53 protein-coding genes (2 of these 53 running past the window's edge) are annotated in these 56,712 nt (G+C 63.5%); 23 read left to right on the top strand and 30 right to left on the bottom strand.

What is annotated here, in order from left to right; all coding sequences use genetic code 11:
• The 7 genes from FGE21_RS04405 to FGE21_RS04375 form a co-directional block, all read left to right on the top strand.
• Positions 1-1,345: the 3' portion of a sulfatase-like hydrolase/transferase gene (locus tag FGE21_RS04405; RefSeq protein ID WP_139661983.1), read on the top strand. 191 nt of this gene lie to the left of the window's left edge; 1,345 of the gene's 1,536 nt are visible here — the last part of the coding sequence; its start codon lies off the left edge, out of view; its stop codon occupies positions 1,343-1,345.
• Positions 1,346-1,567: 222 nt separating this feature from the next.
• Complete coding sequence (locus FGE21_RS04400) at positions 1,568-2,371, top strand: DeoR/GlpR family DNA-binding transcription regulator (RefSeq protein WP_139661981.1); 804 nt, start codon at positions 1,568-1,570, stop codon at positions 2,369-2,371.
• Positions 2,372-2,440: 69 nt separating this feature from the next.
• Positions 2,441-4,480 carry an ABC transporter substrate-binding protein gene (locus tag FGE21_RS04395; RefSeq protein ID WP_139661979.1) on the top strand — a complete coding sequence of 680 codons (2,040 nt, stop codon included), beginning with the start codon at positions 2,441-2,443 and terminating at the stop codon, positions 4,478-4,480.
• A gap of 100 nt (positions 4,481-4,580) precedes the next feature.
• Complete coding sequence (locus FGE21_RS04390; RefSeq protein WP_139661978.1) at positions 4,581-5,585, top strand: ABC transporter permease; 1,005 nt, start codon at positions 4,581-4,583, stop codon at positions 5,583-5,585.
• Positions 5,586-5,592: 7 nt separating this feature from the next.
• Positions 5,593-6,753, top strand: a complete 1,161-nt coding sequence (locus FGE21_RS04385; RefSeq protein ID WP_139661976.1) for an ABC transporter permease — start codon at positions 5,593-5,595, stop codon at positions 6,751-6,753.
• Complete coding sequence (locus FGE21_RS04380; protein ID WP_139661975.1) at positions 6,750-7,745, top strand: ABC transporter ATP-binding protein; 996 nt, start codon at positions 6,750-6,752, stop codon at positions 7,743-7,745. The genes FGE21_RS04385 and FGE21_RS04380 overlap by 4 nt, the downstream gene beginning before the upstream one ends.
• The gene (locus FGE21_RS04375) at positions 7,742-8,776 is read left to right on the top strand and encodes an ABC transporter ATP-binding protein (protein WP_139661974.1); all 1,035 of its coding nucleotides are present in this window, start codon (positions 7,742-7,744) and stop codon (positions 8,774-8,776) included. The genes FGE21_RS04380 and FGE21_RS04375 overlap by 4 nt, the downstream gene beginning before the upstream one ends.
• A 9-nt stretch (positions 8,777-8,785) precedes the next feature.
• Here FGE21_RS04375 and FGE21_RS04370 read toward each other — a convergent pair whose 3' ends face one another.
• The 8 genes from FGE21_RS04370 to FGE21_RS04335 form a co-directional block, all read right to left on the bottom strand.
• Positions 8,786-9,739: an aminotransferase class IV gene (locus tag FGE21_RS04370; protein WP_139661973.1), complete on the bottom strand. Its 954-nt coding sequence runs from the start codon at positions 9,737-9,739 to the stop codon at positions 8,786-8,788.
• Positions 9,740-9,869: 130 nt separating this feature from the next.
• Entirely contained in the window at positions 9,870-10,265 is a 396-nt protein-coding gene (locus FGE21_RS04365; protein ID WP_139661971.1) for a VOC family protein, read from the bottom strand.
• 234 nt (positions 10,266-10,499) lie between these two features.
• Positions 10,500-12,053 (bottom strand): sodium:alanine symporter family protein, encoded by a 1,554-nt coding sequence (locus FGE21_RS04360; RefSeq protein WP_139661969.1) that lies wholly within the window; start codon positions 12,051-12,053, stop codon positions 10,500-10,502.
• 9 nt (positions 12,054-12,062) lie between these two features.
• The gene (locus tag FGE21_RS04355; RefSeq protein ID WP_139661967.1) at positions 12,063-12,500 is read right to left on the bottom strand and encodes a universal stress protein; all 438 of its coding nucleotides are present in this window, start codon (positions 12,498-12,500) and stop codon (positions 12,063-12,065) included.
• 310 nt (positions 12,501-12,810) lie between these two features.
• The gene (locus FGE21_RS04350) at positions 12,811-14,166 is read right to left on the bottom strand and encodes a TRAP transporter large permease (protein ID WP_370285437.1); all 1,356 of its coding nucleotides are present in this window, start codon (positions 14,164-14,166) and stop codon (positions 12,811-12,813) included.
• The gene (locus tag FGE21_RS04345) at positions 14,154-14,672 is read right to left on the bottom strand and encodes a TRAP transporter small permease (RefSeq protein ID WP_255731348.1); all 519 of its coding nucleotides are present in this window, start codon (positions 14,670-14,672) and stop codon (positions 14,154-14,156) included. The genes FGE21_RS04350 and FGE21_RS04345 overlap by 13 nt, the downstream gene beginning before the upstream one ends.
• A gap of 13 nt (positions 14,673-14,685) precedes the next feature.
• Positions 14,686-15,723, bottom strand: a complete 1,038-nt coding sequence (locus FGE21_RS04340) for a TRAP transporter substrate-binding protein (RefSeq protein WP_139661963.1) — start codon at positions 15,721-15,723, stop codon at positions 14,686-14,688.
• Positions 15,724-15,765: 42 nt separating this feature from the next.
• Positions 15,766-17,496 carry a thiamine pyrophosphate-requiring protein gene (locus FGE21_RS04335; RefSeq protein ID WP_139661962.1) on the bottom strand — a complete coding sequence of 577 codons (1,731 nt, stop codon included), beginning with the start codon at positions 17,494-17,496 and terminating at the stop codon, positions 15,766-15,768.
• A gap of 110 nt (positions 17,497-17,606) precedes the next feature.
• Here FGE21_RS04335 and FGE21_RS04330 point away from each other — a divergent pair, with 110 nt between their 5' ends.
• Both FGE21_RS04330 and FGE21_RS04325 read left to right on the top strand, forming a co-directional pair.
• The gene (locus tag FGE21_RS04330; RefSeq protein ID WP_139661960.1) at positions 17,607-18,332 is read left to right on the top strand and encodes an IclR family transcriptional regulator; all 726 of its coding nucleotides are present in this window, start codon (positions 17,607-17,609) and stop codon (positions 18,330-18,332) included.
• 93 nt (positions 18,333-18,425) lie between these two features.
• Positions 18,426-18,971: a 2,4'-dihydroxyacetophenone dioxygenase family protein gene (locus FGE21_RS04325; protein ID WP_139661958.1), complete on the top strand. Its 546-nt coding sequence runs from the start codon at positions 18,426-18,428 to the stop codon at positions 18,969-18,971.
• Positions 18,972-18,973: 2 nt separating this feature from the next.
• Here FGE21_RS04325 and FGE21_RS04320 read toward each other — a convergent pair whose 3' ends face one another.
• The 7 genes from FGE21_RS04320 to FGE21_RS04290 form a co-directional block, all read right to left on the bottom strand.
• Positions 18,974-19,741: an SDR family NAD(P)-dependent oxidoreductase gene (locus tag FGE21_RS04320; protein WP_139661957.1), complete on the bottom strand. Its 768-nt coding sequence runs from the start codon at positions 19,739-19,741 to the stop codon at positions 18,974-18,976.
• Positions 19,742-19,752: 11 nt separating this feature from the next.
• Positions 19,753-21,204, bottom strand: a complete 1,452-nt coding sequence (locus tag FGE21_RS04315; RefSeq protein ID WP_139661955.1) for an aldehyde dehydrogenase — start codon at positions 21,202-21,204, stop codon at positions 19,753-19,755.
• A 15-nt stretch (positions 21,205-21,219) separates the two neighbouring features.
• Positions 21,220-21,933: an ABC transporter ATP-binding protein gene (locus tag FGE21_RS04310; protein WP_139661953.1), complete on the bottom strand. Its 714-nt coding sequence runs from the start codon at positions 21,931-21,933 to the stop codon at positions 21,220-21,222.
• A complete protein-coding gene (locus FGE21_RS04305) occupies positions 21,926-22,654 on the bottom strand; it encodes an ABC transporter ATP-binding protein (RefSeq protein ID WP_139661952.1) in 729 nt (242 codons plus the stop codon). Before FGE21_RS04305 ends, FGE21_RS04310 begins: the two co-directional genes overlap by 8 nt.
• Positions 22,651-23,565, bottom strand: coding sequence for a branched-chain amino acid ABC transporter permease (locus tag FGE21_RS04300; RefSeq protein WP_139661950.1), 915 nt, complete (start codon positions 23,563-23,565; stop codon positions 22,651-22,653). The genes FGE21_RS04305 and FGE21_RS04300 overlap by 4 nt, the downstream gene beginning before the upstream one ends.
• A gap of 2 nt (positions 23,566-23,567) precedes the next feature.
• Entirely contained in the window at positions 23,568-24,431 is an 864-nt protein-coding gene (locus FGE21_RS04295) for a branched-chain amino acid ABC transporter permease (protein ID WP_139661948.1), read from the bottom strand.
• 120 nt (positions 24,432-24,551) lie between these two features.
• Positions 24,552-25,793: an amino acid ABC transporter substrate-binding protein gene (locus tag FGE21_RS04290; RefSeq protein ID WP_176695359.1), complete on the bottom strand. Its 1,242-nt coding sequence runs from the start codon at positions 25,791-25,793 to the stop codon at positions 24,552-24,554.
• A gap of 184 nt (positions 25,794-25,977) precedes the next feature.
• Here FGE21_RS04290 and FGE21_RS04285 point away from each other — a divergent pair, with 184 nt between their 5' ends.
• Positions 25,978-26,835: a helix-turn-helix domain-containing protein gene (locus FGE21_RS04285; RefSeq protein WP_176695358.1), complete on the top strand. Its 858-nt coding sequence runs from the start codon at positions 25,978-25,980 to the stop codon at positions 26,833-26,835.
• Between the two features lie 87 nt (positions 26,836-26,922).
• On the opposite strand, the gene FGE21_RS04280 is transcribed toward FGE21_RS04285, so the two are convergent.
• The 7 genes from FGE21_RS04280 to chvE all read right to left on the bottom strand — a co-directional run bounded on the left by FGE21_RS04280 (position 26,923) and on the right by chvE (position 36,045).
• On the bottom strand, positions 26,923-28,443 hold the full coding sequence (locus FGE21_RS04280; protein WP_139661943.1) for an aldehyde dehydrogenase (NADP(+)): 1,521 nt from the start codon (positions 28,441-28,443) through the stop codon (positions 26,923-26,925).
• A 5-nt stretch (positions 28,444-28,448) separates the two neighbouring features.
• Positions 28,449-29,369: a dihydrodipicolinate synthase family protein gene (locus tag FGE21_RS04275; RefSeq protein ID WP_139661942.1), complete on the bottom strand. Its 921-nt coding sequence runs from the start codon at positions 29,367-29,369 to the stop codon at positions 28,449-28,451.
• A gap of 63 nt (positions 29,370-29,432) precedes the next feature.
• Complete coding sequence (locus FGE21_RS04270) at positions 29,433-30,356, bottom strand: Gfo/Idh/MocA family protein (RefSeq protein ID WP_139661940.1); 924 nt, start codon at positions 30,354-30,356, stop codon at positions 29,433-29,435.
• The gene (gene araD, locus FGE21_RS04265; protein ID WP_139661939.1) at positions 30,356-32,098 is read right to left on the bottom strand and encodes an L-arabinonate dehydratase; all 1,743 of its coding nucleotides are present in this window, start codon (positions 32,096-32,098) and stop codon (positions 30,356-30,358) included. Before araD ends, FGE21_RS04270 begins: the two co-directional genes overlap by 1 nt.
• Before the next feature lie 6 nt (positions 32,099-32,104).
• A complete protein-coding gene (gene mmsB / locus FGE21_RS04260) occupies positions 32,105-33,340 on the bottom strand; it encodes a multiple monosaccharide ABC transporter permease (RefSeq protein WP_139661937.1) in 1,236 nt (411 codons plus the stop codon).
• 11 nt (positions 33,341-33,351) lie between these two features.
• Complete coding sequence (mmsA, locus tag FGE21_RS04255; protein WP_139662086.1) at positions 33,352-34,851, bottom strand: multiple monosaccharide ABC transporter ATP-binding protein; 1,500 nt, start codon at positions 34,849-34,851, stop codon at positions 33,352-33,354.
• Positions 34,852-34,989: 138 nt separating this feature from the next.
• Positions 34,990-36,045, bottom strand: a complete 1,056-nt coding sequence (chvE, locus tag FGE21_RS04250; protein ID WP_139661935.1) for a multiple monosaccharide ABC transporter substrate-binding protein — start codon at positions 36,043-36,045, stop codon at positions 34,990-34,992.
• Positions 36,046-36,169: 124 nt separating this feature from the next.
• On the opposite strand from chvE, the gene FGE21_RS04245 reads away from it, so the two are divergent.
• The 4 genes from FGE21_RS04245 to FGE21_RS04230 all read left to right on the top strand — a co-directional run bounded on the left by FGE21_RS04245 (position 36,170) and on the right by FGE21_RS04230 (position 39,497).
• Entirely contained in the window at positions 36,170-37,084 is a 915-nt protein-coding gene (locus FGE21_RS04245; protein ID WP_139661934.1) for a LysR family transcriptional regulator, read from the top strand.
• Between the two features lie 238 nt (positions 37,085-37,322).
• On the top strand, positions 37,323-37,691 hold the full coding sequence (locus FGE21_RS04240) for a hypothetical protein (RefSeq protein WP_139661932.1): 369 nt from the start codon (positions 37,323-37,325) through the stop codon (positions 37,689-37,691).
• Positions 37,688-37,885 (top strand): helix-turn-helix transcriptional regulator, encoded by a 198-nt coding sequence (locus FGE21_RS04235; RefSeq protein WP_139661930.1) that lies wholly within the window; start codon positions 37,688-37,690, stop codon positions 37,883-37,885. Before FGE21_RS04240 ends, FGE21_RS04235 begins: the two co-directional genes overlap by 4 nt.
• Positions 37,886-38,174: 289 nt before the next feature.
• Entirely contained in the window at positions 38,175-39,497 is a 1,323-nt protein-coding gene (locus FGE21_RS04230; RefSeq protein ID WP_139661929.1) for a ferric reductase-like transmembrane domain-containing protein, read from the top strand.
• Positions 39,498-39,514: 17 nt separating this feature from the next.
• On the opposite strand, the gene FGE21_RS04225 is transcribed toward FGE21_RS04230, so the two are convergent.
• Positions 39,515-40,672, bottom strand: coding sequence for an NAD(P)-dependent oxidoreductase (locus FGE21_RS04225; protein ID WP_255731344.1), 1,158 nt, complete (start codon positions 40,670-40,672; stop codon positions 39,515-39,517).
• Positions 40,673-40,867: 195 nt separating this feature from the next.
• On the opposite strand from FGE21_RS04225, the gene FGE21_RS04220 reads away from it, so the two are divergent.
• From FGE21_RS04220 to FGE21_RS04200, 5 genes are all read left to right on the top strand, one after another.
• Positions 40,868-41,848, top strand: a complete 981-nt coding sequence (locus tag FGE21_RS04220; protein WP_139661925.1) for a LysR substrate-binding domain-containing protein — start codon at positions 40,868-40,870, stop codon at positions 41,846-41,848.
• Between the two features lie 220 nt (positions 41,849-42,068).
• Entirely contained in the window at positions 42,069-43,598 is a 1,530-nt protein-coding gene (locus FGE21_RS04215) for an amidase (protein ID WP_139661924.1), read from the top strand.
• Between the two features lie 7 nt (positions 43,599-43,605).
• Complete coding sequence (locus FGE21_RS04210; RefSeq protein WP_139661922.1) at positions 43,606-44,889, top strand: TRAP transporter large permease; 1,284 nt, start codon at positions 43,606-43,608, stop codon at positions 44,887-44,889.
• Between the two features lie 21 nt (positions 44,890-44,910).
• Positions 44,911-45,885, top strand: coding sequence for a TRAP transporter substrate-binding protein (locus tag FGE21_RS04205; protein ID WP_139661920.1), 975 nt, complete (start codon positions 44,911-44,913; stop codon positions 45,883-45,885).
• A 54-nt stretch (positions 45,886-45,939) separates the two neighbouring features.
• Complete coding sequence (locus tag FGE21_RS04200; RefSeq protein WP_139661918.1) at positions 45,940-46,467, top strand: TRAP transporter small permease; 528 nt, start codon at positions 45,940-45,942, stop codon at positions 46,465-46,467.
• Between the two features lie 320 nt (positions 46,468-46,787).
• Here the strand turns inward: FGE21_RS04200 and FGE21_RS04195 are convergent, their stop codons facing one another.
• The gene (locus tag FGE21_RS04195; protein ID WP_139661917.1) at positions 46,788-47,039 is read right to left on the bottom strand and encodes a DUF6552 family protein; all 252 of its coding nucleotides are present in this window, start codon (positions 47,037-47,039) and stop codon (positions 46,788-46,790) included.
• Entirely contained in the window at positions 47,029-47,733 is a 705-nt protein-coding gene (locus tag FGE21_RS04190) for an SDR family oxidoreductase (RefSeq protein WP_139661915.1), read from the bottom strand. Before FGE21_RS04190 ends, FGE21_RS04195 begins: the two co-directional genes overlap by 11 nt.
• Before the next feature lie 91 nt (positions 47,734-47,824).
• Between FGE21_RS04190 and FGE21_RS04185 the strand changes: the two genes are divergently transcribed.
• Positions 47,825-48,709 (top strand): LysR substrate-binding domain-containing protein, encoded by an 885-nt coding sequence (locus FGE21_RS04185; protein WP_139661914.1) that lies wholly within the window; start codon positions 47,825-47,827, stop codon positions 48,707-48,709.
• Between the two features lie 128 nt (positions 48,710-48,837).
• Here FGE21_RS04185 and FGE21_RS04180 read toward each other — a convergent pair whose 3' ends face one another.
• The 4 genes from FGE21_RS04180 to miaB form a co-directional block, all read right to left on the bottom strand.
• Positions 48,838-51,153: a PAS domain-containing hybrid sensor histidine kinase/response regulator gene (locus FGE21_RS04180; protein WP_176695357.1), complete on the bottom strand. Its 2,316-nt coding sequence runs from the start codon at positions 51,151-51,153 to the stop codon at positions 48,838-48,840.
• 347 nt (positions 51,154-51,500) lie between these two features.
• Entirely contained in the window at positions 51,501-51,806 is a 306-nt protein-coding gene (locus FGE21_RS04175; protein WP_139661911.1) for a hypothetical protein, read from the bottom strand.
• A gap of 13 nt (positions 51,807-51,819) precedes the next feature.
• On the bottom strand, positions 51,820-52,383 hold the full coding sequence (locus FGE21_RS04170) for an OmpA family protein (RefSeq protein WP_139662085.1): 564 nt from the start codon (positions 52,381-52,383) through the stop codon (positions 51,820-51,822).
• Positions 52,384-52,750: 367 nt separating this feature from the next.
• Positions 52,751-54,073 (bottom strand): tRNA (N6-isopentenyl adenosine(37)-C2)-methylthiotransferase MiaB, encoded by a 1,323-nt coding sequence (gene miaB / locus FGE21_RS04165; RefSeq protein WP_139661909.1) that lies wholly within the window; start codon positions 54,071-54,073, stop codon positions 52,751-52,753.
• Between the two features lie 161 nt (positions 54,074-54,234).
• On the opposite strand from miaB, the gene FGE21_RS04160 reads away from it, so the two are divergent.
• Positions 54,235-55,104: a hypothetical protein gene (locus FGE21_RS04160; RefSeq protein ID WP_139661907.1), complete on the top strand. Its 870-nt coding sequence runs from the start codon at positions 54,235-54,237 to the stop codon at positions 55,102-55,104.
• Positions 55,105-55,367: 263 nt separating this feature from the next.
• On the opposite strand, the gene irrA is transcribed toward FGE21_RS04160, so the two are convergent.
• Entirely contained in the window at positions 55,368-55,784 is a 417-nt protein-coding gene (gene irrA / locus FGE21_RS04155) for an iron response transcriptional regulator IrrA (RefSeq protein WP_139661906.1), read from the bottom strand.
• A 229-nt stretch (positions 55,785-56,013) separates the two neighbouring features.
• On the opposite strand from irrA, the gene fabA reads away from it, so the two are divergent.
• Together fabA and FGE21_RS04145 are read left to right on the top strand one after the other, a co-directional pair.
• Positions 56,014-56,523 (top strand): bifunctional 3-hydroxydecanoyl-ACP dehydratase/trans-2-decenoyl-ACP isomerase, encoded by a 510-nt coding sequence (gene fabA, locus FGE21_RS04150; protein WP_139661904.1) that lies wholly within the window; start codon positions 56,014-56,016, stop codon positions 56,521-56,523.
• A gap of 173 nt (positions 56,524-56,696) precedes the next feature.
• Positions 56,697-56,712, top strand: the beginning of a protein-coding gene (locus FGE21_RS04145) for a beta-ketoacyl synthase N-terminal-like domain-containing protein (protein ID WP_139661902.1). It continues 1,214 nt past the right edge of the window; only the first 16 of its 1,230 coding nucleotides appear in the window; the start codon lies at positions 56,697-56,699; its stop codon lies off the right edge, out of view.

Below are 56,712 nucleotides of genomic sequence, written 5' to 3'. Positions count from 1 at the left end.
ATATGCGATGAACCACCGCAGCGTCCGCAATGGCACGCCCCTGCGCCATGACACTCCCAACCTTGCGCGCGAACTGCGCAAAACCGGGCTGACGCCGCTGTTGTTCGGCTACACGGACACCACGCAGGACCCGCGCCAATTCCCAAGCGGCGACCCGGCGATGCACAGCTATGAGCATCCCATGGACGGTTTTTCCGAGGCCCTGGAAATGCGGTTCGAAGAATCCTACCCCTGGCGCGCCCACCTGAAATCCCGTGGCTATGCCTTTTCCGACTATGCCGATCTGTACCGGCCGGTCCCGCCCCGGGATCGCGCCCCGCGCCCCCGCGACCCCGCGCTCTACCGGGCGGAGGACAGCGATACGGCATTCCTGACCGATCGGGTTCTGGATCATCTGCCGGCGCTGGAGGGGCAGAGCTGGTGCGCCCATGTGACCTATATCCGCCCCCATCCGCCGCTGGTCGCGCCTGCGCCCTACAACGACATGTATAATCCGGCCAATCTGCCCGCCCCGGAAGCGCAGCCCACCCGCGCGGCAGAGGCCGCCCTTCATCCGTTCTGCGGTCCCGCAATGGCCGCGACACGGGCCCGCGACATGGTCGTCGGTCAGGACGCGACAGAGGCCGATGCCGCCACCGTGCAGGAGCTGCGCTCGGTCTACCTTGGCCTCGCGACCGAAGTGGATCACCACTTTGGCCGCCTGATCGCCTATCTGAAACAAAGCGGCCAGTATGAGAACACGCTGGTGGTGATGACCGCCGATCACGGCGAAATGCTCGGCGATCACCACATGTGGGGCAAGCAGACCTTCTACGACGCGGCCTACCACACCCCTCTCAGCATTCGCCTGCCGGGGAACGGGGCGCAGGCCGGGCTGGTGCGCCTTGAGCCGACGGAATCGGTCGACCTGATGCCCACGATCCTCGACTTCAACGAACAACCGGTGCCCAATGCCGTCGATGGACGCTCGCTGATGCCGTTGTTGCGCGGCGAGACCCCGGCCGACTGGCGGCGCTACAGCTTTTCGGAACTCGACTATGGCGACCCGGTCGCGCCGACCCCCTGGCAGCATGCGCTTGGCAGTGGCGCCAGCGACAGCAACCTCGCGATCCTCCGCGATGCCCGCTTCACGCTGGTCGTCTTTGCCAGCGACCTGCCACCGGTCCTGTTCGATCATGAGGGCGCCGGAGAGATGGAGAATGTGGCCGGCGACCCCGCCCGCGCGGGTGATCTGAACCGGATGATGCAGGCTATGCTGCGGCACCGGATGGGCAATATGAATCACCTGCTGTCCCTCGATGCAGTGACGCCAGAGGGGCCGAAACAGGCGCGCCGCCATCGCTGAGCACGCGCCCTGCCCTGCGGGATTGTGTTTATTTGTGGGTTTGATGAAAATTTAGAATGCTGTTTGTTTCCAGATAGATAACTGGCAATTTCGATAGGCTCACGCTTGGATTTTGGGCGGGATACGGTCGAAAACGGTCATCAGCCGAAAAATAATACACAAAACTGTCACGTCCTCGTGCACTTTTGTGGGGCAGGTAGAATCGCACAAAGGCCGCGCCCCATGGACGACAGCGACAAGATTCCGCATCGCGGCCATGAGGTCCTCGAGGTGCTGGCGCGTTTTGGCGGATCCGCACGCAATGCCCAGATCGCCCATGCCCTCGGGGTGTCGGAGGAGACCGTGCGCCGCCTCGTGCGCACGCTGGCGCAGGCGGGCAAGGTCGAACGGGTGCATGGCGGCACCTATCTGAGCCACCCGCAGGACGCGCCGATCTACTCCAGCGCGCTGGAGAAAAACGCCACCGCAAAATCAGACATCGCGCGCAAGGCTGCGGCTCTGATCGCCGACAAGATGACGGTTTTTCTCAATGTCGGCTCCACCACCACCTATGTTGCGGAACAACTGCGCCGCCTCAGTGGCCTGACGGTTGTCACCAATTCGATCCCCGCGATTGCGTCGCTGGCGGGCAACAACGGCAGCCGGGTGTTTCTGACCGGCGGCGAGGTGATGCGCGCCGAACGCGGCAGCTTTGGCCGCACCGCCGAGGCCCTGGCCCAGCAGTTTTCCTATGACGCGCTGATCGTCGGTGCAGATGGTGTGTCGCCGCAGCACGGCTTTGTCACCGGCAACGCGCTGGAGGCCGACCTCACCCGCGCCATTGCCGGACAGGCCGAGCGGGTCATCGTGGTCGCCGACCTGTCAAAGCTCAACAAACGGGCGCCTTTCGTGGCCTGCCCGCCGGCGCTGATCACCGATTTTGTCACCGAAAGAGATCCCGATCCCGCACTGGCCGATGCGCTGGCCCGCTGGGGGATCACAACTCATGCAGCCATCCCGGCAATGACTGAAGCGGAAGCTCGATAACGGGGTAGGCCTGTAAAGCCGGGCGATGTCGCCCAAACCAGTCTGATTGGTTCTGGAGGAACAGGAACTATGAAAAAGCTACTTCTCATGAGTGCAGCCGGGATGGCCCTTCCGGGTCTTGTCGCTGCAGCCTGCCCGGCCGTCACCGTGGCAGATCCGCAGGGCATCGCCGCCGGCGCCTATCCGCAGCAATATGATCTGGCCGCGTTTCAGGAGGCTGCCTCCTGCGAACTGAGCTTTGCGACCAACCCGGCGATGTCGGAGATGAACGCGCAGATCAAAGGCAACGGCGACCTCCCGGCGCTGGCCGAGCGCCTGCCGGCGGAGCCGCTGGTGGTCGCGCCCTACGATGAGATCGGCCAATACGGCGGCACCTTCGAGGCGCTGTCGAATGCCACCGAAAGCGGCACCTCGGACTTCCTGTCGGTCCGCCACGTCAACCTCGTGCGCTACTCCGATGACCTGCAGACGATCGTGCCGAACGTCGCCAAATCCTGGGAGTGGAACGATGATTTCACCCAGCTGACCGTGTCTCTGCGCAAGGGTCACAAATGGTCCGACGGCATGCCCTTCACCGCTGCGGATGTGGTGTTCTGGTACGACAATCTGATGATGGACACCAATGTCATCGCCGAAGCCAAGGGCTATGCTCTGGCCGGTGGCGAACCGATGGAGGTTGTGGCGCTGGATGAGACCACCGTTCAGTTCACCCTGAAGGCCCCCAAGCCCGGCCTGCTGGAGACCTTTGCCTCCTCCTATGTGCAGCCGTATCAGCCCAAACATTTCTTTGGCCAGTTCCACCCCGCCCTTGCTGCGGATGCGGATGAAAAGGCCCGCGCGCTTGGCTATGAAGGCGGCTATGACCTGATCAAGGCCTATTACGGCAACTCCGACTGGACCGACACACCCTCGCCGATGCTGACGGCCGGTGACAAGCTGGCGGGCCTGCCCAAGGCCACGACGCCCACCCTTGAAAGCCATATCCTGGTGGACGAAACCGCCGAGGGGCGCCATTTCGTCGCCAACCCCTATTTCTTCATGGTGGATACAGCAGGCAACCAGCTGCCCTATATCAGTGAGCTGAACGAGACCTACATTGGCGACGCCGAAGTGCGAAACCTGAAGATGATCAACGGCGAGGTCTCCTACAAGACGCAGGCGGTATCGCTGGACAACGCGCCGCTGCTGCTGGAGAATCAGGAAAAGGGCGGCTACACGATCGACATCAAGCCGACGATTTCCATGGTCACGCTGGCCTTCAATGTCACCCATGAGGACGACGCCAAACGGGATCTCTTCAACGACCTGAACTTCCGCACCGCCATGTCCGTCGCCATCAATCGCGCCGAGCTGAACGAGACGGTGTATTTCGGCATGGGCACGCCGCAGCAATATGTCGGCTTCTCGCCGCTTCCCGAATTCATCGACAGCAAATGGCAGTCCCATGCCGCCGAGTTCGATGCGGACAAGGCCAGGGCGCTGCTGGATGAAATCGGCGTCGTGGACCAGGATGGCGACGGCATGCGCGACCTGCCCAATGGCGAGCGTCTGGTGCTGAACTGGCAGTTCTCCACCCAGTCCACCGCCGCTTCCCTGGCCGAGCTGATCGCGCGGAACTGGACCGACATCGGCATCGAGACCCAGGCCAAGGAAGTCACCTCGGACGAGTATCGCTCGGCGCAATCGGCCAACCAGCTGGAGGTTCTGTCCTGGGGGATGGGGCAACCTGCGGGCACCATTCTGGGGGACAATCAAAACTGGGTGCCGCCCTATTCCGACTACTTCGGCATCCGTCCCGCGATGGGCTGGGCTGAATACATCAGCTCGGATGGCGCCGCCGGTATCGAGCCGCCGCAATGGGCGACCGAGGTCATGGACGCGCTGGCGATCTACCAGTCTTCGGTTCCCGGGTCTGACGCCTCCAATGCAGCCGCCGTGGAGATGGTCGAGAAGATGACCGGCAACCTGCTGCTGATCGGCACCGTGCTGGCGCCCGCCCCGGTCTATGTGGACGCCGACCTGAAGAACGTGCCGGAGTTCAGGACCTCCTCCTACGAATACTACCGTAGCTATCCCTATCGCGCCCATCAGTGGTTTCTGGCTGACTGAGCCTGCCCGATAGGAAATACTTCTGCATGCGGGCGCGAGGGCGCCCGCATGTCTTCGGTTGAAGACCCCGCCAAGTCGGCCTCAGGGAGCGCCAGGTCTGATGATCCAGTTTGCACGTTTCACCGCCACCCGCGCGATCATGGCGTTCATCACGCTGTTGATCGTGTCCTTTGTCGTTTTCACACTGATGGAACTGGTGCCCGGTGACTGCGCCGAGCGCTACATGGCCTACAAGAACACCCAAGGCGAAGCGATCACACTGGAGGCCATCGACGCCGAGCGCGCCCGGCTCGGGCTGGATCGGCCCTTCGTCACCCGCTGGACCAGCTGGCTGGGCGGCGCCTTTCGCGGTGATTTCGGCGACAGCTGCATCCTCAGGGTGAATATTGCCGATCTGCTGGGCGATAAATTCTGGTTTTCGCTGGCGATCTGTTTCGGGGCGCTCTGTCTGGCCTATGCCATTGCCGTGCCGGTGGGCATCCTGTCGGCGGCGTCGAACAATGCGCTCGCCAACAACAGCCTGCGCATCGTCAGCTACCTTGGCCTCGCCCTGCCGAACTTCCTGCTGGCGCTGATCATCATGCTGGTCTCGACCGTCTATTTCGGCGAGACCCTGACCGGCCTGCTGTCGCCGGAGTACAAAAACGCCGACTGGAGCTGGGCCAAACTGCTGGATCTGCTGAGCCACATCTGGCTGCCGATCTTCATCCTCGGCTGGTCCGCCACCGCCTTTGCGCTGCAGACGGTGCGGGCGCTGATGTCGGATGAGCTGGGCAAGCTCTATGTCACCGCCGCCGCCGCCCGCGGCATCACCGGACGCCGCCTGTTGTGGCGCTATCCGGCCCGGCACGCGCTGGGGCCGATCGTCAATTCGGTGGGGTTTGACCTCAATCGGATCTTCAACGAGCTGCCGATCGTGGCGGTGATCCTGACCCTGACCGATGCCGGGTCGCTGCTGCTGGATGCGCTGGCCCGGTCGAACGATCAGCAGCTGGCGGGGGCGATCATCTTCCTGCTGACCGCCACCATCGTGGCGCTGAATTTCGCCACCGATATCCTGCTCGCGGTCATCGATCCGCGCGTCCGCAAGTCCATCCTGAAATGAGGCCCGCATGACCGATCTGTCTCAGGACCCGCAAACCGCCGCCGATGAGGCCGCGCTGGATGCCAAGAAACAGGCCTATTTCACCGCCTCGCAGGGTCAGCTGATCTGGGCCCGGTTTCGCAGGCAACGCGCCGCGATGATCGCCGCGCGGGTGCTGCTGCTGTTGATCCTGTCGGGACTGTTTGCTCCCTTTCTGTCGCCCTATGATCCCACCGCCAAGGGCCGGGATGCCGACTATCTGAACGGCGCGCCGCAGATCCCGCAGTTCTGCGACAAAAACGGCTGCAGCTTGCGTCCCTTCATGCATCCGGTGACCCGCGAGCGGTCTCTGGCGACGAATTTCCGCTGGGTGGAAAAGATCAATGAGGACGAACGCCTGTATGTGCAGTTCTTCGTCAAGGGCGACAGCTACCGGCTGTTTGGGCTGATCCCGGGATCGCTGCATCTGTTTGGCATGGAGGAGGGCTATCTCCATCTCTTTGGCACCGATGCGGCAGGCAAGGACATCTTTTCGCGCACCCTGCATGCGGTCTGGACCTCGCTGCAGGTGGGGACAATGGGCGTGGTGATCTCCTTTGTGCTGGCGCTGGTGATCGGCGGCGTGTCGGGGTTCTACGGTGGCTGGCTCGACAGTGTGATCCAGATGGTGACGGATGCGATCCGCACCGTGCCCGCGATCCCGCTGTTCATGGCCATCGCGGCCTTCATCCCGGCGGAGTGGTCGGCCGAGATGCGGTTTTTCTTCATCTCGATGATCCTCGGTCTGATCGGCTGGCCGACCCTGGCACGCCGCATCCGCACCCATCTGCTGACCGAGCGCAATCAGGACTACGTGCTGGCGGCGCAACTGGCGGGCGCCTCTCCTGCCCATGTGATCCGTCGCCATTTGCTGCCCAGTTTCACCAGCTACATCATCGTCGATTTGGTGATCTCATTCCCCTATATGGTGCTGTCGGAAACCGCCCTCAGCTTCATCGGGCTGGGGCTCAAGGATCCGGTGAATTCGCTCGGGGTGATGCTGCAGAATGTCACCAAATCCGACGTGCTGCTGAACTATCAGTGGTATTTCATTCCGGTGCTGTTTTTCATCGCGCTGGTCATGGCCTTCGTCTTTGTCGGCGACGGGTTGCGCGACGCGGCAGACCCCTATTCGGAGACCCGGAAATGAGCCTCCTGAGTGTTGAGAACCTGACCCTGCAGTTCCGCACCGACGAGGGGCTGATCACCGCCGTCGATGACATTTCCTTCACGCTCGGGCGCGGCGAGGTGATGGGGCTGGTGGGCGAGAGCGGATCGGGCAAATCGGTCACCGCCAAGGCGCTGATGATGCTGAACGCCCCGAATGCCGTCTATGGCGCAGACAGCCGCATCACGCTGCATCTCGACGACGGTGACGTGGATGTGCTGGCGCTGCGGCGCGCCCGCGACATGCGGGTGGTGCGGGGCGGGGCGGTGTCGATGATCTTTCAGGAACCGATGGCCAGCTTTGCCCCCGCCCTGACCATCGGCAGCCAGATGGTGGAACAGTTGCAGGTCCATACCGACCTGTCCAAAGCCCAGGCCAGAGAGCTCTCGGTGGAGATGCTGAACCGGGTCGGCATTTCCGATGCCTCCACCCGGTTCAACCAATATGCGTTCGAGCTGTCGGGGGGGATGCGCCAGCGCGCGATGATCGCCATGGCCTTGTCGACCAGACCGCGGCTGCTGATCGCGGACGAGCCGACAACCGCGCTGGACGTGACCATTCAGGCACAGGTGATCCAGTTGATGCAGGAGCTGGTCAAGGACTTCGGCATGGGGATCATCTTCATCACCCATGACCTCGGGGTGGTGGCCCAGACGGCGGACAACGTGTCGGTGATGTATCTCGGACGGATGGTGGAGACAGGCCCCGTCCGCGAGGTCCTGCGCCGCCCGGCCCATCCCTATACGCAGGGGCTGCTGGACGCGCTGCCGAAACTCGACGATCTGGACGCGCCGCTCCGGCCGGTGCCGGGCGATATACCGTCGCCGCTGGAACGTCCGTCGGGCTGCGTGTTCCACACCCGCTGTGACAGGGCGCTGCCACAGACCTGCGCGACGACCGCACCGATTTGGACACAGACCGGACCAGAGCACCGCCTTGCCTGCCACCTCAGCGAAGGGGAGCACTGCGCATGAGCCCGCTTTCGGAGACATTGATCTCAACGACGGACCTGCAGGTGGGGTTTTCCATCCGCAAAGGCCCGTTTCAAAAGGACGTCCTGAAGGCCGTGGACGGGATCTCCATCGATATTCCCCGGGGCGCCTTCTTTGGCGTCGTCGGCGAAAGCGGCTCCGGCAAGACCACGCTCGGGCGGGCCTTGCTGCAGGCGGTTCCGGTGACCGGCGGCACGGCCAGCTATGACGATGGCGACAAACGCTTCGATCTCGGCACGCTCAGCGGCGCCGCGCTGAAGGACTATCGCCGCCGGGCGCAGCTGATTTTTCAGGACCCCTATGCGGCGCTCTCGCCCCGGATGACCGTGCGCGACATTATCGCCGAACCGCTGGAGGTCATGGGGCTGACCAGAACCCGCGAGGAAACCGACGCCCGCGTGCGCGAGGTGGCGGCGACCTGCCGGCTCAATCTTGAACATCTGCGCCGTTTCCCCCATGCGTTTTCCGGCGGTCAGCGGCAGCGGATTTCCATTGCGCGGGCGCTGGTCTGCGGCCCCAGATTCGTGGTCGCGGACGAGGCGGTGGCCGCTCTGGATGTGTCGATCCAGGCCGATATCCTGAACCTTCTGAAGGCGCTGCAGCGCGATCTCGGGATCACCTTCCTGTTCATCAGCCACGACCTCAGCGTGGTGGCCCATACCTGTGACCATGTGGCGGTGATGTATCTCGGGCGGATCGTCGAAAGCGCACCGACGCGGGCGTTGTTCCATGCCCCCCGCCACCCCTACACACAGGCGCTGTTTTCCGCGATCCCCTCGCTGGACCCCGACGACCGCGGCCGGGCGCAGGTCCTGAAGGGCGAGATCCCCTCCCCCACCAACCAGCCCTCGGGCTGTACCTTTCATCCCCGCTGCGCCTTTGCCAGCGACCTGTGCAGACGCGCGGCGCCCGAAGCAGAGAAAGACGCCAGCGGCCATATGGTCAGCTGCCATCATTGGCAGGATCTCCTGCGCACACCGGTCGAGGCTCCCACGGCCGCGCCGACGCAATGACGGCCCGTCTCAGCTGCTGCTGCGTGACTGCGCCTGTGCGGCAACCGTTGTCGCCACCAGCTCCTTGTAGAGCGCGCGAATGCGGGCGGTGAGCGGGCGCTCGCCAGAGCCAATCGCCTTGCCATCGATCGAGGCCACGGGCGTCTGCGCGCCGAAGGTGCCGGTCAGGAAGGCCTCGTCGGCGCCATAGGCCTCGTAGAGCGAATAGTTCTTTTCAAACACCGGGATATCATTGGCCCGGCACAGGTCGATCACGTTCTGCCGGGTGACCCCGTTCATGCAATAGTCCCCGGTCGAGGTCCAGACCTCGCCCCGGCGCACGATAAAGAAGTTGCAGGCGTTGGTGGTGTTCACGAACCCATGCGGGTCCAGCATCAGCCCTTCGTCGGCGCCGGCCTGTCCGGCCTGCAGACAGGCGATCACGCAGTTCAGCTTTGAATGGCTGTTGTATTTGGCGTCCTGGCTCATCGGCAGCCCCCGCACCTGTGGCACGGTGGCCAGCCTGATGCCGTGACTGGCGAGGCTCTCGGCCGGTCTGGAATGCTCGACGATGGCCACCACGGTCGGCCCCCAGCGCGACAGGCTCGGGTGTTGAAACGGCTTTGCCTTGCGGCCCCGGGTGATCATCAGCCGACAATGCGCATCGCCCGTCATCCCATTGGCCGCCGCCGTCTCATCAAGGATCCTGCGGATGTCCTCCGGCCCCATGTCAATCTCCAGCGAGACCGATTTCAGCGAATTGAACAGCCGGTCCATATGGGCGTCGAAAAACGCCCATTCGCCCTCATAGAGCCGCATCCCCTCCCACATGCCATCGCCCAGCATGAAGCCGGAATCATAGACCGATACAACCGCCTGGTCGCGCGGGACGATCTCTCCGTTCACATAGATCTTGATGTGGTCGTTGCGCTCGTCGGCTTCGGCGTCATGGGTGGAATGGGATGGGCTCTGGTCCGGTGTCATACGGTCTCTCGCGGGATGATGTCATTGCCCGAGACAGACCACGCGGCACGGCCCCTTGGCAAGGGCGCAGTCCCGCCCCCGCCCGGTCACGGGCCTCCCCCCCGGCCCTGCCGCCGCAGGTAGGGCCGCCTCAGGTGAAGCGGCCGCCTTTTTCGATGACTTCGATCTGGTAGCCATCGGGGTCGGCGGCAAAAAAGAACCGCGCCACGCGGTCCCCGGCCGGGCGAAAGTCGACGATATCGCGGGGCGCGCCGCCTGCCGCCTCGACCTGCGCATGCGCCGCCTCAAGATCCTCGACCACCACTGCAAGATGCCCGTATCCGTCGCCGAGGTCATAGGGCGTGGTGCGATCCTTGTTCACTGTCAGTTCCAGCTCGAAGCCGCCCTCGGGCGCGGTCATGTAGATCAGTGTGAACCCGTCGAAATCCAGCCGGTCGGCAACCACCAGCCCAAAGGCCGATTTGTAGAAGTCGACCGAGGTCGCCTCGTTGAGGACTCGGATCATGCTGTGGGCAAGCTTGGTCATCGGATGTTTCCTGCATTGCGTGTTCTGATGGGGACAGATCTGCAGGAAACGGCCGGTCGATTGCAAGCCCGAGCCGGTCAAACGCAAAGATGTGATTGAAAATGCTCTCTGATCGCGCGGCATGCCGCCACGCGGGGCACAGGCGCAGGACGGGCGCAGGACGACCACAGGACGGGCGCAGGATGTATGCCCCGGCACAGATCGATCTGCTCTGATCCGTGCCGGGGGTGGTCTTCAGTGTGAATACTTCTTGATCTCACCGCTCTCAAGGCGCGCCGAATAGGAGGCGAGTTCCTTGCGGACGATCTTCATCAGGAAGTACAGGCAGAAGATGTTCACCACCGCCATGGCAAAGATCGCCGCATCCGAGAAATCAATCACCGGACCGAGCGAGGCCGCCGCACCGATGACGACAAAGACGCAGAAGATCAGCTTGAACGTCATTTCCGACGTCTTGCCCTCGCCAAAGAGATAGGTCCACGCCTTGAGCCCGTAGTAGCTCCAGGAAATCATCGTGGAGAAGGCGAAGAGGACAACGGCAACGGCCAGAACATAGGGAAACCAGCTGATCCCGGAGGCGAAGGCGGCAGAGGTCAGGGCAACGCCTGAATTCCCGTCGACGGTGGCAATGGCGGTCCCCGCCTCATTGAGCATATAGCGCCCGGTCGCCTCGTCGACGATCAACTGCTGCGAGATGATGATGACCAGCGCCGTCATCGTACAGATCACCACGGTGTCGATCAGCGGTTCCAGCAGCGAGACGAAACCTTCTGTGATCGGCTCCTTGGTCTTCACCGCAGAGTGCGCGATGGCGGCAGAGCCGACCCCCGCCTCGTTGGAGAAGGCCGCCCGTTTGAAGCCCTGGATCAGGGCGCCGACCATGCCGCCTGCGACCCCGAGGCCGGTAAAGGCACCGGCAAAGATCTGACCAAAGGCCCAGCCGATCATGTTGAAATTGACCAGCAGGATGATCAGGGCCGCAACCACGTAGAGAATGCCCATGAACGGCACCACCTTTTCGGTGACATTGGCGATCGATTTGATCCCCCCGACGATCACCGCAAACACGACAACCGCAAAGATCAGCCCGGTGATCCATCCGGGATAATCCCCGACAATGCCGGAAATCTGCGCATGGGCCTGATTGGCCTGGAACATGTTTCCGCCGCCCAGCGCGCCGAGGATGCAGAAGATCGAAAATACAACCGCAAGGATTTTTCCGCCGGGCAGGCCCAGCTCGTTAAAACCTTTTGAAATGTAGTACATAGGGCCACCGGAAACGGTGCCGTCCTCATATTCGTTGCGGTATTTCACACCCAGCGTACATTCGGTGAATTTCGAGGCCATCCCCAAGAGCCCCGCAAGGATCATCCAGAATGTCGCACCCGGACCGCCAATTCCGACCGCAACCGCGACGCCCGCAATATTGCCAAGCCCAACGGTCCCGGACAGAGCCGTGGCCAGCGCCTGGAAATGGCTGACCTCGCCGGCATCATCCGGATCGGTGTACTCGCCTTTGACCAGCTGAATGGCATGTGCGAAATACCGCAGCTGAACAAACCCGAAGTATAATGTGAAAATGGTCGCCGCAATGACCAGCCACATGACAATCCAGGGGAAACTGGTGCCGGGAAATGGCGCGAAAATGAGGTTGACAAAGGGCCCCGTCGCGGTTGCGAAGGCCTGGTTGACTTTTTGATCGATGCTGAGGGCTTCCTGCGCGGCAACCGGAGCGGACATCGAGAGAAGGGCGGCTGAAATCAGCCACGTGTTTTGAAATCTGTTCATCACATGCTCCTATCCGACCACTGTGACCGGCACATCTGCGTGCATGACAAGGTTCTGCGTCGAGCTGCCGAACAGGCGTTTTGTAAACCCGTCGGACGAGGCGCGACCGACGACGATCTGCGTCGCACCGTTCTCATTGCTCAGCCTGTTCAGGGTCTCGGCCACATCGCCGTGCCGCACCAAACCCGTCGCGGCAAACCCTGCCTCCTTCAGTTTGGCGACAGCAGGATCCACGATCCGCGAGGTCGCCAGAGCGATCTCTTCTTCGCGCCGCTTGTGCCGTCGCTCGTTTTCTTCGGCAGTTTGGAAGGTAAACGGTGACCATTCGATCACATAGGCGACCAGCAATTCGCAGACATCCATGCGTGATGCCAGATCCTTGGCAAATGCCAACGCACGTTCACCTGTGTCTGTCCCGTCGAGGCCAATGACAATTTTAGCTGCCATTTCAATCTCCCTGTTGGTGTATATTTATTTTTAAAGGGTGAGTCTCTTGCGATAATTCGTCCAAGATTAAAGACCTGTCGGAAAAGTGCCAACTTTTATTGCACCCTCAGGTTTACTCCGAGAGCAGGCAGTGCAATCAGACCACGCATTTCACGGAATGCGGCGGTGGGGTCGCGCCATGTAGCGCCCGGATGGAGAACGGTCGGCGAAGGAGCGGCGAAGGGGCGGCCCCATACGGCGGGCGGCACCGAAGGGCGCAGGGGTGGCATCCGGGCGGCGCGCCCGAGAAGGGGCGCCGCACCGGGACCGGCTAGCCGCCAAGCAGCCGGGGCAGAACAAAGACGATGCCCGGCACCGCCAGCAGCAGCGCAACGCGGATCAGCTCTGCGACAAAGAACGGCATCACGCCGATAAACGTGTCGCGCATCGGCACATCCTGCGCCTGTGCCGAGATGATGAAGACATTCATGCCCACGGGCGGCGTGATCAGCCCCAGCTCCACCACGATCAGCGCCAGAATGCCGAACCAGATCTTCAGCTCCTCGGTGGTCAGGCCAAAGGGGCTCTGCGCGGCGGCGGCATAATCGCCGCCGTTGATCTCGACCAGGACCGGCCAGAAAAACGGGATGACCAGCAGGATCATCGACAGGCTGTCCATCAGGCAGCCCAGCAGAATGAGCGCCGCCAGCAGCACAATCAGCGTCGTCATCGGCGCAAGGCCGGAATTGGCCATCATCTCGGCCATGGCCTGCGGCACGCCGCCCCGCGCCATGAAGATCTTCAAAAGCTCCGCCCCCAGCAGGATCAGAAACACCATCCCCGTGGTGCGGGCGGTCTCCAGCAGGGCTTCGCGGGTTTCAACGAGGGTCAGCTTGCGGCGCAGCACCGCAATGAGCGCCACCATCACCACCCCGACCGCAGCCGCAGGTGTCGGGTTGAACAGGCCGAAATACAGCCCCCCGATCACCGCAATGAACACCACCAGCACCGGAAAGATATTGAGCGTCGAGGCGATCAGCTCGCTGCGTTCGGCCCGTGTCCCCGCAGGCCCGGATCCGGGCACCAGGGTGGTATAGGCGAGGATGGTGAGGATGAAGAAGACGACCGCGATCACCCCCGGCAGCAGCGCCGCCATGAACATGGTCACCACGTTGGCCTCGACGATGATCGCGTAGATGATCAGCACCACCGAGGGCGGGATCAGGATCCCCAGCACGCCGCCCGCCGCTATCGTGCCGGTGGCGAGCCGGTTGGAATAGCGATATCGTTTCAGTTCCGGCAGCGCCACCCGGCCCATGGTGGAGGCCGTGGCCAGCGACGATCCGCAGACCGCGCCAAAGCCCGCACAGGCCGCGATCGCGGCCATCGCCACTCCGCCCCGCATCCAGCCCAGCCAGGCGTTCGCCGCCCGGAACAGATCCGCCGACAGCCCGGTCCGGGACGCGATGGCGCCCATCAGGACAAACAGCGGAACCACCGACAGATCATAGGTGGAGAATTGCGCGTAGGCGAGATCCTTGAGTTGGCTCAGGACGATGGGCCAGCCGTTCAGCAGCGCCGTACCGACGCCGCCAACCACAAGCATGGCATAGGCGATGGGAATACGGATGGCGATGAGCGCAACAAGGACCACAAGCCCCGTCAATCCGATAGTCAGGCTGTCCAAGATCGTTGGCTCCGGTTTGTGCGCACAGTCGTGATCGCTTCGCTCAAGGTGATGAGCGCGGCAATCAGCAGCAGGACGAGAGAGATCAGTGCGGGCACGAAGGCCCACCAGATCGGGATTTCCAGAATGCCAGTGAATTCCGTGTAGGTGCGGTAGTCCACCAGACCCAGCCACATGCGCCAGATCAGCACCCCGGTGAAGGCACAGGCCACCACGGCCGCAACAAGCGACATCACCGCGACCTGTACCGGCGAGGCCCGCATGGTGAAGATGTCGGCCGAGACATTCGCCCCGGTCAGCTGGCAATAGGGCAGGAAGGCGAAGACCGCCACGGCTGTCCCCATCTCCGTCAGTTCGAAATCGCCGGGAAAGGGGCTATTGGCCAGCCAGCCGGCGAGGATCGACCAGGCGTTGACGATGACCACACCACAGAGCACCAGCCCCCCGAGGATCGCCCAGCCTTCGATGAGACGACGCGCGGGACGAAACCGCCCCGCGCTACGCATGTCCGCACTCATCTCAGTTCGCGGCCATATTCTGGCCAACCAGCTCGACGGCCCGGTCATAGAGGGCCTGCCCGTCGATGCCCTTGCTCTCCATGTCCTCGATCCAGCGGCCGACCACCGGCGACAGCGCCGCTTCGAATGCGCCCCACTCTTCGTCCGTCAGCTGCACATGGCTGTTGCCGCTGTCTGTCGCGATCTTGATCCCGAAGGCATCGGCGCCCGCCCAGACCTCGCCGACCTCGCCGTGCCAGTCCGCGCCTGAAACCTCGCGGAAGATCGCCTGGATATCTTCGGGCAAGCTGTTCCATTTGGCCTCGTTCATCAACACCGAGAAGGAGGTCGTGCCGAGGCGCTGCCCCTGTGGTCCCTCGATCTGATAGCCCGTCACCTCATTGATCTTGAGCGCCGGAATGATCTCGAAGGGGATCAGCGCGCCATCGATGACTTTCTTTGACAGCGCCACCGGGATCTCGCCGACCGAGGTCTGCACCGGCGATGCGCCAAGCGCCTCCAGCACCCAGGAGCCGGTGCGCGACGGGATCCGGATCTTCTTGCCAACAAGGTCGGCCGGGCTGCGGACCTCTTCGTTTGCCATGTGGATCGCCTGGCCCTGATGGACATGCTGGAACATCGGCACCACGCCCTGGAAATCCTCCGCGAGGAAGTCGTCGTACATCGCCAGCATCGCCTTGTTCACCGCGGCATTGTCGCCCCTGTGCACACCCGGCAGCTCGAACACTTCCGTCCGCGGGAAGGCGCCGGCCGCATATGCGTTCACGATCCAGACCAGATCGACAACCCCGTCACGCGCCTGCCGTGGCAGCTGCGGCGGCTTGCCCCCCAGCGTCATCGCCGGGAAGATCTCGATCTTCACACGCCCGTCGGAGGCCTCCTCAATGCGTTTGGCCCAGGGTTCCAGCATCTTGGTATGCGCGGGCGCCTTGGGGCTCAGGAAATGATGCAGCTTGAGCTGGATGTCCTGCGCGGCAACCGCGGCGGTCATCAGCCCGAGCGCGACTGCAGACGTCGCAAGTATTCTTGAAAAAGACATGGTTTCCTCCCTATCGTCTCTTCGGTGATCCGGGTCACGCCGCTAGTGCGGGGCGGTCCGGGCAATGGCGATATTCAGCACCACCTGCCGGCGTTCGGCGGTGGCCACCTTGATGGCACGATCCAGCGCGGCCGGCAAATCGGCCCCATCCGTCACGGTCTCGGTCCAGGCCCGGCTGGCGGCTGCGGTCTTGGTGAAATCGGGGCTTGGCCGCAGCGAGGTCAGCGGCACCTCATTGGCGGCCCGGGCTGCGCCTTCGGGGTAGAGACCCTCGACCGAATGCCGGACGGCGCCCCATTCCTCGTTGTTGAGCACCAGAACGATCACCGGAACCTCATGCGCCTCGGCCACAAGATGGCAGGCGGTGGGGTTGGCGAACATGTAGCTGCCATCGCCCATGGTGGCGAACACCAGACGGTCGGGATCGGCCATCTGCGCCCCGATGGCCGCAGGCAGCCCCCAACCGAGACCACCGGAATGGGGTTCCTGAAAATAGCTGCCCGGCTGATCGAGATCCAGCGGCATCAGCGGGCATCCCAGCTCGTGAAACACGGTGGCTTTGCGGCCCTGCGCGGCCTCGGCCCGGATCGCACGGCCCAGACACAGGCTGACCCAGTCCTTGCTCATGGGGGCGGTGCATCCGGCCTCGGCAACCGCCTCCACATTGGCGCGCGCCGCCTTGGATGCGGTGGTGATCCGGTCGCGGCGGGCAGTCAGATCCGCCGTCTCCAGCGCCTGCCCGGCCATTTCCCGCGCCAGCGCGTCAATGACGGTTTCCACCGGGCCTGCCAGGGTGATCGCCGCCGGAAAATTGCGCACCGGCGTGCGGGAAAACAACGGGTCCGGTCCCGCCTGTATCACTGTCACATCGTCCCGCAGCGTCACCTTGTCCGGGAACCACGGCGCAAGCGCGTCCAGAACCAGCACCACATCGGCCTCGGCCAGCCACGGCCCCGGATCCGCCCCCACCTGCATCGGATGTGACAACGGCAGCGACAGTTGGTTCGACCAGTAATGCGACAGCGGCAGCGCATGGGTCTCGCAGAGCTGCTGCAGCGCGGCAAACCCCGCCGCACCTCCCGCGCCCCGCTGGGCAATGATCAGCGGCGCCTCTGCCCCGGCCAGCGCCTCCGCCGCGCGTGCCAATGCGGTTGCATCCGGCGCCGTCACCACCGGCGCAATGCGCGAGGGCCGGTCCAGCCCCTCCGGCGGGCAGCTCTCGCACAGGACTTCACGTGGCAGGCTCAGATAGATCGGCCCCTTGGGGGTGGAATTGCAGATCGCCCAGGCCCGGTCCATCAATTCAGAGATCTGATCTGCAAAGCGCAGCTCGTAGTGCCATTTGGTGGTCTCCCGGACCAGCGCCTCCTGATCGAACATCTCCTGCCCCCAACCGATCGGCACCGTCCGCGCTCCAAAGCGCGAGTGTTCGGTCACCGGCGTGCGGCCCGACATCAGGATCATCGGCACCTGATCGCACCAAGCGTTGATCGCGGCGGTCGCCCCGTTTGCAAGGCCCACATTGGTGTGCAGCAGAACCGCCTGCGGCCGCCCTGTCATCTGCCAGTAGCCATGGGCCATCGACACGGCCGCGTGTTCATGCGGCACCGTCACCGGGGTCGGCAGATCAATTCCCGCGCGCCGCGCCTCGACCAGCCCTTCGATGATGGGCGGGAAGTCAGTTCCGGAATTGGCAAAGACATAGTCCACACCAAGCGCCTTGAGCTTTCCGAAGATGGCCCCGCCTGCGGTGATATGGCCTGCTTCTGTCATGGGTTCGATCCTTCCCGTCCACGATATAAAATCACATTCGAAGATTCTGTTTGCAAATAGTGATCTCTACGGCCACCTTGAGTCAATCCCGCTGCAAGGAGGCCTCCGGCATGGCGACGCCTGTGAATCTTTCGGTCATCAAGGCCTTCGACGCGCTCGACCTGTTCTGTGACGAGCGTCCCGAACTCACGGCTGATACGGTCGCGCGTGAGCTGCGTCTGTCCTATGCCACCGCGCATCGCTTTCTGGTCACGCTCGAAACTGCGGGGGTGCTGACCACCGTCCGTCGCGGTGTGTTTGCCCCGGGGCCGCGTCTTGCCCGGCTGGGCCGTATGGCCGAAGATCTGGCGCCCCTGCCCCGATCTCTGCAGGCGACGCTGGATGCGCTGCGGCAGGAGCTGAATGAATCCGTCATGGCCTGCCGCTTCACCGCCCGCGGCCCCCTGTGCGTTGCGGTCTCTGCTGCACAGCGACCGATTTCCGTCAATATTCGTACCGGAACCACATTGCCGATGCTGGAGACCGCGCAGGGGAGGCTGTTTCTGGCCGACATGTCCGTCCGTGACCGCGCGGGCTGGGCCAGGGCGCAGGGCGTCGAGCCGGCCGTGCTGCGCGCCATCGAACCCGCCCTCGATCAGGCGCAGCGCAGTGGTCATGCGATCAACCGGGGCGACAACGAACCCGACATTGCCGCCGTATCCGTCGCCGTCAGGACCGGTGGGCGCACCACCTTGACCCTGTCCGTCTTTGGCACATTGAGCCGCTTCGACACCGCCTTTATCGACCGCGCCCGAGACCTGCTGCGCGATGCGGCCGAGGGTCTGGCCGGGCCATGACCCCTGCCCGCCAGGCCATCCCAGCCCGCCAGGCCAGCCAAGACCGAAAGACCACCCATGACCGAAAAACCACCCCAAGGAAGGAGCCTCCCGATGAGCGACAGCCCCCACCAACCAAGTGACAGTGAATTCTGGCGCGGTCTCAAGCCGATCACCAAAGTCTTCCAGCCGGATGCCCAGCCCGAGGTCTATCTGCCCAATATCGCCGATGACGACCGGCGCTATTACGTGCCCTTCACGGAAACGGTCTTCTCCAGGCCGGTCTGGATTTCGCCGTCCAAGAACCAATGGTGCGACGTGCTCATGGCGACCGGGCCGGGGCTGGTCAACCGGCACTATCACCCGCATGAGGTCTTTGCCTACACGATATCCGGCAAGTGGGGCTACCTCGAGCATGACTGGATCGCCACCGCCGGCGACTTCGTCTACGAGACCCCGGGCGAGGGCCACACCCTGGTGGCCTATGACCATCCCGACCCGATGAAAGTCCATTTCAAGGTCACCGGCCCGCTGATCTGGCTGGATGAGGACGGCGAACCCGACGGCTATTTCGATGTCCATCAGTATATCGCCATGTGCAAGGCCCATTACGACAAGGTCGGCATCGGTGCGGAGTATATCGACGGGCTGTTCCGCTAGCGTCATACCGACATTCCACCATCGGCCATCAGCAGATGACCGGTGGTGAACCCCGACTGCGCCGAGGCAAGATAGAGAACCGATGCCGCGATTTCCTCGGCGCTGCCATGGCGGCCCATGGGGATCATCTCGTCGAAGAATTCGGTGCCATCGCGCCCGATGGCCTCGCCCAGCCCGTCCTCGACCCGCTTCTGAAACCCGTTGTCGATGGGCCCCGGTGCGATGGCGTTGACCCGGATGCCCCGAGGGGCAAGATCCTTTGCCAGCACCCGCATCAACCCGGTCAGCGCATGTTTCGCGGTGATATAGGCATAGACACCCGGATCGCCCCGGGTCGCCGCAACACTGGATGTCAGCACCATACTGCCGCCGTTTTTCATATGCGGCACCACGTGTTTCGCCATCAGAAACGCGCCGCGCACATGCACCGACATCACCTTGTCGAACACCTCGGTCGGATAGTCCTCGAGTGCGGCCACGGTGCCAAAGATGCCCGCGTTCGAGAACAACACATCAATGCCACCGTAGACTTTCGCCGTACGCTCCACCGCGCGGCGCACCTGGGCCTCATCCGAGACATCGGCCGCCAGGCGAAGGATATCACCGGATTTCGCCCCAAAGGCCGCCTCTGTCGCCGTGTCCAGCGCGGCGAGATCGAGGTCGATCAGCGCCAGCCGTGCCCCCTGCTGATGCAACAGTCGCGCAGCAGCCAGCCCCAGAGAGCCGGCGCCGCCGGTGATCACACAGACTTTTCCGTCAAGATCAAACATCGGATTTTCCATCAGATCGGATACTGCGGCTGGCCGTCCTGAACGGTGATCCAGCGCAATGTGGTGAATTCCTCGATCGCCGCCGTGCCGCCAAAGCGGCCGTAGCCGGAATCCTTGACGCCGCCGAACGGCATCTGCGCCTCGTCATGCACGGTCGGCCCGTTGATGTGGCAGATGCCGCTTTCGATCCGTCTGGCGACAGCCATCGCCCGGACCGTGTCGCGCCCGAAGATGCTGGCCGACAGACCATATTCGGTGTCATTGGCCACCCGCACCGCCTCGTCGATGCTGCCCACCCGCACCACCGATGCCGTCGGGCCAAAGCTCTCTTCGGTGTAGATCCGCATCGAGGGGGTGACGTTGTCGACCAGGGTCGCCTCCATCAGGACGCCCTCGGCATGACCGCCAGCCATGATCCGCGCGCCCTTGTCCTCGGCGTCGCGCACCAGCCCCATGATGCGGTCCACCGCGCCCTTGTCAACGACGCAGCCAAGGGGCGTGTTGCCCTCGCGCGGGTCGCCGACGGTCAGGCTGCGGACCTTCTCGGCCAGCTTTTCGACAAAGGCGTCGGCGATGGCCTCATGCACGATCAGCCGCTCGGTCGACATGCAGATCTGCCCCTGGTTCATATAGGCCCCAAAGGCGGCAGCGGCGACGGCGGCGTCCAGATCGGCATCGTCCAGCACGATCATCGGCGCCTTGCCGCCCAGCTCCAGCAAGGCCGGTTTCAGGTTCTCGGCGGCGAGCTTGGCGATGATCCGCCCGACCCGGGTCGAGCCGGTGAAATTCACCCGGCGCACTGCCGAATGGGCAATCAGCGCCTCGACAATATCCCCCGCATCATCCGGCGCATTGGAGATGACGTTCAACACCCCCTTGGGCAGCCCCGCCCCCTGCATCGCCTCGACAATCAGCGCATGGGTGCGCGGCGACAGTTCGGAGGATTTCATCACCACCGTATTGCCGCAGGCCAGCGGCATCGCGATAGAGCGCACCCCGAGGATCACCGGCGCGTTCCACGGGGCGATGGACAACACGACCCCGGCCGGCTGGCGGATCGCCATCGCCATGGAGCCGGGACGGTTCGAGGGGATGATCTCGCCCTTGATCATGGTGGTCATCGAAGCCGCTTCCCGCAGCATCCCCGCCGCCAGCATCACGTTGAACCCGGCCCATGCGGCCGTCGCGCCAAGCTCTTCGGCCATGGCGAGCGCAATATCCGCCTTGCAGGCCTCCAGATTATCGGCCGCCGCGAGCAGCAACCCGCGCCGCTGCGCCGGGCCGGTGTTTGACCAGTCGGGAAAGGCCCGCGCCGCCGCATCTGCCGCGCGGATCGCATCCTCAACCGAGGCGGCAGCCGCTTCGGTCGCCACGCCGCCCGTGAGGGGGTTTTTGCGGGTAAACGTGCGGCCGCCCTCTGCGGGCACCTTCTCGCCTTCGATCAGTAGCTCCAAAATGCTCATGTCTTCTCTCTCCATTCACATATCGCCGCCCAAAAAGGCGTGTCTCACGGCGTCATCAGTCATCAGTTCATCGGCAGTCCCGGCCCCGGTCAGCCGCCCGGCCTCCAGCAGGTAGCCCCGATCGGCATGGCGCAGGCTGATGCGCACGTTTTGCTCCACGATCAAAAGGCCGACACCGGTGTCGCGCACCCGCGCCAGCGCCCGAAACAGATCACCCACCACAATCGGCGCGAGCCCGAGGCTCGGCTCATCCAGCAACAGGAAATCCGGTTTCGACATCATCGCCCGACCGACGGCGACCATCTGCTGCTCGCCGCCGGACATGGTGTGAACCCATTGCCCCCTCCGCTCGGCCAGCCGCGGGAAAATGTCGAACACCTGTGCCAGCGTCTCTTCCTCGGCGTCGCGCGCCCGCGCAGGCGTCGCCCCGAGCCGCAGGTTTTCCTCGACCGTCATACGGCCGATCACGCCGCGCCCCTCGGGGACAAGCGCGATGCCCGCATTTGTCACCTCATGGGCCGGCAAGCCGGTGAGCTCTCTTCCGTGCAAGCGCAGCACCGCGCCCGCCTCCGGGGGCACCATGCCCGCCATCGCCTTCAGCAAGGAGGACTTGCCCGCGCCATTGGCGCCCAGAACCACCACGATCTCGCCCGGGGCGACCGAAAAGCCAACACTGTCCACCGCCAGATGCTTGCCGTAGCGGACGGTCATATTCTCAAGTTCAAGCATGATCATCTCCAAGGTAGGCCTTGATGACTGCCGGACGTTGCAGAACCTCGCCCGACTCGCCCTCGGCAATCACCTCTCCCGCGCTCATCACGATGCAGCGCGAACACAGCGCCCGCACCGCCTCCATGATGTGTTCCACCAGCAGCACGGTCATGCCCTGCCCCTGCAGGTGCTGCACCAGATCGATGCCGATGCGCAGCTCGGACGGGTTCAATCCGGCCAGCCACTCATCCAGCAGCAACAACTCCGGCTCGGAGGCCAGCGCGCGGGCCATCTCCAGCCGTTTCTGATCGATGTAGGTCAGGTTGCCCACCTGCTCCTCGCCGCGTCCCGCCAGGCCGACAAAGGCCAGTTTTTCCTCGGCGAGATCGCGGGCCTCGCGGCCCCAGTGACGCTTGCGACCAAAGGCCAGCGACAGCAGCACGTTTTCCGCGACGCTGAGGGTCGGCAGCGGGCGCACCAGCTGAAAGGTGCGGGCAACGCCATGTTTGGCCACCCGATGCGGCTTCATCCGGGTGATGTCCACACCGCCCACGCGCACCTGGCCACCATCGCTGGGCAGCGCGCCGGAGATCATGTTCATCACCGTCGTCTTGCCCGATCCGTTCGGCCCCAATAGCCCCACAACCTCGCCCGGGCGCAGGGTGAAGCTCACGTCGTTGACGGCCACCAGCCCCCCGAAGCGTTTGTTCAGGTTTGAGATTTCAAGCTGAGCGCTCATGCCCGACCTCCCTTGCGCAGATCCTCAAGCTTGGCCAGCACCCCGTTGGGCATGACAAACACGATGAGAATGAACAGCAGTCCCAGAATGATCGAGAAATGATCCGGAAAGCTCACCGAGAGCCACTCAAACAGAAGGAACAACGGCACCGCCCCCACCAGGGGCCCCCAGAGCCGCATCGCACCGCCCAGCAGCGCCATGATCAGCGTCATGAAGCTGACGGTCGGATTGAACACGATGGACGGTTCGATATAGGTCCAGCGGGGGGCCTGAATGGCGCCGACAAGCGTGATGATGGTGGCCGAGATGACAAACAGCAGCAGCTTGATCCGGGTCACATCGACGCCTGCATGGGCGGCGACCGTCTCGTCATCGCCGACCGCCTTGAGCGCCAGACCGAGGCGCGATCGCCCGATGGCCCAGGAGATCAGCAGCGTGACGGCGGCCAGCGCCAGAAGCTGCCAGTAGATGTGGCGTCCCTCGAAGGGCAGAAAGACATACCGCCCCATCGTATAGGTCACATTGACCTCCCACCAGCTGACGACCTGACGGACCAGCTCGGCCAGCCCGAAGGTGAAGATCACGAAATAGACCCCGGCGAGGCGCAGCGTCGACAGCCCCACCACCAGCGCCAGCGCCATCCCGATCCCGGCCGCGCAGAGCAGCACCATCGGATAGGGCATCGCCTCGTTCAGCACGGCGACCGTATAGGCCCCGACCCCAAAGAAGGCGACAGTCGCGAGCGAGACATAGCGGGTCGGCCCCGAAAACAGCGCCCAGGCCGTGGCCAGTGTCACATAGCCGGTCATCCCCAGCAGCACCCCGGTCCAGTAGTCCGGGATAAACAGGGGCGCGAGCGCAAGCACGACGAGCACCGCCGCCGCCAGCGCAAAAGCAGTCTGAACCTTCATCGTCACGCCTTTCCGAAGATGCCGTTGGGCCGCACGAGAAGCAGCAGGAGAAACACGCCGTAGACCGCCGCAAGGGTCAGGCCGGGATCGATGTAGGCGGCGACAAAGGTCTCAACCAGACCGAGCAGCAGCCCCGCCACCACCGCGCCGAGCACGCTGCCCTTGCCGCCCAGGATCACGACGATCAGCGCCTTCATGGTAAAGACGACCCCCGCCGTCGCGGTGAAGGTCTGGAACATGGAGACCACCACACCTACGGTTGCCGCCATGGCGCCGCCGATGGCAAAGGCGGTGCGGGCCGCGCGATCGGTATCGATTCCGAACAGCGGCGCGTTTTGCGGCGACAGCGCCACCGCGCGCAGGATCATGCCCCAGCGGGTGCGATAGAGGATGACGATGAGGGACAGACCGATCAGCAGGCTCAGCACCACCGCCAGAAGCCGGTTGCCGGCCACCACCGTGCCCAGCACGTTCACAGGCGTATTGAGAAAGCTGTAGCTGGTGTAGCCGCCGCCGAAAAAGATCAAAAGTACGCCCTGGATCACAAAGAGCAGCCCGAAGGTGACCAGAATACTGTCCACCTCCAGCGCGCCCTCGTCCGGCGCGCGCGCCACCAGGGGGCGCATGATGACCCGGTAGATCACCAGGCTGAAGGCATAGCCCGCAGGCACCAGGATCAGCAGCGCCAGCACCGGGCTGATCGCGAAAGAGGAAAACAGAACGTAGGTGGCGAAACAGGCCGCGATGATCGTGTCTCCGAAACTGAGATTCATGATCCGCGCGATCCCGTACTGGATGGTCAGACCCATGGCGACAAGCGCATAGGTCCCACCGAGCACAAGCCCGTTGATGACGTGTTCAAGCATGGAAAATCCGGTCTTTTTCGAGGGGGATGGAGGCGGCGGACAGGGCCGCCGCACTCCGGTGCGAATAAGGTCAGGTCAAGAGGGGAAAGGCCGAGATCAGACCCCGGCCCCTGCGCCCAGCTACTCCCAGGCGGGCTTTGGCAGTTTCACCGCGGCCTTGCCGTCGCCACCCTGTGCAGAGACCGCAACGAACTGGCCGTCCTGCCACTGTCCGACCCAGTTGATGGCCCGCAGCTGGTTGTTCTCCAGCCGGGTCTCGGCGCCCAGCACGGTCGAGAAGGTCCCCGTCGACAGTTCCCCCGCCACGGCCGCCTTGTCGAGACCGACACGCTCGACCGCCTGCCCCAGCATCTGCAGCGAGGCGTAGATCAGCACCGATCCCCAGTAATCGGGGGCGCGGCCCACGACGTCCTCATGCTTGGCCCGGTAGGCCGTGTTCAACTCATTGTCGGGGTCGATGCCGCCAAGGCTCATGACGCCTTCGACAGAGCCGCCCGCGATCTTCGGATAGACCGGGAAGCCCGCGCCGACACCGAGATAGAAGACTGGCGGATTATAGCTCGCCACCTTGGCCTGTTTGGTCAGCCCGAATGTGTGGGGCGGGTAGCTGAAGGCTACGAAACTGTCGGCACCTGAATTGGAGGCCTCGTTCACGATCGTGGCGAAATCCGATGTCTCCGGCGGAAAGGTCTTGTCATAGCTGACATCAAACCCTGCCCCCTCAAAGCTGGGGCGCGCGGCCTTCACCAGATCGATGCCAAAGCCGTCCGCGACAGAGATCATGGCGATCTTGTCGTTGATCCGCCCCGCCTCACGTTCGGCGATGAGGATCTCGGTCAGGGCATTCACATAGTCGGCGCTGCCGCCCATGAACCAGAAGCTGCTGTCCCACCGTTTGACGAAGTCGGAGGCCTTGTCGGTCACCGCAGCGCCCGCAAGATGCGGATAGCCGAATTTCGCCATCAACGGCGCCACCGCCAGATTGAACCCCGTGCCCCAGGGCGGCAGGATGAAATCCACCTCATCCTGCGTCGCCAGACGCTCCACCGCCCGCACCACTTCCTCGGCCGAGGAGCGGTCATCATAAGCGATGACCTCGATTGGCAACTGGCGGCCATCGGGCAGTTTCAACCCGCCCGCCGCGTTCACTTCTTCTACCCAAAGCTCGTAGTTGGGCGTGACGGTCATATCCGCCCCGCCGGCGTTCGGTCCCGACTTGGACACGGCATAGCCGATGGTCACCTTGTCGCGTTCCTGTGCCTGCAGGCCCGATGTGCCGACCATGACCGCAAGCACCGCAGCCGTGGCACAGGTCGTCAGGCGGCGGGCCGCGCGTGCGGCCTCCGCAATCGAATATTTCATGTTTTTCCTCCCGATTTCCACGGGGGGCCATGGCCGCTCCGGCCTGCTCCCCGGACCCGCGCTTCTCCCAAAGCGGGGCATGGAGAAAAGATTACGCATTCCGTGGCCACAGGATAATAGACTTTTTGAGGGAATAATTGCACATTTGGCGGGTCATGACCGCAGATCGACAGGAGAACCCGGCGTGGAACGTCAAACCATCCAGGCGGAGCGCATCAAAAGCGCCCTGACCACCACAGAGTTTTCCACCTCCGGCGGGCGCTCGACCTTCGTGCTGCTGGTCTCCGGGCGCGGGACCTTCGTCTCGGATGAGGTCGAACGCGATGTCTCCGCCCCCTGCCTGATCTGGGCCCCCACCGGCTGGTCCACCCGGATGTCGCTCGCGGCCGGCACGCGGGGGGTTCTCATCCGCATGCCGGAACGCGCATTGGGGCGGGCGCTGCCCACCGATGTGATCTCGGCCCATGTGCGTCAGGTGGTCAGCCGGCGCATCTTTCTGTCCGATCTGGCGCGGCCCACGATCCAGGCCCTGGTGGCGCTGTTCGACAAGATAGAATCGGAACTGCGTGAGATGGCGCCGGGCAGCGAGACGGTGCTGCACCACTGCGTCTCGCTGCTGCTGATCGAGCTCTGGCGGGCCGCCGCGCCGCCGGTTCAGGCCGCCGAACCCCAGCTCCACCGGCTCTCGGACAGTTTTCTGAACCTGGTGGAGCTGCATCTGCAGAACCACTGGACGGTGGGGGAATACGCCCGCCGCATCGGCGTTTCACGGGATCGGCTGAACGAGGCGGTACGGCGCGCCATCGGAATACCGCCGCATCAGCACATCCAACGGCGGTTGATGGAAGAGGCAAAGGCGCTTCTGGTCACCACCGATCTGCAGGTGGCCGAGGTCGGCTACAAGCTGGGGTTCAGCGACGCGGCCTATTTCACCCGGTTCTTCCGGCGCCACGAGGACCTGCCCCCCGGCCAGTTCCGACGCCATTTCACGCCGCTGTGGCGCAGGCGGTCGGACGAGATCTCCTTTGCGGACTGGCCCTGATTTCGGGGCCAATCCGCGCCATTTCCCCCTGTTGCCACCTGTTGCCACCGGGAGCCACCGGGAGCCACCGGGTGCCAACTGGGGCGGTCAGAGGCCCTGCAGGTCCGCAGGCAGCAGGGCGTCCGGCATGTTCTGATAGCAGACCGGGCGCAGGAACCGCCGGATGGCCAGCGTGCCGACAGAGGTCGCGCCGAAATTCGTCGACGCCGGATAGGGCCCGCCATGCACCATGGCATCGGCCACCTCGACCCCGGTGGGAAAGCCGTTGACCAAAACCCGCCCCGCCTTGCGCTCCAGCACCGGAACGAAGGGGCGCGCGGTGTCCGTATCCGCCTCCTCCATCTGCAGCGTCGCGGTGAGCTGCCCTGCGAGACCCGAGGCGAGGGCCAGCATTTCATCAGGATCCTCGGCCTCGATGATCAGGCCAAGCGGGCCAAAGACCTCGTCTGCCAGGGCGCCGCTCTGCAGCCAGTCGGCAGCCGTGACCCGGTAGACCGCGGGCGCCCCCTTGCGGCCATCGCAGGCCGTGGTCAGCACATCGCGGACACCGGCAGTCCCGGCGATGGTCTCCACCCCCTGTCGGTAGGCCGCCGCGATCCCCGCAGTCAGCATGGCGCTTTCGCCCGCGTCCTCCAGTGCCCGGCGCGCCGACTCGACAAAGGTCTCCAGCGCGGCGCCTTTCACGCCGATGACAAGGCCCGGATTGGTGCAGAACTGCCCCACCCCCATGGTCAGAGATCCGGCCCAGCCCTGCCCCAGCGCCTCGGCGCGCGCCGCCAGGGCTGCGGGCATCACAAAGACCGGGTTCACAGACCCCAGCTCGCCAAAGAACGGAATGGGATCAGGACGTTGCATGCACAGATCGAACAACGCCCGCCCGGCCCCGAGCGACCCGGTAAAGCCGACGGCCCGGATCAGCGGATGGGTGACCAGCGCATGCCCCAGATCGTGGCTCACCCCCTGCACCAATGAGAAGACACCGGCCGGCAGGCCGCAGCGCCCGATGGCCGCGTGGATCGCATCTGCGACGATCTCTGCGGTGGCGGGATGGGCGGGGTGGCCCTTGACCACAACCGGGCAGCCCGCTGCCAGCGCCGAGGCTGTATCGCCCCCCGCCGTCGAGAAGGCCAACGGGAAATTCGACGCCCCGAAGACCGCGACCGGGCCAATCGGGCGCTGCAGCATCTTCATGTCCGGGCGCGGCAGCGGCTGGCGGTCCGGCAGGGCTGCATCATGGCGGCGGTCCAGATAGTCTCCGGCGCGAATATGGGTGGCAAACAGCCGGAGCTGACCGGTCGTGCGCCCCCGTTCGCCCTCAAGCCGGGCCTGCGGCAGACCGGTCTCGGCCATGCCAAGGCGCGTGATATCGGCGCCACGGGCCTCGATCTCATCGGCGATGGCCTCCAGAAAACCGGCCCGCTCCTCGCGCGTGGTCCAACCATAGGCGGCAAAGGCCGCCTCGGCCGCGCGGACCGCCTGATCGACCTCGGTCGCGCCCCCGGCCGCCACATCGATCCCCGCGCCGGTGACCGGATCCGAGGTGAAACGCTCCGCGCTCGCGATCCATTCGCCTGCGATCAGATGATTTCCATGCGGTTGATAGCTCATAGTTTTTATCCTTTTCCCCAGCGCAGCGCGATCACATCCAGCTCGGCGGCGAGCTGCAGCAGGCGGGCGCGACTGCGGTCTGACATCGGTTTCAGCGGGTGGCGCACGTGGTCAGAGCGGATCACACCGCCCTCCTTCATCACCACTTTGGCGGCACGCAACCCGCATTGACGGTTCTCGTGGTTGATCAGCGGCAGGCAGGTCCGCCACTGTGCCAGCGCCGCATTGATGCGCCCGGCGCGATAGTCGGTGACGATGGGCCGGATCAGCTCCGGCTGCAACGCCGATGTCATGGTTCCGGTACAGCCCGCATCGAGATCAGCCAGCAGCGTCACCGCTTCCTCGCCATCAAAGGGGCCCAGGATATGCGCCCCCCCGGCCTCGATCAGCGCCGCGAGCTTGTCCGCCGCAAAGGGGGTTTCCATCTTGAAATAGCTGACGTTTTCGATCTCATGCGCCATCCGCGCAAGGACCGGCACCGAGAGCGTCACCCCCGACAACGGCGCGTCCTGCACCATGATCGGGATCGACACCGCATCTGATGCGGCGGCGAAATGTTCAAAGATCGCGGGTTCCGGGGGCACCAGTCCGACCCCGTGATAGGGCGGCATCATCATCAGCATCGCGGCCCCCATCGCCTCGGCCTCGCGGGCGCGGGCGACCACGATTTCGGTGCTGAAGTGGCTGATCGTCACGATCACCGGCACCCGGCCCGCCACATGTTCGAGCGAGAGCCGGGTCAAGGTCGCCCGTTCCGCATCCGAGAGCACGAACTGCTCGGAGTAATTGGCGAGGATACAGATCGCATCGACGCCCTGATCGATCATGCAATCAAGGACGCGGGCCATGCCCTCGGGATCAAGGCTGCCATCGTCGAGGAAGGGAGTCGGGGCCACCGGGAGAATGCCGGTCAGGGGCTGTTTCATTTCACCTCCTTGCGCGTCGGACACGCAGGTCTTGGGGATTTCAGGGCGCCGCGAGGGGCGCAGTTAGTCTACAAAGGCCGCAGTGGTCACACGCCGCCCAAGGGTGAAAGCATCGGCCACCAGCACCAGTGGCCGCAGGTCCATATCGAGGCCCCCGCGTTCCACAAGCCGGGCCATCTGTTCGTAAAGACGCGGATATTCGCCACCGAGCGCCGCGGCCTCGCCTGCGGCAACACCGTCCACCTGCATCACCGCGCCGCCGTCCGACAGGGTGAGCCTGCCCTGATCGGTCACGGCCTCGATCTCCCAGGTCTGGGGGCCCTCCTGGCGCCAGTCGAAGGTCGCCGTGACCTCGGCGCCGCCTGCATGGTGAAACCGGATATCGGCGGCGATCGGCGTCTGGCAGTTCTCGGGCACCTCCAGACGGGCATCGGTCACGTGGATGGCGTCCGGCAGGATCTCCGTCACGATGGAGAGCGCATTGATGCCCGGATCAAACACCCCAAGCCCGCCCGGCTCCCAGATCCAGGCCTGACCGGGATGCCAGCGCCGCACGTCTTCCTTCCAGGTGACCGTCAGCCGGCGCAGGCTCTTGTCCGCCAGCCAGGCGCGAGCGGCGGCGACCATATCCGCCTGTCGTGAATGCCAGGTGGCATAGAGCGCAGTGCCCGCCTCCCGCGCGGCTTCGGTGAGGGCGTGGCATTCCGCCAGCGTCGCCCCGGGCGGTTTTTCCAGCATCACATGCCGGCCGGCGCGGATCGCCTGCATCGCATAGGCAAAGCGCGGCACCGGCGGCAGACAGAGAGAGACGGTGCGAATATCGGGCCGGTCCTCCAACATAACGGAGAGATCCGTGAAAGCCTCCACGCCGTCCACTTTACCGGAACGGCTGACGGTGGCGGCCAGATCCCAGTCCGGGCTGGCCGCGATCGCGGGCAGATGCTGGTCCTGCGCGATCTTTCCGATGCCGACAACTGCGATCTTCATCAATGGCTGTCCTTTCCGACAGGCGCCCCGCGGCAGCCCTTGAGGAAGTCGAGGTCGGCGCCGGTATCGGCCCCTTCGACATGGGTCTGATGCAGCATCAGATAGCCGGTGGCCGCGACCTCATGGGTGGGGGTCCAGGCGGCCAGTCGCGCTTCGAGCTCGGCGTCCGGAATGTCGAGATGCAGGCGTCTGTTCGCCACGTCCAGCTCGATCATGTCGCCATCGCGCACCACCGCCAGAGGGCCGCCGGCCGCCGCCTCGGGCGAGGTATGCAGCACCACGGTGCCATAGGCCGTGCCCGACATGCGGGCGTCGGAGATGCGTACCATATCGGTGATCCCCTTCTTCAGGAGCTTGGGCGGCAGGCCCATGTTGCCGACCTCTGCCATGCCCGGATATCCCTTCGGGCCGCAGTTCTTCAGCACCATCACGCAGGTCTCGTCGATATCGAGATCCGGGTCGGCGATCTTCGCCTTGTAGTCGTCGATATCCTCGAACACCACCGCGCGGCCGCGATGCTGCATCAGCGCAGGCGTCGCGGCCGAGGGTTTCAGCACCGCCCCCCGGGGGGCGAGGTTGCCCCGCACCACGACAATGCCGCCCGATTGGGTCAGCGCCTGCGCGGCCGGCAGGATCACGTCTTCGTTGTGGTTGAGCACATGGGCGATCTCGTCCCCGATCGCTCCGCCAGAGACGGTGAGCGCGGATTGATGCAGCATGCCCGCATCGGCCAGACGTTTCAGCACCACTGGCAGACCGCCGGCATAGTAGAATTCCTCCATCAGGTATTTGCCCGATGGCATCAGGTTGACGATGGTCGGCACGTCGCGCCCGCAGCGGTCCCAGTCCTCCAGCGTCAGATCGATCCCGACGCGCCCCGCAATGGCCAGTAAATGGACCACCGCATTGGTGGAGCCGCCAATGGCGGCATTGGTGCGGATGGCGTTCTCGAACGCCTCTTTGGTCATGATATCGGAGGGTTTCAGATCGTCCTTGACCATCTGCACGATCCGCCGCCCGGTCATCTGCGCCATCACCCGGCGGCGGGAATCCACCGCCGGAATGGCCGCGTTGCCGGACAGGGCCATGCCCAGCGCCTCGGCCATGGAGGCCATGGTGGAGGCCGTGCCCATGGTGTTGCAGGTGCCGGTGGAGCGGCTCATGGAGGCCTCTGCCTCCAGGAATTCCTCCTGCGTCATCTCGCCCGCCTTCACCGCTTCGGAGAATTTCCACAGATGGGTGCCGGACCCCACCCGTTCCCCACGGAAATAGCCGTTCAGCATCGGCCCGCCCGACACCACGATGGTCGGCAGATCGCAGGAGGCCGCCCCCATCATGAGGCTCGGCGTGGTCTTGTCGCAGCCCACCAGCAGCACGCAGCCGTCGATCGGCTGACCCCGGATCGCCTCTTCGGTGGCCATTGCGGCCAGATTGCGGAACATCATCGCCGTGGGGCGGTAGGTGTTTTCCGAGGCCGAGAACACCGGGACCTCGACCGGGAAACCGCCGGCCTCGTAGATGCCTGCCTTGACCTTCTCCGCCAGCTCCCGCAGGTGGCCGTTGCAGGGGGTGAGATCGGACCAGGTGTTGAGGATGCCGATCACCGGACGGCCGTCGAACATGTCGTGCGGCCAGCCCTGATTTTTCAACCAGCCCCGGTGATAGATCACATCGCGGCCGGAACCCCCGTACCATTCCTGACTGCGCAGGCTGCGGGGCCATTTTGCGGGCGTGAAGCTCATCGCGGATCAGCCTTTCTGCTTGTTGTAGACGTCAAAGATCACGGCGGCGAGAAGCACCAGCCCCTTGATCATCTGCTGGTAGTCGATGCCGACGCCCATGATGCCCATGCCATTGTTCAGAACTCCCATCAGGAAGGCCCCGACCACGGCGCCGACGATCTTGCCGACGCCACCCGACATGGAGGCCCCGCCGATGAAGACCGCCGCGATCACATCCAGTTCGAGCGCAAAGCCCGCCTTGGGGGTGGCGGAGTTCAGGCGGGCGGCAAAGACCAGCCCGGCGATGGCCGCAAGTGCGCCCATGTTCACGAAGGCAAGAAAGGTCAGCCGCTCGGTCTTGATGCCGGAGAGTTTCGCCGCCTTGCGATTGCCGCCCAGCGCATAGACCCGCCGCCCCAGCACCGTCTGTTCGGTCACAAAGGCATAGATCACCGTCAGGATGCCCATGGTGATCATCACATTCGGCAGACCGCGAAAGGTGGAGAGTTTGAAGAACACGAAGACCAGCGCCAGCGCGACGATGCCGATCCGGGCGACGAAAAACGCCTTTGGTTCATCCTCGATGCCGTATTTGCGGTTCTGCGCCCGCTTGCCGAGGCCGGACCAAACCACCAGCCCTGCCGCGATCAGCCCGATGGCGAAGGACAGCATGTTGAAATTTCGCAGACCGAAGAGCTCGGCCATGGCTGCGCCGCCGGGCAGCACATCGGGCACGAAGCCGCTGGCGATGGATTGGAATTCCCGCGGGAACGGGCCGACGGATTCGCCGCCCAGCAACCAGAGCGACAGGCCCCGGAACACCAGCATCCCCGCCAGCGTCACGATAAACGACGGGATGCTCCAATAGGCGATCCAATAGCCCTGCGCCGCGCCGATCAGGGCGCCGGTGGCGATACAGACCACCGCCGTGAGGGCCAGCGACTGATCCCATCTGACGATCATCACCGCCGCCAAGGCGCCGACGAACCCCATCACGGAGCCCACCGAAAGGTCGATATGCCCCGCCACGATGACGATCAGCATGCCCAGCGCCATGATGATGATATAGCTGTTCTGCAGCAGCAGGTTGGTCAGGTTGATCGGCCGCAGCAGGGTGCCGCTGGTGACGATCTGGAAAAACGCCATGATCGCGATCAGCGCGAACAACAGTCCGTATTCGCGCAGATGCGCCGAGAGATAGGCGCCGATGCCGGTTTTTGGGGCCTCGGCGGACTTGGTTTGTGTCTGTCCTGCGAAAGTCATCGCTGTTGTCCTTATTCCGTCACGATGAGCGACATGATGCGCTCCTGGCTGGCCTCGGCGGCGCTGAGTTCGCCGACGAATGCGCCCTCGTTCATCACGTAGATGCGGTCGCACATGCCGAGAAGTTCGGGCAGTTCGGATGAGATCATCACCACGCCCTTGCCCGCGGCGGCCAGATCATTGATCAGCCCGTAGATTTCAAACTTGGCCCCCACATCGATCCCCCGGGTCGGTTCGTCGAGGATCAGCACCTCCGGTTCCGCAAACAGCCATTTGGCCAGAACCACCTTTTGCTGGTTGCCGCCCGACAGGTTCACCACCTTCTGGAACACCGAGGGCGTGCGGATATTGAGCGAGCCGCGATAGCCCTCGGAAACCCGGGTTTCCTCATTGTGGTTGAGCACCGGCCCCTTGGCGACCTTTGGCAGGTTGGTAAGTGTCACGTTGCGGCGGATTTCCTCGTCCAGCACCAGACCGAGGCTCTTGCGGTCCTCGGTGACATAGGCAAGGCCCGCGGCAATGGCGCGCCCGACGGTGGAGGTGTCGGCGGCGGTGCCGCGCATCCGCACCTGCCCCGAGATCCCCTGCCCCCAGGATTGCCCGAAGACCGACATCGCCAGTTCGGTGCGACCGGCCCCCATGAGCCCGGCGATGCCGATGACTTCGCCTGCGCGCACGTTCAGGTCGACGCCGTGGATGACCCGGCGGTCGGCCTGTTCGGAGTGATGCACGGTCCAGTCTTCGATCTCCATCAGCAGCTCGCCGATCCGCCGTTCGCGGGGCGGGTAGCGGTTCTCCAGCGAGCGGCCCACCATGTCCCGCACGATACGGTCCTCGGTGATGCCGTCGCTGACGCCAAAGCTGGACACCGTCTGGCCGTCCCGGATCACGGTCACCGTATCCGCCACCCGGCGGACCTCGTTCAGTTTGTGGCTGATGATGATCTGGGTGACGCCCTGCGCCTTCAGCTCCAGCATCAGATCCAGCAGCGCCTGACTGTCCGCCTCCGACAGGGCCGCGGTGGGTTCGTCGAGGATCAGCAGCCGCACGTCCTTGGCCAGCGCCTTGGCGATCTCGACCAATTGCTGCTTGCCGACGCCGAGCTTGTCCACCAGCGTGGTGGGCGCGTCCTTCAGCCCCACCTTCTGCAGCAGGCTCTCTGTGCGCCGGTAGGTTTCGGGCCAGTTGACGACCCCGTTTTTCTGCACTTCGTTGCCGAGAAACAGGTTCTCGGCAATCGACAGGAGCGGCACCAGAGCCAGCTCCTGGTGGATGATGATGACGCCCTCGGCCTCGCTCTCGGAAATGTCGTGGAACGCGGCGCGGTGGCCCGCATAATGGACCTCGCCGTCATATTGGCCGACCGGATAGACACCGGAGAGGACCTTCATCAGGGTCGATTTGCCAGCGCCGTTTTCACCGCAGATGGCATGGATTTCGCCCTCGCGGACGGTCAGGGTCACATCATCCAGCGCCTTGACGCCGGGAAACGTCTTGGTGATAGACCGCATTTCGAGCAGGGGTGTCTGCACGAGATCATCCTTTGGTTTTATTGAATATCTGTCCCGTCCACCCCTTGCTGACAGGTGAACGGGACGCCGCTGCCGGGCCGCTCAGGGCCCGGACAGGGAGGATCGCATCGCGTCAGATCAGTTGATCTGATCTTCGGTATAGTAGCCGGAGCCGACCAGAACCTCTTTCCAGTTCTCGCCCGTCACCTTGAGCGGCTCCAGCAGGTAGGACGGCACCACTTTGACCCCGTTGTCATAGGTCGAGGTGTCGTTGATCTCGGGCTCGCCGCCCTCAAGGAGCGCATCGACCATGCCCACGGTCACACGCGCCAGTTCGCGGGTGTCCTTGAAGATGGTTGAATATTGCTCGCCCGCGAGGATCGATTTGACCGAGGGGACCTCGGCGTCTTGACCGGAGACGATCGGCATCGCCAGATCGCCGGAACCGTAGCCGACGCCCTTGAGCGACGACAGGATGCCGATGGACAGACCGTCATAGGGCGACAGAACGCCATGGACCTGGGCGTCGGTGTAATGAGCCGACAGCAGGTTATCCATCCGCGCCTGCGCCACCGCGCCATCCCAGCGCAGCGTGCCGACGGTATCCATGCCCTGCTGGCCCGAGACCACGGTGATCTTGCCACTGTCGATCAGCGGCTGCAGCACCGATACGGCGCCGTTGTAGAAGAAATAGGCGTTGTTGTCGTCGGGGCTGCCGCCGAACAATTCGACGTTCCAGCTCTCGGCGTCAGGGAAGCGCTCCTGCAGACCGGCGACCAGCGTTTCCGCCTGCTGCACGCCCACCTTGAAGTTGTCGAAGGTCGCGTAATAGTCGACATATGCGCTGTCGCGGATCAGACGGTCATAGGCGATGGTGCGGATGCCCGCGAAATGCGCGTTCTCCAGAGCGTTCGACAGGGTGGTGCCATCAATCGCGGCCACCACCAGAACGTCGACGCCATTGGTGATCATGTTCTCGATCTGCGCCAGCTGGTTCGGAATGTCATCCTCTGCATATTGCAGGATCGTGGTGTAGCCGGCCTCTTCGAACTGGCTGACCATGGACTCGCCGTCCGAGATCCACCGCGCAGAGGATTTCGTCGGCATCGCGATACCGATCTTGCCTTCTGCAAAGGCAGCCGTTGCAAGGCCACTCACCAGTGCGGTGGTGACCAGAATTGATTTCAGGGTCATGCTTTTCTCCTCCTCAAGCGCGCGGTTGTGGTCCGCGATCTCCCGATTCGGACGATAGGGTGGGTTCACATATCATACCAATCTAAATAAGGTGGGGAGAGATAACAAAAATGGTATGTCAAATATGGGTCTCCCCCTGGCCACACGGCTCAAGCCGTCGCAGTTGCGCCTGGTGCGCAGCATCCATGACACCGGCAAGCTGCAACTGGCGGCGGAGGCGGTGAATATGACCCAGCCCTCGGCCTCGCGGTTGCTGGCCGATATCGAGGCCGAGGTCGGCGGCGCCCTGTTTGACCGCCAGCCCCGCGGCATGACCGCCACCGCATTGGGCGAGGCCTTCGTGCGCCACGCGCAGGTGATCCTGGCCGAACTGGAATCGCTGGCCGCCGAAGTCGGCAGCCTGCAATCGGGCAAGGCGGGCGGGGTCCGGGTGGGGTCGGTGACGGGGCCTGCGGTCTCTGCGCTGCTGCCCGCGCTGATGAAGGTGCGGCGGATCGCGCCGGACATTCAGCCCACCATCGAGGTCGCCCCCTCGGCCGAACTGATGCGGGGGCTGGAGGAAGGGCGGTTCGATTTCATCATTGCGCGCATCAGCCCGGACAGTGACGCCCGCGCCTATCAGGCCTATCCGGGGCGCACCGAAGAGGTGGCGTTTCTGGTGCGGGAGGGCCATCCGCTGGCGGGCGGGCGGGTCTCGCTGCAGGCGGCATTGGAGTATGATTTCCTGATCCAGGAGCCGGGCTCGCCGATCCGGCTCGCCTTCGAGCAGGCTTTCCTCGAGAACCGCATCGCGATGCCGGAGCGGATCACCAATTCTTCTTCGCTGCTGATTGCGCTGTCGCTTGTCGGGCAGTCGGACACCATCGCCACCCAGACCCATGAGGTGGCGCAGATGCTGTCGGGGATCGGCACCGGGCTGACCACTCTCGATCTGGATACCGCGATCAGCGTGCCGCCGTTTCTGGTGATCCATGCCCGCAAACGCAAGCTGACCTCGGTGGCGCAGCGCCTGCTGGATGAGGTCCTGCGCCATTTGTGACCAGAACAACGGGCACGCCCCTGCCCGCCCGTTGTTCTGGCCTGTCCGCCTATCCCGCTGCGGATCTCCCGGCCGCCTGCCTCGTTTTGCCTGTCTCATTCGACCTGTCCGACGCAGATTCACCGCCTGCACGGCGGAGATTTTGCGGCAGGGCGGCAGAAGAGCGATGTAAAGCGTGCTTGACACACCGGTGAAGGTCGCCCAGATGTAAAGGGAACTTTACAACATGGAGACCGCCATGCGTGGAATGATTGCTCTGCTGGTCGGCCTTCTGGCCTATGCCGGGATGCTGTTTCTGTCGAAAATGCTGTTTGCACAGGGAATTGAAACCCAAGGGATGCGTCTTCTGGTCTCCCTCAGCCCGATGCTGCCTGCTGCCTTCATATGCGGGGTCATTATCTGGCAAATCCGCCATCTGGACGAGATGCAGCGCAAGCTGCAATTCGAAGCGCTTGCACTGGCGGTTGCGGGCACGGCGCTGATAACCTTCGGCTACGGCTTTCTGGAGGGGGCGGGCTTTCCGAAACTGTCGATGTTTGTCGTCCTGCCGCTGATTTCCACAATCTGGTTCATCGGTGTGATGCTGGGGCGGCTGAGGTTTCGATGAACAACCGCATTCAGGAGCTGCGCCAGCAGAAAAACTGGTCACAGGCTGAACTTGCCAGCCACCTGAAGGTGTCGCGGCAGACCATCAATGCGCTGGAACGCGGCCGGTATGACCCGAGCCTGCCGCTCAGCTTCAGCATTGCGCGGCTGTTCGGGCTGACCATCGAGGAGATCTTCCAGCCGGATCAGGACTGATCCCCGAGGCGGCAGGCCATCAGTGCCCTGTCGGGAAACCCCGGTGCCGCTCGCGGCATGGGGGCAGGTTTGATCAGGCGGCGTTCTGACAGACTGCGTTCGGACTGGCGGCGTTCGGACTGGTGACGTTCGGACTGGCGGCTACTGGCGCAAAAAGGGGCATATTGCGGGGGCTTCGGCGCTGCGGGCCATGATCGGCCGACGCTGCATTATACGCCGCAGCATTGTACATAGGCGGGCGGATGCCGCTAAGATGGCAGTTCGACGATAAAGAGGTCAAAGCCGCCCCATGCCAGTCGCCATTCTGATCCCGCTCTATCTCGCTCTTGCAGCCCTGCCGTTGACGCTTGCCTGGGTTCAGGACGTTCCGCGGCGGCCCTTTTTCGATGAGCTGGCCAGCAGTCTGGGGCTGGTCTCTCTGGCCATGATCCTTGCGGAGTTCTTTTTGCTGGGACGGTTTCGCAGCATCACGCAACGCGCGGGCTCCGATGTCATCATGCGGGCCCATCAGCAGCTTGCCCGTGTGGCGCTTGTCTTCGCCGTGATGCATCCGTTTCTCTATGTGTCGCCCATGACGCAGCCGCCGGTCTGGGATGTCACCAGCACGACGGCGGTGAACTACAGCTGGGAGGGGTTCTGGCCCGGCATCGCCGCCTGGCTGCTGCTGGCGGGACTGGTGGCCATGGCCATCGCACGCGATAGCAGCGGCGTGCCCTATGCGGTCTGGCGCATGCTGCACGGGCTGGTTGCGGCCCTCGTCGCGGGGTTCGGGGTGCTGCATGTGCTGCGGGCGGGGCGCTACAGCGCCGATCCGCTGCTGGGCTGGGTCTGGATCCTGCTGTTCGCCTGCGCCATGGGGGCACTGCTCTACGTCTATCTCGTGGCGCCGCTGCTGCGATGGCGCAGGCCCTGGCGCGTGACCTCGGTTCGCCCGGCGGCAGAGCGGACCTGGACGGTGACGCTGCGCCCGGAATTTGACGGCGGGCTCGACTACAAGGCGGGGCAGTTTGCCTGGCTCAATATCGGCCATGGGGTGTTCAGCCTGAACGAAAACCCCTTCTCGATCAGCTCCGCCCCGTCTGCGGGACCCGAGGTGGAGTTCACCATCAAGGAGCTGGGGGATTTCACCCGCAGCATCGGGCAGATCAAGGCGGGCACCCGGGCCTGGCTTGAGGCGCCGCATGGCCACCTGACCCTTGCCGGGCACGCGGATGCGCCGGGGATTGCGCTGATTGCGGGCGGGGTGGGGATCGCGCCGCTGCTGGGTATTCTGCGCGAACGTGCCGCCACACAGGACCCGCGTCCCACCGTGCTGCTCTATGGCAACCGGCGCGAGGCACAGATCGTCCGGCCGGGAGAGCTGCGCGATCTCGCCGCGCAGCATGGCACCGAGGTGGTGCATGTGCTCTCGGAACCGGAGGAGACCTGGACCGGTGCCACCGGGCTGATCGATGCGGCGCTCCTGCGGCAGCAATTTGGCACGCCGGAGCGCCGGGACTGGGTCTATGTTCTCTGCGGCCCGCCGGCGATGCTCAGGGCGGTCCGGGCAGAGCTCTTGGCGCTTGGCATTCCGTCCGCGCGCATTCTGTCCGAGCTGTTTGTCTATGATTGACCCGCCCGCCCTGATCCTCAGTTCTCCGTCTCTTGCGGGGCCGGGCGCATTTCCCGAGGCGCCGAAAGTCCAGCCGAAAGTTCAGCCGAAAGCCCGGTGGGAATGACCTCATAGCCCGGCTCTTCCGGCTCGTCATCGACCATTTCAGCGGGGAAACCGGGGGCGGTGACCGACAGTCCGGTTGCCTCTTCCAGCCGGCGGATGATGTTGGGCGACAGCTCCCGCTCGCCGAAGCGGGCGATCCCGTCGGTGAAGATCTCGACCATCAGCGGGCTGATGTCCAGCGGCACGCCATGGGCATCGGCGATGGTCTGGAACAGGCCGATGTCTTTCTTCACCAGATCCATGGTGAAGGAAATGTCGCGCGATCCGTTCAGGATCACCTGGCTCTCGGTCTCATGCACAAAGGAGGTGCCGGAGGAGATTTTTATCGCCTCATAGGTGGTGTTCATATCCATCCCCGCCGCCTTCATGGTCACCAGCGCCTCGCAGCAGGTCAGCAGGTTCGCCGTGGCCAGGTAGTTGGTCATCACCTTCAGGATCGAGGCGCTGCCGATGTCACCAGTGTGCAGCACCCGGCGGCCCAGGGTGGTCAGCGTCGGCAGCATCCGTTCAAACGTGTCCCGGTCGCAGCCTGCAAAGATCGAGATATTGCCGGTGTCGGCCCGGTGGCACCCGCCGGAAACCGGGCATTCCATTGCCGCCCCGCCCCGCTCCGCCACGAGGGCCGCGAGCCGCTTGACCTCGGCTGCATCGGTGGTCGACATCTCCATCCAGATCTTGGAGCTGTCGACGCCCGGCAGCATCTCCTCGACGACAGCGGCGCAGGCAGCAGGCGACGGCAGGCAGGTGATGACCGCATCACAGTCCCGCATCAACGCCAAAGGGCCGGGTGTGGCACGGGCTCCGCGCGCAACGAACGCCGCCACAAGATCAGGGTTCAGATCATGCACCGTGAGGTCAAACCCATTGCGCAGCAAGCTGCCCGCCAGCTTGCCCCCCACATTGCCGAGGCCAATGAAACCGATCTTCATATCGCGCATTCCTTTTGCCAAATGCTGTTCTTCCATATGCTGTTCTTCCATCTGCTGCTTTCCCTGTGCGTCTTTCCAGCCCCGTCGTTCCAGCTCTGTCTTTCCAGCTCTGTCTTTGCCTGCGCTGGGCTGTCCCGACACAGTGGCCTGCGGTTTTGCCCCGGTAAAGCGGCCGCTCTTGGCTCAATGGGCCAATCGTGATGAAATGCCGCCCTGCGCCTCATGTCCGCCTGCGTTATGCCCCGCAAAACCGGACGCAGCCTCTGCGCAGCCTGGACGCAGCCTGGGCGCGGACTGGGCGCGGAGCACTGTTCCCGTCTTTGGCGTCTGGTGCTAATGTCGCCGTTGTCATCAGCGGGAGGTCCGACCATTCCAAATCCAGACTTCCAGAAATCGATCAAGCTGCACCACCTGCGCGTCATTGCCGCCCTGTCCGATCTGAAGCTGGTGGCGCGGGTTTCTGAGGCGCTCAACGTCACCCAGCCGGCCGTGTCCAAGCAGATCGCGGACCTGGAACGGCTGGTCGGCGCGCCCATTGTCGAACGCGACCGCAACCGGCTGTTTCTGACCCCGATCGGCCAGCGGCTGGCAGAGCATGCGAAACAGGCGCTCAACCAACTGGACCGCGCCGCCTTTGATATCGAGGCGATGGCGAGCGGGGTTTCGGGGTCGGTCTCGGTCGGGGTTGTCAGCTCGGTTGCGCCCACCCTGTTGCCCGGGGCCATCGCGCTGTTCAAAAGCAGCACCCCGCAGGCCAGCATTTCCATCAAGGAGGGGCATTTCGTCGAACTTCTGCCCGAGCTGGAGACGGGGGCGCTTGATCTGCTGATCGCCCGGATCTGGCAGCCCCGGGAATTGCCGGGGATCGAGCAGCTGAGTCTCTTTGCCGAGCCGGTTGTGGTGGTGGCGGGACGCAATCACCGGCTGGCAAAACGGTCTCACCTCGACTGGAGCGACGTGATCGGGTTTCCGTGGATCCTGCCGCAGGCCAATTCGGTCGCGCGGCGCGCAATCGATGCGCTCTTTGCCGAGAACGGGCTGACGCCGCCGGCCAATACCATTGCCTCCCTGTCGCTGACGTTGAATCTGGCCCTGCTGGAGGCGCTGCCGGCGCTGGGCCTGCTGCCACAACGGCTGGCCCGGGCCCATGCTGCGCGCGGCGACATCGTTTCGCTGCCGCTCAACACCCGCGGCCTCTTGTCCGAGGCCCGCTGCTTCTGGCGCAGCGATCAGGTTGCCACGAACCCGACTTTGTCCTTCTTTCTGAAATGCCTGCAAAAAGCGACGGATGACCTCAAAACCATTCCCGAGGGTTAATGTTGTGAGGCGAAAATTCAATATTATTCCCATTCACCGCCCATTATCATAACTGAACTCGTTATCTTGGGAGGGGTGCGATGACAGGTTCGGAGGCAATTTCGCAGACCGTTTCGCAGCAAATTCCGCAGACGGTTTCACAGAAAATTTCACAGACAAGTGCTTCACAGACTAGTGCGCAGACAAGTTCACGGGCGGTCGGCCTGGCGGGGACGCGCGCATGAGGGGGGCCGAGATGATGTCCCTGTCCGCTCATGACGTGCTGCAGCGGTTCGCGGACCATCGGCTGACCCCCAGCGACTATCTGGCGGCCTGTCTGGAGCGGATCTCGCAGGTCAACCCCAGGATCAACGCGCTGACGGCCATCGATGGCGAGGGTGCGGTCGCAGAGGCGGTTCAGGCAACGGTCAGATGGCGGGCCGGAACCCCCAAAGGGCCGCTGGACGGTTTGCCGGTGGGGGTGAAGGATCTTCAGAACACCAAAGGGTTGCTGACCACCCACGGCAGCCCACGGATGCGCGCCAATTGCCCGCAGGACGACCAGCCCATGGTCGCGCGGCTGCGGGCGGCGGGGGCGATCATCCTGGCCAAGACCAATGTCCCCGAATGCGGCGCCGGCGGCAACAGCCGCAACCCGGTCTGGGGCGCGACGGGCAACCCGTTTGACGCCAATCTGATAGCCGGCGGCTCGTCGGGGGGATCGGCGGCCGCGCTGGCGGCGGATCTGCTGCCGCTGTGCACCGGATCCGACACCGGCGGCTCCCTGAGGTTGCCTGCGGCGCTCTGCGGTATCGTCGGCTATCGCCCCTCTGTCGATGTCATTGCCCATCCGACCCGACCGCTGGGCTGGTCCGGCATTTCGGTGCTTGGCCCGATGGCGCGCAGCATGGACGATCTGCTTTTGATGCTGCGGGTCTGCGCGGGGTATGATCCGGACGATCCGCTGTCCGCGCCGGGCGCGCCGGACCGGTTTGCCAGCCTTCCCGCCGTCAGCCTCGGGGCGCTGCGGGTCGGCTACAGTGAGGATTTCGGCGGCGCGCCGGTGGACCCGGCCATTCGGGCAACCTTCCGCGCCCGTATCGACAAGATCGCGCCCCATGTGCAGCACTGCTCGGCGGTTGATCTGGCGCTCGGAGAGATGGACCGGTGTTTTGACATTCTGCGCGCCGAGAGTTTCCTGTCGGCCTTCGGCGAGGTCGTCCGATCCGATCCCGATGCCTTCGGGCCCGATATCGCGACCAATGTCGCCCTGGGCGAGAGCATGACTTTGGCCGACCGGGCCTGGGCCCATGCCGAACAGACCCGTATCCTGCGGCGGTTCAATGCGGTGATGCAGGGGTTCGACGTGATCCTGCTTCCTACCGCGCCGGTCTCTCCCTTCCCCTGGACCCAGGGCCATGCCACCGAGATAGAATCGCAGAGCATGGATATCTACTACCGCTGGCTGGCGCTGACCTATCGCGGGTCGCTTTCGGGTGGCCCGTCGATCACGCTGCCCTGCGGGCGCGATCCCCATGGCCTGCCCTTTGGCCTGCAGATGCTGGGGCCGGTCAGGGGGGACGAGGGGATGCTGGCTGCGGCCACAGCGGTCGAGCGCTTCTTTGCGGCGGATCCCGACACGGCGAGACCCCGCCCCGATCTGGCGGCTCTGGCTCCGCCGGATATTGACCTGCGGTCCATCGTAACCCATCCGCCCATTCTGAACAGCGTCGGCCGGTCCGAGCCGACCGCCATGCGAACAGCAGTGTAGCAGCCCCATGTATCTGATCCCGATCATCTTTATCATTCTGCTGATCAGCGGAACCGCCTTTGCCTATCTCATGGGCGCCGTCTCTGTGCTGACCTTCGTGCTCCTCGACAAGAGCCAGTACCTGTCGATCCTGCCGCAGCGCATCTTTGCCCAGCTCGACGTCTTTGCCTTCATGGCGATGCCGCTTTTCATCCTGACGGCCGAGATCATGAGCCGAGCGGGCGTCACCCGGAGCCTGATCGACTTTGCCATGTCTGTCGTCGGCCGGTTTCGCGGCGGTCTGGGGCATGTCAACATCCTGACCAGCGTGTTCTTTGCGGGCATCTCCGGCTCTGCCATCGCCGACAGCGCCGCCCTGTCGCGCACCTTTGTGCCGGAGATGAAGGCGCGCGGCTATGATCCCTACTATGCAGGCGCCATCACGGCGGCCTCGTCGATGATCGGGCCGATCATTCCGCCCTCGATCATCATGATCATCTACGGAGGCCTGACCGGGGCATCGGTTGCGGCGCTGTTCATTGCGGGCATCGTGCCGGGATTGCTGCTTGCGGCGGCCCTGATGGCGCTGAATGCCGGGATTGCCACCGTCAAGGGCCACCCCGGCGGCACATCCGACGACCTGCCGCGGTTCCTGCCCAGCCTCCTGAACGCCGCCCCGGCGCTCTGCCTGCCCGTGGTGATCCTCGGGGCGCTGGTCTTCGGCCTGGCGACACCGACCGAAGGCTCCGCCATCGCGGTTCTGGTGGCGCTGGTGGCGGGGCAATACTACAAGGGGCTGACCCTGCGCATGATCTTTGACGCCGTCGAGGCCACCGCCAAGATGACCGGCACGATCTTCATCATCCTCGCCGCGATTTCTGTGCTGGGCTATCTGGCCGGCCAGCTTGGGTGGTCCGCTGCGCTGGCGGATTGGGTCGGCTCCTTCGGGCTGACCGGCACCAAATACCTGTTCTTCCTGGTCGCGATCTTCCTGATTGCGGGCATGTTCATGGACACTCCGGTGGCGCTGACCCTGCTGATCCCGCTGTTCGCGCCGCAGGCGCTGGAACAGGGCATCAGCCCGATCCAGCTTGGCATCGTGCTGTGCTTCAACCTGTGTGTCGGTCTGATCACACCGCCCCTGGGCAAATGTCTCGTGGTTGTCTCGGCGCTGACCGACCTCAACTACTGGCGGCTGGCCTATGCCGCGCTGCCCTTCATTGCCGTTCAGGTGCTGCTGCTGATGGCGCTGGTCTATTGGCCTGCGCTCTCGCTCACATTGCCGCGTCTGCTCGGTTTTGCAGTCAATTGAATTTCAAAGGAGGAGGAAAACATGAAACTCAAAGCACTCTCGCTGGCCGCAGTGCTGGCACTGTCATCCGCCGTCAACGCAGAGGTCAAGATCGCCCTGGACAGCGCGCCGGATCTGGACACCAGCGGGTCATACAACTGGGCGCATGCCTTCGGCGCGGCGCTGAGCGACGCGGGGATGGAGGTTCGCGAAATGCCGCGCGGATCCGTGGGCAACGAGTCCGAGAAGTTCGACCAGCTCTCGACCGGGCTTTTGGAGGTGTCGCTCTCCGACGTGCGCGCCATCGCGCAGGTTGATCCGTTCATCTATGGCGTGCGCCTGCCCTACATCTTTGATGATGTCGACCACATGGACCGGGTCCTGGAAGCAGGCAAGATCTTTGACCGCGTCAATGAAAAGCTGGCTGGTCAGGATGTCGTGGTGCTGGCCCTCGCGCCGCTCGGCCCGCTGTCGGGGATCATCACCACCGACACGGCCGTACGCGCTCCGGCCGATATGTCGGAGCTGCGGATGCGGGCACTCGACGATGCGCAGATTGCCATGTATCAGGCCTGGGGCTCCAGCGGCACCATCGTGCCCTGGGGCGAAGTCCCTGCGGGCCTGCAGACCGGCGTGATCGACGGCTACCTGAACTCGCCCTTCATTCCGGTGATGTTCGGCCAGACCGACTTCGTCAAGAATTTCGCCGATGCGGGCGTCATCATCCCGCTGCGCGCCGTGCTGGTGTCCAAGGATTGGTATGAGAGCCTGTCAGAGGCCGACAGGGCCACCGTTGACAGCGCCGTCGAGACCGCCGATGCCGCCGCGCGGGCCTGGCTGGCGGAGGCCACCGTGCGCGGCCTGACCGCGCTCGAAGAGAAAGGCGTGACCGTTCAGCGTCTGACCGCAGAAGAACGGGCGGTGTTCCGCGAGGCCTCCAAACCGGTGTATGACTCCGGCCTGATGCCCGCCGAGGATGTGAAGATCTGGACCGATATCTCCAACGCCAACCGCTGACCCGCAATCGCCGGGCCTCTGACCAGGCCCGGCTCCTTCGGCAGGACCCGACCTATGCGCAAAACCATCATCGCAGCCAGCAACCGTGTTCACCATGCCGCGCGCGGGGCCGCCGTCTTGGCGATCTGCCTCATGTTCCTGACCGTCGTGCTGCAGATCATCGCGCGCTACGTGTTTTCCGCCCCCCCCGTCTGGACCGAGGACGTGGCCCGCTACGCCATGGTCTGGACCGGGCTGCTGGGGGCCACCCTGTCGTTCAAGACACGCGCCGACGCGGTTTTGATGCAAAGCGTCGCGCCGGACCGGCCGCATCCGCTGGCCTATCTGGCCAACGCGGTTCACAGCGCGGCGGTTCTGACCTTTGTCCTGCCGGTGGTCTATTTCTGTTTCATCGGCCTGCGGGGCGGCTTTGCCAAGGGCTATCTGGCGCGGCAGTCAGGTCTGACTGCGGACACGCTCGGCATTCCGATGGTGTGGATCTCGGTGTCGGTTCCAGTCGCCATGATCATCATCCTGCTGCATCTGGCGGCCAGATGGGCGGGGGACGATCAGGCCGGCACCACCGCGCCGCAATTGGACTGATCTCGGGACGACAGGACTGGAGGAACGGTCTGGACGATAGGACTGGGCGACAGGACTGGGCGACAGGATTGGACGATAGGACCGAAGGACAGGACCGGAAGGCAGGACTAGAAGACGGGACCGGCAGAGTGGACTGGCAGACGGGACTGGGCGATCTGTTGCTCTCTGCGCCCGCTCCATCCGTCACTGCCCGCAGCCACCGTTCCATCCGTCACCGCCCGCAACCGTCACTGGTGCCTATCACCGGTGGTCCTCGCTGGCGGTCAACGCCGCGCCGGGCCCCTCCTCCCGGCGCGGCGTCATTGGCCGCGCCTGCCCGCTCAGCTGCTGGCCATGCCCGTGATCATTGCGGCCAGCGCGGCCAGGTGGACCAGCATGAGCGCCTTGTCATTCCACAACGCGCCGACGGCAAACCAGCCGACAACCCCGACCAGAAACAGATACAGGTTCAGCGGCGTCCAGCCGAATCCCGTCGCGGTGTAGCCCATGATCTGAACCGCTGACGCGCCCCATTTGACAACAAACACAAGGCGTTCGCGCGGGCTGGTGATGGCGATTGCATCAGACGGCACGGGTGAGCCCCCCGTCAATGCGCAGGTTCTGGCCGGTCATGTAGCCGCCGCCTTCGGAGGCCAGCCACGACACCAGCGAAGATACCTCCGCTGCGGTTCCGTACCGGCCCATGGGGATCCGGGCTTTGCGGTCCTCGGTCTCGGGCAGGCTGTCGATAAAGCCCGGAAGGATATTGTTCATGCGAATATTGTCGGCGGCATATTTGTCCGAATAGAGCTTGGTGAACGCGGCCAGCCCGGCGCGGAACACGCCCGAGGTCGGGAACAGCGGATCGGGTTCGAAGGCGGCAAAGGTCGAGATATTGACGATCGTCCCGCCGCCCTGCGCCTGCAGCACCGGGGTCACGAGCCGGGTCGGGCGGATGACATTCATCAGGTAGACCTCCATCCCCTGATGCCAGTCGTCGTCGCTGATTTCCAGCACCGGGCCCTTGGGGCCGTGACCGGCGGAATTGACCAACACGTCGACCCGCCCCCAGCGCTCCGTCGCACCGGTCACCAAGGCGGTCAGGTCGTCGCCATCGAGATTGGAGCCGGTGACGCCAAAGCCGCCAAGCGCCTCGCCCAGCGCCTTCCCCTTGCCGGAGGAGGACAGGATGCCGACCTTGAAGCCATCTTCGGCCAGTCTGCGCGCCGCATCCGCGCCCATGCCGCTGCCGCCGGCCGTAATCAGTGCCACTTTTTCTGCTGCCATCTCATCGCTCCTTCGATCAACACACAACAGATAGCGGCGTAGTCGATTTGGTTCGATTGAGAATTGATGCCGCGTGACAATAGAAATACTATTGCCAGATGAGCGACCTCCCCCCCTCAACAGCCTGCGTGCGTTTGATGCCGCCGGGCGCCGCCTGAGTTTCCGCGCCGCAGCCGACGAGCTGGGCGTCACCCAGGGCGCGGTGGCGCAGCATGTGCGCCAGCTCGAATCCCATCTCGGCATCCCCCTGTTCGAGCGGATCCCCAAGGGCCTCGCGTTCACATCTGCGGGCCGAGGCTACCACCTCCGGATTGCCGGGATTTTTGCGGATCTTCGCGCCGCGACTGCGGAATTAAAGCCGGAACCGGACAAGGTCCTGATCAGCGTCACCCCGACATTCGCCGCCAAATGGCTGATCCCAAACCTGCCGGGCTTTGCCGAGGCCTGTCCCGGCATCGATCTGCGGATCATGGCCACGGAGAAAGTCTCCAGCTTTCACAGTGACGGGATCGACCTTGCCGTGCGTCAGGGGTCGCCGCCGTTCGGGGCCGCCTTGTCCGCAACGCTGCTGTTCCGGCAGGAGGTCATCGCGGTTGCGGCGCCGAACCTTGTCGGCCCGGATCGTGACCTGAGCGATGCCGGAGTGTTTGGCGATCTGGCAAAGATCCATGACACCCATGACCTTTGGCCAGGGTATCTGGCCCAGTTGGGCGTGGAGGCCAGATCACTGCGCGGGCTTCGCCTCAGCCAGACGTCGCTTGCGGTGGATGCCGCCATCGCCGGTCAGGGCGTGGCACTGGTCAGCCGATTTCTGGTGTCTCATGACCTTGCGGCGGGTCGGCTGGTCCAGATCGGCGCGCCCTGGGAGGCGGGCGGCAACGACTTCTACCTGCTGTCAAAACGCGCGGGCGGCAACAAGGCGTCGGTCGCTGCCGTCTTGGAATGGCTCAAGTCCCGGTCCGGCGACAACTCCTGACGGGTCCCGGCGCGGGACATGCGGGAACAGACTGGCGCCGCAGGCGCAAGCGCGACTGCCAAGGCCGAGCAGCGACGGCGCGTCAGTCTCCGTGCTGGCAAGCACCTCAGTTCGCGCTGGCAAGCGCCTCAGTCCGTGGCGGCAAGCGCCGCCCTGACCGCCTGCAGCAAATCCTCCCGCTTGACCGGTTTCATCAAGCGCGCGTCCTGCGATCGTCCGGGGGCATCCGCATCGGAGGCCTCGCTGAGATTGCCGGACATGAAGATGATCGGCAGCTCGGGACGCAGCGCGCGAATGGCATCCGCCAGTGAGGGGCCCTGCAGGGTGCCTGGCATGACGATATCCGTCAGCAGCAGATCAATATTCGGCTCAGCGTGGTAGGTTTTCAGGGCGTCGTCTCCCGACAGGGCTTTGACCACGCGGAACCCGGACTTCTCCAGCGTCATCTGCAGCGCATTCAGAACGTCGGCATTGTCCTCGACGACCAAAATAGTGGCGGGACCCTTCTTGACCGGGTCCGCCGCCGGCTCGGCCGCGGCAGGGTCCGCCGCCTGATCCTCCATTGCCGCCGGGAAATACAGATGGAAGGTGGTTCCCTTGCCCTCCTCGGACACGGCGCGAATTGTGCCGCCGGATTGACGCATGAAGCCATCCAGCATCGACAGCCCCAATCCGGACCCCGATCCGACCGGTTTGGTGGTGAAGAAGGGTTCAAAAATCCGTTTCAGGTTCTTTTGCGAAATGCCTTCGCCAGTGTCAGACACCGACAGGCGCACATATTGTCCCGGCTCAAGATCATCATCCCCTGGGTCTGCACGATCGGGACTGACGGTGACCTGCGAGGTTTCGATCGTCAGCGTCCCGCCCTCGGGCATCGCATCGCGGGCATTCAGGATCAGGTTGAGCAATCCGCTTTCCGCCGAGCTGGGGTCGGCCTTGATCGCCGAGAGCCTGTCGCCGAGCTTGATCTTCACGGCAATCGTGGACGGCAGGGTGCGGCTGGTCCATTTTTCCAGGTCCCCGACAACCTGGTTGATATCGACAATGCGCGGCTGCAGCGGTGCCTTGCGCGCGAAGCTCAGCATATTGCGGGTGAGGTCGGCGCCGCGCAGGGTTGATTGAATACTGTTCTGGATCAGCGCTTTCTTTTCCGGGTCCGCGATCTCATCGTTCAGCAGTTCCAGATTGCCCAGGGTCACGGCCAGCAGATTGTTGAAATCATGGGCGATCCCGCCCGTCAGCTTGCCAATCGCATCCATTTTCTGGCTTTGATAGAGCTGATCCTGCAGGCGCCGGGAGTCCGTGACATCCTGGCCGACCACCTCATACAGGTGACTGTCAGAGCCGGAGGAGGCGAGCGGTGTGAAGATTTTGCGAAGCGATCTGACCTCACCGTTCGGCAGCACATGACGCAGCTCGCTGATGGCAGCCTCGCCATTCTGGACCTTCTGTCTGATCTCCAGCGCTTTTTCACGGTCCTCTTCGTGAATCAGTTGCTCAATGAGCCTGCTGGTCTCAAGCCTGTCAAAATCCTTGACCGACAGCCCGTGCATTGCAGCGTAGACCTCGTCACATTCCACGACCCGCCCGGTTTTACTGTCCGAAATGGCATATCCCAGCCCGGCAAGTTCCGCCGAATGCACGATGCGCGACTGGGATTTTGTCAGTTGGTTTTCTTTGTCCTCCAGGTCGCGAAGGATTTGGCTGCTTGACAACAAAAGCGTCCGCCATGTGAAAACCCGCGTTTCCAGATAGGAGGAAAAGCGTTTCGGGAAGGCCACGGTAAATGCGACAACGGCCAACCCGTAGGCGGCGGCGGTCAGAATTTTTCCCGGCAAACTTCCGACAATGATGGTGATGATTTCCGGCGCGGTGCCGAAGGCGATCATGGGAAACAAAACCCCGTCCGCGCATAATATTGCAATAAACGTCAGCAGATACGCGATCTGCATTGCGACCTTCGAATGGATGAAGCGTTTGAATGCTTCAAAAAGAAACAACATTACGCCAAGTTCGAGAATAATCAGAACACCGCCGAGAATGATAAACGGTATCGATGTCGCAAAGAGCGCGGGTGGGGTCCCATGCGGGTTCACAACCCCCTGAAAATTGAGGGTTCCGGTGATAATTGCAGATAACAGTATATTAAATACGTCAACGCCGACGACCAATTGCACAAGCCGACGCAGGATAAAAACGTCGCGTTCCGCCAGAACAAATAGGATCGACGTCATCATGAAGGCGCCATAGGCAAGGTTGCCCCCGCTCACGACGATCCCCTCGGAAAGCGGCAGGGAATATGCATTGCCAAGGAAACCGCCAACAATAAGGATAATCGACAGATAGGCGTAAAAGTAGATCGCGCGATATGGCCGCAGCATTAAAGTAAGGCCCATCGCGAAGACCGAGAACAACAGGACGTGAGCGAGAAAAAGGATGATCATGAAAACAATCCGTTGGCTGGCGGAGCAACTCGCGTGCATTTCATATGCGGTTTTGCCCCCTGAATGATTTAACAGTCTTCGCAAATGACATTTGTTGCAAGGATTAGATCAGCGTGGCCCGTCCCGACGGCGCTGTTCCATGCAATCGGGGCAAAGCCCCGGGAAAGCGCTGAGACGGGGCTTCTGGATTTCTCTTTTTGTTCGGGGGGGACCTGGCAACCCAAGGGGATCCTGGCAACCCAAGGAAGAATCCAGCACATGCGGGATCCCCCTTGAGCTGCAGGGACTAAACAGAAGCCAATCAGGGTCTCACGTGCGGGGCCGCCAGTGCCCCTGCGACGCGGATCTCAGAGCAGATCGACGAAACTCGATCCGCGCTTGAACGGACCGCTGGCTGTATTGGGCGCCAGTTCACTGTTGCAGACCGGTTTCCCGTCGGGCGTGCGGCGCAGGTCGAGATAGCCCTCGACGCCGTCATCGATGATCCAGTGCTCGCAACCCTGCGGATCCACCCAGATCCCGGCGGTCATATTCGACAGGTCGCCATTGCCGCCATCAAAGACGTTCTTGTCGCGGGTCTTGTCGTTGATATCGCCGCAGGCCGAGAGGGACAGCGCGAGGACAAGCGCGGCACTTGCTTTGAAAAATGTCATGGGGAAGCTCTCCTTAGCGCACGCAGTAGATTTCGACGCGCCGGTTCTGCGCCATATTGGCGGCGCTTGTATTCGGCACGCGCGGGCTGCGTTCGCCATAGGCGCGCACATCTTCGATCCGGGCGCCAACCGAGCGGGCCACCTGCGCCACCGTATTGGCACGGCGCTGCGACAGCCCCATGTTGTACTCATCCGAGGCCCGGCTGTCCGTGTGACCGGCGACGACAAAATAGCGGTTGTTGGGAATCGCTTCGCGGAACCAGTCCTGCAGCCGTTTACGGCCGGCAGCGGTGACCTGATGTTGGTCGGTGGCAAAGAACTGATCCGTGGACATCAGACCGCAGAGCAGCCCCGGCCGGCAGACCGGTTTGCCATCCGGGGTCACATGCGGTGACATGTAGCCTTCGGCCCCGTCATCCATAACCCAATGTTCGCAGCCATCCGGGTCGACCCAGATGGTGGGCACATAGCGCTCGCCGACCGGGGCGCTCTCGTCTTGCGCCGCGACCGGCATGGTCAGCGCGATTGAGACGGCAGCGGCCGCAGTCATCAATGTCGCGCAGGCTTTGCTCATCATATGATCAAACACAACAGGCATCCTCTATTTTGTCCCTTCAGGGGTACGCAGCCCCTGCGCGCCCCCGGGCCCTGCTCACTTTACAAATGCACACTAACTTTTTCTGAATTTGGCGCCAATCTCAACACAACAGTCCTGTCCCGGCCTGCGAGACGAAACAATTCCAACCACAAGACGCGACCATTTCCAAAGTCAAACCAGTCATCAGGAGCTGAAGCAGCTGACCTCGGTCTTTCAGATCCGGACGGCTCTCTATTGGTATCGCGACTCAACCGGCATGTCGTCACCGGCACGGGCCAGGCCCGATGATACCGGACAAAGCGGCGCGAATGCGCAACACCTCTCCTCCGCCCGCGCCCGGTCCGAGTTACCCGATCAACTCACCCGCCAACGAATTGGTACCCGAAGAGACGATGCGCACCCGCCGCAACTCCCCCGGCTGCGCATCGCAATCCGCCACATGGACCGCATGCAGATAGTCGGATTTCCCGACCATCTGCCCCGGCAGGCGGCCCGCTTTTTCGAACAGAACCCCGACCTCGCGGCCAACCATACTGTCCTGCACCTGGCGCTGCTGGCGTGTCAGCAGAGCCTGCAGCCGCCGCAGCCGGTCATCCGCCTCGGCCGGGTCGACCTGTGCCCGCTCTGCCGCAGGCGTGCCCGGGCGGGTGGAGTATTTGAAGGAATAGGCCGTGCCGTAGGTGACCTCCTCCACCAGATCCAGCGTCGCCTGGAAATCCTCTTCGGTCTCTTCCGGGAAACCGACGATAAAATCCCCGGAGATGAGGATATCGGGCCGCGCGGCCCGGATACGTTCGATCAGGCGCAGGTAGCTGTCGGCCGTGTGGCTCCGGTTCATCCGTTTGAGGATCTTGTCCGATCCCGCCTGCACCGGCAGATGCAGGTAGGGCATCAGCTTCTTGCAGGTGGCATGGGCTTCGATCAGGTCGTCCATCATGTCGTTCGGATGCGAGGTCGTGAAGCGGATGCGCTCCAGCCCCTCAACCTTGTCGAGCTCCCAGATCAACTGGGCCAGCGTCATGTCGCCATCCGGCCCCGCACCGTGATAGGCGTTGACGTTCTGCCCCAAAAGGGTGATTTCACGCACCCCCCGCTCGACCAGATCCTCGGCCTCGCGCAGGACGCGATCCACCGGGCGCGAGACCTCGGCCCCGCGGGTATAGGGCACGACACAAAACGCACAGAATTTGTCGCAGCCCTCCTGCACGGTCAAAAACGCGGTCGGCCCCCGCTTTGCCTTGGGACGACGCGCCAGTTTCTCGAACTTGTCCTCTTCGGGGAAATCCGTATCCAGCACCTTTGCCCCGGCGCCTGCCTTGGCTTCCATTTCCGGCAGGCGGTGATAGCTTTGCGGGCCGACGACCAGATCGACCAACGGCTGGCGGCGCATGATCTCTTCGCCCTCGGCCTGCGCCACGCAACCCGCGACGCCGATCTTCAGATCCGGTTTCTGCGCTTTCAATCCCTTGAACCGGCCCAGTTCGGAATAGACCTTCTCGGCCGCCTTTTCCCGGATATGACAGGTGTTCAGCAAGATCATGTCCGCGTCGTCAGGCGATTGCGTCTCCACATAGCCCTGACCGCCGAGGGACTCTGCCATGCGTTCGCTGTCATAGACATTCATCTGACAGCCATAGGTCTTGATATAGAGCTTCTTGGGCGCGGACATGCGGGTCTACCTTCTCGAAACGGGTGCAGTGCAGACAAAACAGCGGCTGCGCATAGCGCGATTTGCTGCGGCTTGCAATGCAGGCCCGATTACCCGATTTTGGGGGCAAAGACCAGTCGGGGGGCCACACTCCCTGCAGAGGAACAAAGGACAGGCCCCATATGGTGTATGAATCGCTGGAGACTTTCCTGCGAACGGGCAGGACCGCAGAGGCCAAAGGCCCGATTGCATTGATTTTCGTGGAAGACGAAGTCGAGGTCGGCACCACCCTGCGTCATCACCTGAACTGTGGCTTCAAGTCGGTCTGGGTCTTCATCCCGGATGAAATGAGCCTTCCCGCCGATGTCGCCCCGAACGTGCATCGCATAGCCTTTGATTGCGGTGATGCCGATGCGGTGATTGACGCCGTCAACCGGATCAACGGCGCCGTCGCCCCCGGATGCTGGCTCTACTATTGCTACAACGCGGAATACCTCTTCTATCCGTTTTGCGAGACCCGGAGCATCAACGAGATGCTGACCTTTCACGCCGAAGAACGGCGCGATGCCATGCTCACCTATGTGATTGACCTCTATGCCGGAGATCTGGACACGCACCCCAATGCCGTCTCGATAGAGACAGCCCACCTCGACAAATCCGGCTATTACGCCCTCGCGCGCAATGATCCCGCCACCGGCAACCCAAGGGACCGGCAGCTCGATTTCTTTGGCGGCCTTCGCTGGCGACACGAAGAACACATCCCGCCGGCCAGCCGTAAAATCGACCGCATCGCCTTGTTCCGTGCCGCTAAAGACCTTGTGCTTCGACCCGATCACACCTTTGACGATCAGGAATACAACACCTACGCCTGTCCCTGGCACCACAATCTGACTGCCACGATTTGCTCCTTTCGGGCTGCCAAGGCGCTGAAACGAAATCCGGGATCAAGCTTTGATATTCACAGCTTCAAATGGCACAATTCAGCAGTGTTTGAATGGCATTCACGCCAACTCCTGGATCTGGGCCTGATGGAGCCAGGTCAGTGGTTCTAACGCTCCACATCCGTGGAGCGTGGCCTCCGGCAGAGGTATTTTTGAAAAGATGAAATACGGCGGTTCTCCATCCTTCATCTTTTTGAAAATACCTCGGGGGTGAGCATCCATCGGATGCGAGGGGGCAGAGCCCCCTGCCCCGCTCATCCCTGCCTCAGTCACACAGCAGCAGGTCTCGGCCGATCCTAGCACCCGGAAGAAGAGTGCACGAAGAATTCTCTGCTGCACGCTTCGGAACTCAAACCCTGCACCGGAGGCCAGAATTACTTTTTACGAAGACGGATCACCACGTCGACAGAGGCGATCTCCATGCCCTCGGGAGGCTGCGGCAGCGACTGTATCACCAATTCCTCGGACGGGGCATCCGAGACACGCGACTCCCCTTCCCAGTAAAAATGCGGGTGGTCGTGCACATTGGTGTCAAAGTAGCTTTTGGAGCCGTCAACGGTGATCTCCTGCAACACACCTGCATCGCAAAACGCACGCAGAGTATTGTAGACCGTTGCCAGAGATACGGCCGCTCCGTCCTCTTTGGCCGCGTCAAACAGGCTCTCGGCGGTAACATGCCGGTGTTTGCCATCCCCGACCAGCAGCGACGCCAAAGTCACGCGCTGACGGGTCGGGCGAAGCCCGGCATTCATCAGCCAATTATTGGCGTTCTCTTCATGGGTCGGTGTCATCTCACCTTCCTGCCGCTCGCTGCTACCAGACATCTATATGTCAGAGTATAGCTCGTTTTCAAACGGATTTGCAAAGCCATGCCGACTATTCGTGATCTCAACGCCCACAATCCGCACCAGCGGCCCTCGCGACTGCAGCATAGTCCCGCCCTTGCAGGACATGTAAACGCGATGCTAATGGGGGCAGTGAAACCTTTTTGAGACCCCACAGGCAGGAGTTGCCCCACACATGGCCAATTATCCCAGCAGCTTTGACAAAGAAGATCTGCTCAAATGTGCAAGAGGCGAGCTGTTTGGACCCGGCAACGCGCAACTGCCGGCGCCACCGATGCTGATGATGGATCGCATCACCGACGTGAGCGAAGACGGCGGCGAGCACGGCAAGGGCCATATCATCGCAGAATTCGACATCACGCCGGATCTTTGGTTTTTCGACTGCCATTTCCCCGGCAATCCGATCATGCCCGGCTGTCTTGGCCTGGATGGCCTGTGGCAGCTCACCGGCTTCAATCTGGGCTGGCGCGGCTGGCTGGGCCGCGGCTATGCGCTTGGCGTTGGCGAAGTGAAGCTGACGGGCATGGTTCGTCCGGACCGCAAAATGCTCACCTACCGTGTCAACTTCACCAAAGCCCTGCAGACTCGCCGCTTGACCATGGGCGTTGCAGACGGGATCGTGGAAGCGGACGGTGAAGTGATCTATCAGGTCAAGGACATGAAGGTCGCCCTGTCAGAGAGCTGACCTGAAACTGGTGTGGCTCTGTCGTGCAAACAGCGCCACACAGGCAGCGCATCACAGGTAGCGTCACACAGGCACCGCCACACAGGCACCGGCCCGCGAACATCGTCACACAGGCTCGGGCTCGGGCACAGGAACGGGGTCCGCCCCTTGAAACGAGTACAGGAGTACGCAACATGCGTCGCGTCGTCG

Origin of the sequence: Phaeobacter sp. B1627, from assembly GCF_006265095.1 — a bacterium.
Lineage (GTDB): Bacteria > Pseudomonadota > Alphaproteobacteria > Rhodobacterales > Rhodobacteraceae > Epibacterium.
Note: the sequence above shows the minus strand (reverse complement) of the source record. Positions and strands in the feature narration are given on the sequence as shown.

What these genes read in the sequence shown, in the direction of transcription:
- FGE21_RS04310 (WP_139661953.1), bottom strand. Translation starts at nt 21,933, where the DNA reads ATGCTTGAACTTGAGAATATGACCGTCCGCTACGGCAAGCATCTGGCG.
- FGE21_RS04390 (WP_139661978.1), top strand. Translation starts at nt 4,581, where the DNA reads ATGATCCAGTTTGCACGTTTCACCGCCACCCGCGCGATCATGGCGTTC.
- FGE21_RS04235 (WP_139661930.1), top strand. Translation starts at nt 37,688, where the DNA reads ATGAACAACCGCATTCAGGAGCTGCGCCAGCAGAAAAACTGGTCACAG.
- FGE21_RS04320 (WP_139661957.1), bottom strand. Translation starts at nt 19,741, where the DNA reads ATGTTTGATCTTGACGGAAAAGTCTGTGTGATCACCGGCGGCGCCGGC.
- FGE21_RS04170 (WP_139662085.1), bottom strand. Translation starts at nt 52,383, where the DNA reads ATGATGAGCAAAGCCTGCGCGACATTGATGACTGCGGCCGCTGCCGTC.
- FGE21_RS04180 (WP_176695357.1), bottom strand. Translation starts at nt 51,153, where the DNA reads ATGATCATCCTTTTTCTCGCTCACGTCCTGTTGTTCTCGGTCTTCGCG.
- FGE21_RS04160 (WP_139661907.1), top strand. Translation starts at nt 54,235, where the DNA reads ATGGTGTATGAATCGCTGGAGACTTTCCTGCGAACGGGCAGGACCGCA.
- fabA (WP_139661904.1), top strand. Translation starts at nt 56,014, where the DNA reads ATGGCCAATTATCCCAGCAGCTTTGACAAAGAAGATCTGCTCAAATGT.
- miaB (WP_139661909.1), bottom strand. Translation starts at nt 54,073, where the DNA reads ATGTCCGCGCCCAAGAAGCTCTATATCAAGACCTATGGCTGTCAGATG.
- mmsA (WP_139662086.1), bottom strand. Translation starts at nt 34,851, where the DNA reads ATGCGGTCTATCACCAAGACGTTTCCCGGCGTCAAGGCGCTGGATGAT.
- FGE21_RS04270 (WP_139661940.1), bottom strand. Translation starts at nt 30,356, where the DNA reads ATGAAGATCGCAGTTGTCGGCATCGGAAAGATCGCGCAGGACCAGCAT.
- FGE21_RS04215 (WP_139661924.1), top strand. Translation starts at nt 42,069, where the DNA reads ATGAGGGGGGCCGAGATGATGTCCCTGTCCGCTCATGACGTGCTGCAG.
- FGE21_RS04295 (WP_139661948.1), bottom strand. Translation starts at nt 24,431, where the DNA reads ATGCTTGAACACGTCATCAACGGGCTTGTGCTCGGTGGGACCTATGCG.
- FGE21_RS04340 (WP_139661963.1), bottom strand. Translation starts at nt 15,723, where the DNA reads ATGTCTTTTTCAAGAATACTTGCGACGTCTGCAGTCGCGCTCGGGCTG.
- FGE21_RS04345 (WP_255731348.1), bottom strand. Translation starts at nt 14,672, where the DNA reads ATGCGTAGCGCGGGGCGGTTTCGTCCCGCGCGTCGTCTCATCGAAGGC.
- FGE21_RS04370 (WP_139661973.1), bottom strand. Translation starts at nt 9,739, where the DNA reads ATGACACCGGACCAGAGCCCATCCCATTCCACCCATGACGCCGAAGCC.
- FGE21_RS04290 (WP_176695359.1), bottom strand. Translation starts at nt 25,793, where the DNA reads ATGAAATATTCGATTGCGGAGGCCGCACGCGCGGCCCGCCGCCTGACG.
- FGE21_RS04245 (WP_139661934.1), top strand. Translation starts at nt 36,170, where the DNA reads ATGGGTCTCCCCCTGGCCACACGGCTCAAGCCGTCGCAGTTGCGCCTG.
- FGE21_RS04325 (WP_139661958.1), top strand. Translation starts at nt 18,426, where the DNA reads ATGAGCGACAGCCCCCACCAACCAAGTGACAGTGAATTCTGGCGCGGT.
- FGE21_RS04335 (WP_139661962.1), bottom strand. Translation starts at nt 17,496, where the DNA reads ATGACAGAAGCAGGCCATATCACCGCAGGCGGGGCCATCTTCGGAAAG.
- FGE21_RS04200 (WP_139661918.1), top strand. Translation starts at nt 45,940, where the DNA reads ATGCGCAAAACCATCATCGCAGCCAGCAACCGTGTTCACCATGCCGCG.
- FGE21_RS04275 (WP_139661942.1), bottom strand. Translation starts at nt 29,369, where the DNA reads ATGAAACAGCCCCTGACCGGCATTCTCCCGGTGGCCCCGACTCCCTTC.
- chvE (WP_139661935.1), bottom strand. Translation starts at nt 36,045, where the DNA reads ATGACCCTGAAATCAATTCTGGTCACCACCGCACTGGTGAGTGGCCTT.
- FGE21_RS04365 (WP_139661971.1), bottom strand. Translation starts at nt 10,265, where the DNA reads ATGACCAAGCTTGCCCACAGCATGATCCGAGTCCTCAACGAGGCGACC.
- FGE21_RS04305 (WP_139661952.1), bottom strand. Translation starts at nt 22,654, where the DNA reads ATGAGCGCTCAGCTTGAAATCTCAAACCTGAACAAACGCTTCGGGGGG.
- FGE21_RS04205 (WP_139661920.1), top strand. Translation starts at nt 44,911, where the DNA reads ATGAAACTCAAAGCACTCTCGCTGGCCGCAGTGCTGGCACTGTCATCC.
- FGE21_RS04300 (WP_139661950.1), bottom strand. Translation starts at nt 23,565, where the DNA reads ATGAAGGTTCAGACTGCTTTTGCGCTGGCGGCGGCGGTGCTCGTCGTG.
- irrA (WP_139661906.1), bottom strand. Translation starts at nt 55,784, where the DNA reads ATGACACCGACCCATGAAGAGAACGCCAATAATTGGCTGATGAATGCC.
- FGE21_RS04330 (WP_139661960.1), top strand. Translation starts at nt 17,607, where the DNA reads ATGGCGACGCCTGTGAATCTTTCGGTCATCAAGGCCTTCGACGCGCTC.
- FGE21_RS04280 (WP_139661943.1), bottom strand. Translation starts at nt 28,443, where the DNA reads ATGAGCTATCAACCGCATGGAAATCATCTGATCGCAGGCGAATGGATC.
- FGE21_RS04315 (WP_139661955.1), bottom strand. Translation starts at nt 21,204, where the DNA reads ATGAGCATTTTGGAGCTACTGATCGAAGGCGAGAAGGTGCCCGCAGAG.
- FGE21_RS04190 (WP_139661915.1), bottom strand. Translation starts at nt 47,733, where the DNA reads ATGGCAGCAGAAAAAGTGGCACTGATTACGGCCGGCGGCAGCGGCATG.
- FGE21_RS04220 (WP_139661925.1), top strand. Translation starts at nt 40,868, where the DNA reads ATGTCGCCGTTGTCATCAGCGGGAGGTCCGACCATTCCAAATCCAGAC.
- mmsB (WP_139661937.1), bottom strand. Translation starts at nt 33,340, where the DNA reads ATGACTTTCGCAGGACAGACACAAACCAAGTCCGCCGAGGCCCCAAAA.
- FGE21_RS04360 (WP_139661969.1), bottom strand. Translation starts at nt 12,053, where the DNA reads ATGAACAGATTTCAAAACACGTGGCTGATTTCAGCCGCCCTTCTCTCG.
- FGE21_RS04230 (WP_139661929.1), top strand. Translation starts at nt 38,175, where the DNA reads ATGCCAGTCGCCATTCTGATCCCGCTCTATCTCGCTCTTGCAGCCCTG.
- FGE21_RS04395 (WP_139661979.1), top strand. Translation starts at nt 2,441, where the DNA reads ATGAAAAAGCTACTTCTCATGAGTGCAGCCGGGATGGCCCTTCCGGGT.
- FGE21_RS04380 (WP_139661975.1), top strand. Translation starts at nt 6,750, where the DNA reads ATGAGCCTCCTGAGTGTTGAGAACCTGACCCTGCAGTTCCGCACCGAC.
- FGE21_RS04375 (WP_139661974.1), top strand. Translation starts at nt 7,742, where the DNA reads ATGAGCCCGCTTTCGGAGACATTGATCTCAACGACGGACCTGCAGGTG.
- FGE21_RS04240 (WP_139661932.1), top strand. Translation starts at nt 37,323, where the DNA reads ATGCGTGGAATGATTGCTCTGCTGGTCGGCCTTCTGGCCTATGCCGGG.
- FGE21_RS04175 (WP_139661911.1), bottom strand. Translation starts at nt 51,806, where the DNA reads ATGACATTTTTCAAAGCAAGTGCCGCGCTTGTCCTCGCGCTGTCCCTC.
- FGE21_RS04210 (WP_139661922.1), top strand. Translation starts at nt 43,606, where the DNA reads ATGTATCTGATCCCGATCATCTTTATCATTCTGCTGATCAGCGGAACC.
- FGE21_RS04355 (WP_139661967.1), bottom strand. Translation starts at nt 12,500, where the DNA reads ATGGCAGCTAAAATTGTCATTGGCCTCGACGGGACAGACACAGGTGAA.
- araD (WP_139661939.1), bottom strand. Translation starts at nt 32,098, where the DNA reads ATGAGCTTCACGCCCGCAAAATGGCCCCGCAGCCTGCGCAGTCAGGAA.
- FGE21_RS04385 (WP_139661976.1), top strand. Translation starts at nt 5,593, where the DNA reads ATGACCGATCTGTCTCAGGACCCGCAAACCGCCGCCGATGAGGCCGCG.
- FGE21_RS04400 (WP_139661981.1), top strand. Translation starts at nt 1,568, where the DNA reads ATGGACGACAGCGACAAGATTCCGCATCGCGGCCATGAGGTCCTCGAG.